Origin of the sequence: Hyphomicrobium sp., from assembly GCF_020852195.1 — a bacterium.
Classification (GTDB): Bacteria; Pseudomonadota; Alphaproteobacteria; order Rhizobiales; family Hyphomicrobiaceae; genus Hyphomicrobium_C.
Window position 1 is genome coordinate 1 of the sequence record NZ_JADZBI010000033.1, and the last position, 54,480, is coordinate 54,480.

The 54,480-nt window shown below is 65.3% G+C and carries 43 protein-coding genes; 24 read left to right on the plus strand and 19 right to left on the minus strand.

Translation table 11 applies throughout. The annotated features are described in order from the left end of the window. Positions 1-247 precede the first annotated feature (247 nt). The 3 genes from ada (at position 248) to IT540_RS02675 (ending at position 2,366) form a co-directional block, all read left to right on the plus strand. Positions 248-1,315 (plus strand): bifunctional DNA-binding transcriptional regulator/O6-methylguanine-DNA methyltransferase Ada, encoded by a 1,068-nt coding sequence (gene ada / locus IT540_RS02665; protein WP_291173004.1) that lies wholly within the window; start codon positions 248-250, stop codon positions 1,313-1,315. A 77-nt stretch (positions 1,316-1,392) separates the two neighbouring features. Further along, positions 1,393-1,830, plus strand: coding sequence for a universal stress protein (locus IT540_RS02670; protein ID WP_291172869.1), 438 nt, complete (start codon positions 1,393-1,395; stop codon positions 1,828-1,830). Between the two features lie 77 nt (positions 1,831-1,907). After that, complete coding sequence (locus IT540_RS02675; RefSeq protein ID WP_291172871.1) at positions 1,908-2,366, plus strand: host attachment protein; 459 nt, start codon at positions 1,908-1,910, stop codon at positions 2,364-2,366. A 113-nt stretch (positions 2,367-2,479) separates the two neighbouring features. Here IT540_RS02675 and IT540_RS02680 read toward each other — a convergent pair whose 3' ends face one another. Then, on the minus strand, positions 2,480-4,744 hold the full coding sequence (locus IT540_RS02680; RefSeq protein WP_291172873.1) for a bifunctional diguanylate cyclase/phosphodiesterase: 2,265 nt from the start codon (positions 4,742-4,744) through the stop codon (positions 2,480-2,482). 471 nt (positions 4,745-5,215) lie between these two features. Between IT540_RS02680 and IT540_RS02685 the strand changes: the two genes are divergently transcribed. Further along, positions 5,216-5,893, plus strand: a complete 678-nt coding sequence (locus tag IT540_RS02685) for a Crp/Fnr family transcriptional regulator (RefSeq protein ID WP_291172875.1) — start codon at positions 5,216-5,218, stop codon at positions 5,891-5,893. Between the two features lie 71 nt (positions 5,894-5,964). Here the strand turns inward: IT540_RS02685 and IT540_RS02690 are convergent, their stop codons facing one another. Further along, complete coding sequence (locus IT540_RS02690; protein WP_291172878.1) at positions 5,965-9,105, minus strand: multidrug efflux RND transporter permease subunit; 3,141 nt, start codon at positions 9,103-9,105, stop codon at positions 5,965-5,967. A gap of 13 nt (positions 9,106-9,118) precedes the next feature. Next, on the minus strand, positions 9,119-10,285 hold the full coding sequence (locus IT540_RS02695) for an efflux RND transporter periplasmic adaptor subunit (protein WP_291172881.1): 1,167 nt from the start codon (positions 10,283-10,285) through the stop codon (positions 9,119-9,121). A 132-nt stretch (positions 10,286-10,417) separates the two neighbouring features. Here IT540_RS02695 and IT540_RS02700 point away from each other — a divergent pair, with 132 nt between their 5' ends. The 3 genes from IT540_RS02700 (at position 10,418) to IT540_RS02710 (ending at position 11,957) form a co-directional block, all read left to right on the plus strand. Next, entirely contained in the window at positions 10,418-11,077 is a 660-nt protein-coding gene (locus tag IT540_RS02700) for a TetR/AcrR family transcriptional regulator (protein ID WP_291172884.1), read from the plus strand. 106 nt (positions 11,078-11,183) lie between these two features. After that, positions 11,184-11,384, plus strand: coding sequence for a hypothetical protein (locus IT540_RS02705; protein ID WP_291172887.1), 201 nt, complete (start codon positions 11,184-11,186; stop codon positions 11,382-11,384). Positions 11,385-11,519: 135 nt separating this feature from the next. Further along, on the plus strand, positions 11,520-11,957 hold the full coding sequence (locus IT540_RS02710; protein WP_291172889.1) for a universal stress protein: 438 nt from the start codon (positions 11,520-11,522) through the stop codon (positions 11,955-11,957). Positions 11,958-12,025: 68 nt separating this feature from the next. On the opposite strand, the gene xrtE is transcribed toward IT540_RS02710, so the two are convergent. The 3 genes from xrtE to IT540_RS02725 all read right to left on the minus strand — a co-directional run bounded on the left by xrtE (position 12,026) and on the right by IT540_RS02725 (position 15,293). After that, positions 12,026-13,714, minus strand: coding sequence for an exosortase E/protease, VPEID-CTERM system (gene xrtE, locus IT540_RS02715; RefSeq protein WP_291172892.1), 1,689 nt, complete (start codon positions 13,712-13,714; stop codon positions 12,026-12,028). 76 nt (positions 13,715-13,790) lie between these two features. Next, positions 13,791-13,973 (minus strand): hypothetical protein, encoded by a 183-nt coding sequence (locus tag IT540_RS02720; protein ID WP_291172895.1) that lies wholly within the window; start codon positions 13,971-13,973, stop codon positions 13,791-13,793. 297 nt (positions 13,974-14,270) lie between these two features. Beyond that, positions 14,271-15,293, minus strand: a complete 1,023-nt coding sequence (locus IT540_RS02725; protein ID WP_291172898.1) for an outer membrane beta-barrel protein — start codon at positions 15,291-15,293, stop codon at positions 14,271-14,273. Positions 15,294-15,442: 149 nt separating this feature from the next. Here IT540_RS02725 and IT540_RS02730 point away from each other — a divergent pair, with 149 nt between their 5' ends. Next, complete coding sequence (locus IT540_RS02730) at positions 15,443-16,876, plus strand: mannose-1-phosphate guanylyltransferase/mannose-6-phosphate isomerase (RefSeq protein ID WP_291172910.1); 1,434 nt, start codon at positions 15,443-15,445, stop codon at positions 16,874-16,876. 388 nt (positions 16,877-17,264) lie between these two features. Here the strand turns inward: IT540_RS02730 and IT540_RS02735 are convergent, their stop codons facing one another. The 3 genes from IT540_RS02735 to IT540_RS02745 all read right to left on the minus strand — a co-directional run bounded on the left by IT540_RS02735 (position 17,265) and on the right by IT540_RS02745 (position 20,793). After that, a complete protein-coding gene (locus tag IT540_RS02735) occupies positions 17,265-18,299 on the minus strand; it encodes a right-handed parallel beta-helix repeat-containing protein (protein ID WP_291172916.1) in 1,035 nt (344 codons plus the stop codon). 45 nt (positions 18,300-18,344) lie between these two features. Next, positions 18,345-19,835, minus strand: a complete 1,491-nt coding sequence (locus IT540_RS02740; protein ID WP_291172919.1) for a sugar transferase — start codon at positions 19,833-19,835, stop codon at positions 18,345-18,347. Between the two features lie 88 nt (positions 19,836-19,923). After that, positions 19,924-20,793 (minus strand): WecB/TagA/CpsF family glycosyltransferase, encoded by an 870-nt coding sequence (locus tag IT540_RS02745; RefSeq protein WP_291172922.1) that lies wholly within the window; start codon positions 20,791-20,793, stop codon positions 19,924-19,926. Positions 20,794-21,482: 689 nt separating this feature from the next. On the opposite strand from IT540_RS02745, the gene IT540_RS02750 reads away from it, so the two are divergent. The 8 genes from IT540_RS02750 to IT540_RS02785 all read left to right on the plus strand — a co-directional run bounded on the left by IT540_RS02750 (position 21,483) and on the right by IT540_RS02785 (position 33,295). Beyond that, the gene (locus IT540_RS02750) at positions 21,483-22,772 is read left to right on the plus strand and encodes a polysaccharide biosynthesis/export family protein (protein ID WP_291172925.1); all 1,290 of its coding nucleotides are present in this window, start codon (positions 21,483-21,485) and stop codon (positions 22,770-22,772) included. Between the two features lie 24 nt (positions 22,773-22,796). Continuing rightward, positions 22,797-24,503, plus strand: coding sequence for a GMC family oxidoreductase (locus IT540_RS02755; RefSeq protein WP_291172927.1), 1,707 nt, complete (start codon positions 22,797-22,799; stop codon positions 24,501-24,503). A gap of 119 nt (positions 24,504-24,622) precedes the next feature. After that, a complete protein-coding gene (locus IT540_RS02760; protein WP_291172929.1) occupies positions 24,623-26,335 on the plus strand; it encodes a Wzz/FepE/Etk N-terminal domain-containing protein in 1,713 nt (570 codons plus the stop codon). A 3-nt stretch (positions 26,336-26,338) separates the two neighbouring features. After that, on the plus strand, positions 26,339-27,298 hold the full coding sequence (locus tag IT540_RS02765; protein ID WP_291172933.1) for an NAD-dependent epimerase/dehydratase family protein: 960 nt from the start codon (positions 26,339-26,341) through the stop codon (positions 27,296-27,298). Then, entirely contained in the window at positions 27,298-28,557 is a 1,260-nt protein-coding gene (locus IT540_RS02770) for a glycosyltransferase family 4 protein (protein ID WP_291172938.1), read from the plus strand. Before IT540_RS02765 ends, IT540_RS02770 begins: the two co-directional genes overlap by 1 nt. A 20-nt stretch (positions 28,558-28,577) precedes the next feature. Further along, positions 28,578-30,851, plus strand: coding sequence for an NAD-dependent epimerase/dehydratase family protein (locus IT540_RS02775; protein ID WP_291172941.1), 2,274 nt, complete (start codon positions 28,578-28,580; stop codon positions 30,849-30,851). Continuing rightward, the gene (locus IT540_RS02780; RefSeq protein ID WP_291172944.1) at positions 30,841-32,082 is read left to right on the plus strand and encodes a polysaccharide biosynthesis C-terminal domain-containing protein; all 1,242 of its coding nucleotides are present in this window, start codon (positions 30,841-30,843) and stop codon (positions 32,080-32,082) included. The genes IT540_RS02775 and IT540_RS02780 overlap by 11 nt, the downstream gene beginning before the upstream one ends. 49 nt (positions 32,083-32,131) lie before the next feature. Then, positions 32,132-33,295, plus strand: a complete 1,164-nt coding sequence (locus tag IT540_RS02785) for a glycosyltransferase family 4 protein (protein ID WP_291172947.1) — start codon at positions 32,132-32,134, stop codon at positions 33,293-33,295. On the opposite strand, the gene IT540_RS02790 is transcribed toward IT540_RS02785, so the two are convergent. Further along, on the minus strand, positions 33,275-34,213 hold the full coding sequence (locus IT540_RS02790) for a response regulator transcription factor (protein ID WP_291172950.1): 939 nt from the start codon (positions 34,211-34,213) through the stop codon (positions 33,275-33,277). The two genes, IT540_RS02785 and IT540_RS02790, sit on opposite strands and share 21 nt — an antisense overlap. Positions 34,214-34,497: 284 nt before the next feature. After that, positions 34,498-35,658 (minus strand): acyltransferase, encoded by a 1,161-nt coding sequence (locus IT540_RS02795; protein ID WP_291172953.1) that lies wholly within the window; start codon positions 35,656-35,658, stop codon positions 34,498-34,500. A 305-nt stretch (positions 35,659-35,963) separates the two neighbouring features. Here IT540_RS02795 and IT540_RS02800 point away from each other — a divergent pair, with 305 nt between their 5' ends. Both IT540_RS02800 and IT540_RS02805 read left to right on the plus strand, forming a co-directional pair. Then, positions 35,964-37,319, plus strand: a complete 1,356-nt coding sequence (locus IT540_RS02800; RefSeq protein WP_291172954.1) for an O-antigen ligase family protein — start codon at positions 35,964-35,966, stop codon at positions 37,317-37,319. Next, positions 37,297-37,734 carry an NUDIX domain-containing protein gene (locus IT540_RS02805; protein ID WP_291172956.1) on the plus strand — a complete coding sequence of 146 codons (438 nt, stop codon included), beginning with the start codon at positions 37,297-37,299 and terminating at the stop codon, positions 37,732-37,734. Before IT540_RS02800 ends, IT540_RS02805 begins: the two co-directional genes overlap by 23 nt. Before the next feature lie 49 nt (positions 37,735-37,783). Here IT540_RS02805 and IT540_RS02810 read toward each other — a convergent pair whose 3' ends face one another. From IT540_RS02810 to IT540_RS02820, 3 genes are all read right to left on the minus strand, one after another. Beyond that, entirely contained in the window at positions 37,784-39,217 is a 1,434-nt protein-coding gene (locus IT540_RS02810) for a glycosyltransferase family 87 protein (RefSeq protein WP_291172958.1), read from the minus strand. A gap of 108 nt (positions 39,218-39,325) precedes the next feature. Beyond that, positions 39,326-39,736, minus strand: coding sequence for a GtrA family protein (locus tag IT540_RS02815; RefSeq protein ID WP_291172961.1), 411 nt, complete (start codon positions 39,734-39,736; stop codon positions 39,326-39,328). 8 nt (positions 39,737-39,744) lie between these two features. Next, the gene (locus IT540_RS02820) at positions 39,745-40,797 is read right to left on the minus strand and encodes a UbiA family prenyltransferase (RefSeq protein WP_291172964.1); all 1,053 of its coding nucleotides are present in this window, start codon (positions 40,795-40,797) and stop codon (positions 39,745-39,747) included. Positions 40,798-41,133: 336 nt separating this feature from the next. On the opposite strand from IT540_RS02820, the gene IT540_RS02825 reads away from it, so the two are divergent. Further along, complete coding sequence (locus IT540_RS02825; RefSeq protein WP_291172968.1) at positions 41,134-42,087, plus strand: SDR family oxidoreductase; 954 nt, start codon at positions 41,134-41,136, stop codon at positions 42,085-42,087. 219 nt (positions 42,088-42,306) lie between these two features. On the opposite strand, the gene gmd is transcribed toward IT540_RS02825, so the two are convergent. Together gmd and IT540_RS02835 are read right to left on the minus strand one after the other, a co-directional pair. Further along, positions 42,307-43,380: a GDP-mannose 4,6-dehydratase gene (gene gmd / locus IT540_RS02830; protein ID WP_291172972.1), complete on the minus strand. Its 1,074-nt coding sequence runs from the start codon at positions 43,378-43,380 to the stop codon at positions 42,307-42,309. Positions 43,381-43,783: 403 nt separating this feature from the next. Further along, positions 43,784-44,059: a hypothetical protein gene (locus IT540_RS02835; protein WP_291172975.1), complete on the minus strand. Its 276-nt coding sequence runs from the start codon at positions 44,057-44,059 to the stop codon at positions 43,784-43,786. Positions 44,060-44,087: 28 nt separating this feature from the next. Here IT540_RS02835 and aldA point away from each other — a divergent pair, with 28 nt between their 5' ends. Beyond that, the gene (aldA, locus tag IT540_RS02840) at positions 44,088-45,548 is read left to right on the plus strand and encodes an aldehyde dehydrogenase (RefSeq protein ID WP_291172979.1); all 1,461 of its coding nucleotides are present in this window, start codon (positions 44,088-44,090) and stop codon (positions 45,546-45,548) included. A gap of 137 nt (positions 45,549-45,685) precedes the next feature. On the opposite strand, the gene IT540_RS02845 is transcribed toward aldA, so the two are convergent. From IT540_RS02845 to IT540_RS02855, 3 genes are read right to left on the minus strand one after another with little or no spacing between them, the layout of a single operon-like run. Continuing rightward, positions 45,686-46,687, minus strand: coding sequence for an XdhC family protein (locus IT540_RS02845; protein WP_291172982.1), 1,002 nt, complete (start codon positions 46,685-46,687; stop codon positions 45,686-45,688). Between the two features lie 27 nt (positions 46,688-46,714). After that, positions 46,715-48,697 (minus strand): sigma-54-dependent Fis family transcriptional regulator, encoded by a 1,983-nt coding sequence (locus tag IT540_RS02850; RefSeq protein ID WP_291172985.1) that lies wholly within the window; start codon positions 48,695-48,697, stop codon positions 46,715-46,717. A 46-nt stretch (positions 48,698-48,743) separates the two neighbouring features. Further along, positions 48,744-49,517, minus strand: coding sequence for an FCD domain-containing protein (locus IT540_RS02855; protein ID WP_291172988.1), 774 nt, complete (start codon positions 49,515-49,517; stop codon positions 48,744-48,746). 178 nt (positions 49,518-49,695) lie between these two features. Here IT540_RS02855 and IT540_RS02860 point away from each other — a divergent pair, with 178 nt between their 5' ends. From IT540_RS02860 to IT540_RS02875, 4 genes are read left to right on the plus strand one after another with little or no spacing between them, the layout of a single operon-like run. Beyond that, on the plus strand, positions 49,696-51,348 hold the full coding sequence (locus tag IT540_RS02860; RefSeq protein ID WP_291172991.1) for an L-lactate permease: 1,653 nt from the start codon (positions 49,696-49,698) through the stop codon (positions 51,346-51,348). Positions 51,349-51,372: 24 nt separating this feature from the next. Further along, positions 51,373-52,170, plus strand: a complete 798-nt coding sequence (locus IT540_RS02865) for a (Fe-S)-binding protein (protein WP_291172994.1) — start codon at positions 51,373-51,375, stop codon at positions 52,168-52,170. Beyond that, positions 52,170-53,591, plus strand: coding sequence for a LutB/LldF family L-lactate oxidation iron-sulfur protein (locus IT540_RS02870; protein WP_291172997.1), 1,422 nt, complete (start codon positions 52,170-52,172; stop codon positions 53,589-53,591). The genes IT540_RS02865 and IT540_RS02870 overlap by 1 nt, the downstream gene beginning before the upstream one ends. Before the next feature lie 20 nt (positions 53,592-53,611). Then, a complete protein-coding gene (locus tag IT540_RS02875) occupies positions 53,612-54,235 on the plus strand; it encodes an LUD domain-containing protein (protein WP_291173001.1) in 624 nt (207 codons plus the stop codon). Positions 54,236-54,480: the final 245 nt, after the last annotated feature.

The window sequence follows — 54,480 nt, forward strand, 5'->3', positions numbered from 1 at the left end:
GTGCTCTACCACTGAGCTACGGCAGCTTACCAAAGAATATCGCTTTGATTTCAGCGCTGTAGGCTGATGACTCCACGCAGGCGAAGCGACCGGCGCCCGCGCTGCGTTCATCTACCCGACCCGGACGCCGAGAGCAACCGGTGCGGTGCCGGAAATTGCGCGGCTCCGGCCTCGTTCGCACCAATTTTTTGATTTGGGAGCAAGAACCGGAGTGCCGAGGTGCCGCGGCGAGCCTATCTTCGCCGGCATGAGCACCAAAGCCACGACGAACCCGGCCGACGACCGCCTCTGGCAGGCCGTGGTGGCCCGCGACCCGGCCTTCGACGGCATGTTCTACTACTCGGTGGCCTCGACGGGCGTCTACTGTCGCCCCTCCTGCGCCGCCCGCCTGGCCAAACGCGAGAACGTCCGCTTCCACGCCACCTGCGCCGACGCCGAGGCAGCCAGCTTCCGGCCCTGCAAGCGCTGCCGGCCGAACGAGGAGGTCCTGCGGGACACCCACGCGGCCAAGGTCGCGGCTGCCTGCCGGCTGATCGAGAGGGCCGAGGAGCCGCCGTCCCTCGAAGCGCTGGCCGAGGCCGCCGGCCTCAGCCGCTACCACTTTCACCGCGTCTTCAAGGCCGCCATGGGCATGACGCCGAAGGCCTATGCGGCCGCCCATCGCCTGAAGCGCATCCGCGAGACCCTGCACGAAGGGAGCAGCACCGTGACCGCAGCCATCCACGACGCCGGGTTCAACTCCGCGAGCCGCTTCTACGCCCAGTCCGACGGCGCGCTCGGCATGACGCCATCTGACTTCCAGCGCGGCGGCAACGGCACCGAGATGCGCTTCGCCGTGGGCCAATGCAGTCTTGGCGCGATCCTGGTCGCCGCCACCGCCAGGGGCATCGCCGCAATCCTGCTCGGCGACGATCCCGACGCGCTCGTGCGCGACCTCGAGGAGCGCTTCCCGAAGGCCGTCCTGATCGGCGTCGACCAGGAGTTCGAGGACACGGTCGCCAAGGTCGTGGCCTTCGTCGAGGCGCCAGGCACCGGGCTCGATTTGCCGCTCGACGTGCAGGGCACGGCTTTTCAGCATCGCGTTTGGGAGGCGCTGCGGCAGATCCCTCCCGGCACCACCGTTACCTATGCGGAGCTCGCGGACCGCATCGGCAAGCCGGCCGCCGTGCGCGCCGTGGCCTCCGCCTGCGCCGCCAACAGGATTGCGGTCGCCATTCCCTGCCATCGCGTCGTCCGTACCGGCGGCGCCCTCTCTGGGTATCGCTGGGGAGTCGCACGCAAGCGCACGCTTATCGAGCGTGAAACCAAATCGTGACGCCGTTGATTGAGGTCAACTGACGGATCCGCGCCAAAGGCGTAAACTCGGCCTACGAACGGAGGAGCCGGACCCGCATGTTCAAGCACATCCTGATCGCCACCGACGGCTCGGAGCTGGCCGGCAAGGCTGTTACGCAGGGCCTCGATATCGCCAAGGGTCTCGGCGCCAAGGTCACCATCGTCAACGTCACCGAGCCGTGGGTTGCCGTCGCACCAGGGGAGGTGGCCATGGCCTTCCCGATCAAGGAGTACGATGAGAGCGTCGCCGCCAACGCCGCGCAGATCCTCTCCGTCGTCGCCGACGAGGCAAAGGCGGCTGGCGTCGACTGCGCGACGCAGCACGTGAAGGATCAGTTCCCCGCCGACGGCATCATCGAGGCCGCGGAGCGTCACGGCTGCGACCTCATCGTCATGGCCTCGCACGGCCGGCGCGGTCTGATGCGCTTCCTGCTCGGCAGCCAGGCCATCAAGGTGCTGACCAACAGCACGGTCCCGGTCCTCGTCTGCCGGTAGCGCCGCCGCTTCGGACACCGCGCAACGACCGGTCTGATCAGGGATCACGTACGCATACGAAACCCGAGGAGGCCGCGATGACGAGCAGGAAGGACGACCGCACCTGGGTGCTCGTGGCCGATGCCGGCCGGGCGCGAATCTTGGCGCGAGAGAGCCCGGACAAGCGCCTCGCCGCGCTGCCGGGCATGAGCTTCACCCATGATCTGCCAAAGACGCACGACCTCGTGCGCGACCGCCAGCCTCGCTCCTTCGAGAGCGCGAGCCCGATGCGCCATCCCATTTCGAAGGGAGTAGATCCGCATCGCGCAGAAAAGACCAAGTTCGCGGTGGAGCTGGCCGCTAAACTCGACGCAGAGCTCGCCAACAGGGCGTTCGGCGCTCTCATCATCATCGCGCCGGCCCAGATGCTCGGCGACCTTCGCGCCGCCTTGTCGGCGCCGGTGCGCAATGCCGTCAAGCTGGAGCTGAACCTCGACCTGACCAAGGCTCCAGACGCCGAGATCGCGGCGCGCCTGAAGGATCTGCACGCCGTCTAGACCATGATCGCTTCGGACCCTATCCGTCCGAAACGTGAATCATCGGTCTCATCAAAAAGGCTGGAGCGCGATCGCGACTCAATCAAAGCTGATCGCGCTCTAAGGCGAGCGCATCAAGCCACGCGCGGGCGGCGCGGCTTCGCCTTCAGGAAACGGCGGATAGCCTCGGCCGGCTGCGGCTTCGAGAAGTAGTAGCCCTGCAGGCTGCCACACCCCATGCTGCGCAACAGCGCCACCTGCGTCTCCTCCTCCACCCCTTCGGCCGTGACGCCGAGCCCGAGGCTTCGCGCAAGCTGCACGATCGCCTGCACGATGGAAAGGTTGTCCGTGTTGTCCTGCATGTCGGCGACGAAGGAACGATCGATCTTGAGCCGTCCGATGGGAAACGCCTTGATGTGCGAGAGCGATGCGTAGCCCGTTCCGAAATCGTCGAGCGCGATCTCCACGCCAAGCTCGTCGAGCTTGAGCAGCGTGTCGCCCACGTGCACTGAGCCGCCGCCGAGAATCACGCGCTCCGTCACCTCTATGCAAACCTTGTCGGGCAGGACGCCATATCGGTCGAGCTTCGCCTGGAGCCGCTCCGAGAGCGAGGCGAAGGCGAAATCCGCCGATGTCACGTTGATCGCCACGCGTCCGAACGCGAGCCCTTCCGCCTGCCACGCGGACGCCTGGGCGAGCGCGAGGTCCATGACGCGGTCTCCGATCGCGACCGCGACGGACGGATCCTCGAAGATCTCCTCGAACTTGCCCGGCGCAAGCAGGCCGTGCACCGGATGGCGCCAGCGCAGGAGCGCCTCGAACGACGGCGGAAGCGCCGGGTCCGAGGGCACGATGGGTTGGAAGTGAAGCAGGAACTCGTCGCGCTGGATCGCGCCGAGCGCGCTCTCCTGCAGCTCGACCTTGCGGTCGATCGCGGCCCGGAGGTCGGGAGAGAACAGATCTGTCCTTCCGCGGCCGAAACTCTTGGCACGATAAAGCGCGAGGTCTGCGTTCTTGAGCAGGTCTCTCGGATCCGTGGCGTCGCGCGGAAACACCGTCACGCCGATGCTCGCCGAGCACGCACGCAGCGTCCCCGCGAGGTTGATCGGCTCCGACAGCGCCGTCTTGATATCGGCGACCGTCTCGTAGATGGCGTCGTCGCTGCCCTGCCCGAGAATGAGCACGGCGAACTCGTCACCGCCGAGACGCGCGATGGTGCCGGCGCCGCCCAGCGCGTTCTGCAACCGCTGGGCAATGATCTTGAGCACCTCGTCTCCGGCATCATGCCCGAGCGTATCGTTGATCTCCTTGAAATGATCGAGATCGAACAGCGCCACGCCGAGGCTGCTCCCGCCCTCGACGGCCGCCACGATCGCATCGCGCAGGGTCTCGTTGAACAGGAGGCGGTTGGGCAGCCCCGTGAGGCTGTCGAGCTTAGCCAGGCTCCACAGCTTGTCCTGCAGCTTCTTGCGCTCGGAGATCTCCTCGGTCAGCATGATGATGCCGCCGATGCTGCTGTCCGGCATGTACCACGGGCGGACTTCCCAGCGCAGGATGTTCTCCGATCCGTCTGCCCTGAGGAACCGCTCCTCCTCGCAGCTCTCGGTCGCTCCGGCCAGAATGCGGTTATGCTTGGCCCGCCAGTGCGCCGGGATCTCAGGAAACACGTCGTAGTGACCGAGTCCGACAAGCGTCGTCTGCGTGAGATTGTAGTCCTGCAGCCAGCGATCGGTATGCGCCACGTAGCGCATCTTGGTGTCGAACATCGCGACCGCCGCCGGCGCATGCTTGATGAACGACTGCAGCGTTGCATGCGCCTGCTTGAGCTCCGCTTCCGCGCTCCGCTGCTCCGTCACGTCGACGCCGATTGTCGTCAGGTACTCGAGCTTTCCACTGGAATTCTTCCACGGAATGACGATGGCCCGGACCCAGATCAGCGATCCGTCCTTGGCCCGGTCACAGAACTCGCCTGACCACGTCTGCCCCGACTGCACCGTCGACCACATCGCCGAGAGGTATTCCGGGCTGTAGACGCCGGCGCTCAATCCGCCGAGCGGCTGGCTGGCCAGCTCCTCGAGCGAATACCCGGTGCGGCGCAGCAGGTTCTCGTTCGCTTCGCAGAAGCGGCCCTCGGCATCCGCCTTGGAGACCAGGAAATAGTCGTTGAGCATCCGCAGGTAAGACTGCGCCTGCCCCCGCCAATCCTCCACCGCAGCACGCTCGCCGCGCAGCGCCTCGACCCCCTGCGTCGCAAGCAGAACCGCAAGCGCCGCCGTGGCGGAGGGGAGCACCGCCGAGGTGGAGAAGCCCAGCGCCAGGAAGACGGCGAGATTGACCGCCGCGAGACCGGCAAGCGACAGGATGAGGACGGTATCGGGCGCGAGGCCATAAGAGGCCATCAGCGCATCCACGCGCCTTAAGACACTCGTCTGACCGGAGGCTTCCATTCTTCCGCCCAATGATTATTATTTGGGGCGAAAGCGCCCTCCTTGAGATGGAGAATCCTACACGGGGGTGATTAAAAAAAATGCATACTACTGAATTTAACGGCGTTTTCTGAAAGTCGGAACGGATTTTTCATTCCGGATTAATAGCTTATCGGTGCGCCCGTGCAGCGCAAAACTGGCAATAAAGGGTTTGAAGGCGGGGGTGCGGCCCCCCGAGAACGCCGCGTCCCCTGCCGGGATCTCCTCCCCGTACTGATCGAAATCGTCGCACGGGCCGGTTTGCAGGTTCCCCAGGGAACAGACGAGGTTGCTCGAAGATTTACCGTCAGCGCAGTGCCGTTACCCATTGGCACCGCTGCAAATATGACTTGATTAAGGCAAGGCGCAAAACTAAATCAGCGTCATCTGTTGGAGTAACGCGTTATGGCAATCGCTTGCCAGTCGGAAAATTTTGAGCGCTTGAGCACCGAGGACGGGAAGCACGTTTCGCTCCCGTCGGATGCCGGCCTTGTGCTGCAGACCGTCGAAACCGGCGCCATCCTGTTCCAGGCAGGCGACGAGCGCCGGCTTTACCGTATCGAGCGCGGCGCGCTCTGCCATTACATGCTCTGGGCCGATGGCCGCCACGAGGTGATCGAGTTTGCCTTCCCCGGCGACATCGTCGGCCTCGGCCACCTGCGCAATCACGTGAGCACCGCCCAGGCCATGGTGGACACGGTCGTGAGCCTCGTTTCCGATGAGGCGTTCTCGTCCGCCCTCGAGAGCGATGACAGGCTGTCGTTCCGGCTGGCATCGGCCGTCGAGCGCGAGTTCGACTATCTGCGTGACGAGACGCTGGCCGCCACCCACATCCCGGCCGCCGCGCGCGTCGCCAACTTCCTGCTGGCGCTCTCCAGCATGAACGTGCCCGAAGGCCGCGATCGGGATCTCATCCCCGATGAGATCACGGCAGGCTTTGTGGCCGACAAGCTGAACATGAGCATCGACAAGCTCAGTGCCGCTCTGATGTGCCTGAAGAAGGAAGGGGCGGTGAGGGAGACCTCCGCGGGCCTTCGCATTGTCGATCCGCAGACGCTCCAGCGGGTGGCAGACGCCGCCTAACCGGCCGGCCCGCGCGAAGCGCGGGCTTGCGACTTTCCACCAAACTCCGAGAAAACGAGCCCGACGCCACGTTAGCTGGCGTCGGCGCCCTGCTTCGTGCCGGCATCCGCCGTGCTCTGGCGCCCCTCCTGCAGGCGCTGGAAGACGACGTAGAGCATCGGAATGAGGAAGATGCCGAAGGCCGAGGCCGCGAGCATGCCGGCGAGCACCGGCACGCCGACGGCGATCATGCTGTCCGCACCCGGACCGTTGGCGATCACCAGCGGCACAAGCCCCATGATGAACGCGAAGCTGGTCATCATCACCGGCCGGAAGCGCAGCCGCGCGCCATCGACCGCAGATTCCAGGAGCGAATCCCCGGCCGCGCGCCGCTCGATCGAGGAGGCGACGATCAGGATGGCGTTCTTGGCCGCGAGAGCCACCAGCACCACGAGGCCGATCTGCGCATAGAGCGTGAAGCTCATGCCGAGCACCCACAGCGCCGCGATCGCGCCGAGAATGGCCACGACCACCGACAGCAGCACCGGGATAGGCACCGTCCAGCTCTCGTAGAGAGCGACCAGGAACAGGTAGGCGAACACCAGCGCCAAACCGAGCACGATTGTCGTCTGCCCCGCCGACTCGATCTGCTCGCGCGCCTGTCCGGTCCACTCGTACGCATAGCCGGGCGGCAACGTGGTTGCGGAAACATCCTGCATCGCCGCGATGGCCTCGCCCGGACCGCGGCCCGGCCCTGGCCCGCCGTTGATGGAGATAGCGCGGTAGTTGTTGTAGCGCGTCAGCGTGCGCGGCCCGACATCGAGGCGTACGTCCGCGATGGACGACATCGGCGTCATCTCGCCGGCGCTGTTCATGACGTAGATGGCCGAGATGTCCCGTATGTTGCTCCGGTATTGCGATTCCGCCTGCATGCGCACCGTCCATGTGCGTCCATACAGGTTGAAGTCGTTGACGTAGTAGCCGCCGAGCGTCGCCTGCAGCGCGGCGAAGACGTCGGAGAGGGAGATGTTGAGCGCACGCGTCTTGTCGCGGTCGATATCGAGGCGGATCTGCGGCGTCTCGGCCTCGTAGGTCGAGAACACAGCCGCCAGCTCGGGACGCTGGTTCGCGGCGACCACCAGTCCGCGCATCGCCGCTGCCATGTCGGACGGGCTCTGCCCCTGCAGCGCCTCCAGCACGTACTCGAAGCCACCGACCTGCCCGAGGCCCGAGATGGATGGCGGATTGAGCGTGATGATCTGCCCTTCGGGGATGGACGAGAGCGCGCCGATGAGCCGCCGCGCAACCACGGTCGAGTGCATCTCGCGCGACGTCCGCTCCGCGTACGGCTTGAGACGGATGAACATGACACCGCCGTTGGACGCCGAGCCACCGCCGAGGAAATCGAGACCGAGGACGCTCGTGACCCCGTCGACCGCGGGGTCGGCGCGCACGATGGCCTCGGCCTTGCTCGCCGCCTCCGACGTGCGGTTGAGCGAGGCACCGGCGGGCAGCGTGATGATGCCCATCACGAAGCCCTTGTCCTCGTCGGGCAGGAAGCCCGACGGCGTCTGCTTGAAGATCATGTAGGCCGCGCCAGCGATCAGCGCCACCGCGAGCAGGCTCGCCGCCGACACGGCCACGAGACGCCGCACGACGGCGGCATAGCCGTCGGCTACGGAATCGATGGCGCTGGTGATGGCCTTCATCACGCCGACCGGATGTCCGGGGCGGAGGAGAAGGGAGCAGAGGGCGGGCGAAAGCGTGAGCGCATTGACGGCCGAGATCACCATCGCCGCCGAGATGGTGATCGCGAACTGACGGAACAGAACGCCCGAGGAGCCGGACAGAAACGCGACCGGCACGAACACCGACAGGAGCACGAGCGTGATGGCGATGACGGGACCGGCGATTTCCGACATCGCCTTGCGCGTCGCGTCGGCAGGGGAGAGGTGCGGCTCCTCGTGCATGACGCGCTCGACGTTCTCGACCACGATGATGGCGTCGTCGACCACGATGCCGATGGCCAGCACGAGCGCCAGCAGCGAAATGGTGTTGGCGGAGTACCCGGCCGCCAGCAGCACGGCGAAGGTGCCGATGATCGCTACGGGAACGGCAATCAGCGGAATGAAGGTCGGCCGCAGACGGCCGAGGAACACAAACACGACAAGCGCGACCAGCGCGAACGCCTCGATCAGTGTATGGATCACCTTCTCGATCATCGCCGAGACGAAATCCGCCGTGTTGTAGACGTAGGCGAACTCGACACCTTCCGGGAACCGGTCCTTGAGCTCGTCGAGGCGCTTGGAGACGGCCGTGGCCACGTTGACGGCGTTGGCACCCGGCGAAAGGTAGATGCCGACCGGCGCCGCCGGCTTCCCCTCGTAGCGCGCCTCGCTGTCGAAGGACGCGCCTTCGAGCTCGACGCGGGCAACGTCCCGCACGCGCACGAACGACCCGTCGCCGCCCGAACGGACGATGATGTTACCGAACTCCTCCGTCGTGGAAAGGCGCCCCTTCGTGGTAACCGTGAGCTGCAGGCGCTGGTCGTCCGAGAGCGGCGCCGCGCCGATGCGGCCGGCTGCGGCCTGGAGGTTCTGCGACTGCACGGCCTGGATGACGTCCTGCACCGACAGGCCGAAGTTCGCGAGCTTCTGCGGATCGATCCAGATCCGCATCGCGTAGTCGCGGGCACCGAACACGGACGCGTCGCCGACGCCCGGTACGCGCTTCAGCTCGTCGAGGATATTGAGCGTGACGAAGTTGGAGAGGAACAGCTCGTCCTTGTCGCCGGCCGGCGAGTAGAACAGGAACACCTGCAGGAGATCGGTCGAGACCTTCGAGATCGTGAGGCCAGTGCGGCGCACCTCCTCCGGCAGCTTGGCGGTGGCGAGGTTGGCGCGGTTCTGCACGTTGACCGTATCGATGTCGGGGTCCGTGCCGAGCAGGAACGAAACGGTCAGCGAGTAGGAGCCGTCGTTCGCCGACGTCGATTTCATGTAGCGCATGCCGGTCACGCCGTTGATGGCGTTCTCGAGCGGCTGCGCGATACTCTCCTCGACCGTCAGCGCATCGGCGCCGGGGTACGAGGCGCTGACGCGTACGGTCGGCGGCGCGATCTCCGGATACTGCGCGACCGGGATGGCCTGCGTGGCGATCAGGCCGGCCAGCGTCACCACGATGGAGACCACCATCGCCAGGCGCGGACGGCGAATGAAGATGTCGAAGATCATGACGCCGCCTGCCCTAGTTCTGCGCCGCGCTGAGGTCGTCCTTGATCTCGGTCGCCTCGACGGTCATGCCGGGACGCACCTTCTGGTGACCGCTCGTGATGACGCGATCCCCCTCCGCGAGCCCCGTCGTGACGACGATCTGCGGCCCGCGCTGCTCGCCCGCCTCGATGCGCCGCGTGTCGACCTTGTTGTCGGGAGTGACGACGAGCACGTAGGCGCCCTGCTGATCGAGCAGAAGCGCCGACTGGGACATCATGAGCTTGAGTTCGGGCGTCTTGGAGCGCACGCTGACGCCGACGATCTGCTGATCGACGAGCAGACGATCGGGATTCGGGAACTCGGCCCGTACGGTGATGGTATCGGTGCCGGCGTTGCCCTCGACCTCTGCGAACTTGATGGCGCCGTCGTGCGTGTAGGTGCTGCCGTCCGGCAGCTTGAGCCCCACCACCACGCTTTCCGCCGTACGCCCCTCGCGCCGCACGGTGAGGAGAACGCGCTGCGGCACCGGGAAGGCGACGTACATGGGGTCCTGCCGCACCAGCGTGACCAGGGGGTTGCTGGAGGGCCCGACGTACTCCCCGACGGAGTAGGTGGCCCGCCCCGTGCGCCCGTCCATGGGCGCATGGATCTCAGTGTACCCGAGGTTGAGCTCGGCCTGCTTCAGCGCCGCTTCCTGAGCCTGCACGCTGCCGCGCGCCTGCGAGAGCTTCGAGATGGCATCGTCCAGCGCGGCTTGCGACGCCGTGCCCCGGTCGGCAAGCGGCTTGGTGCGGTCGTAGGTGGCCTGCGCCAGCTCCAATGCAGCCTGCGCGTTGGCCAGATTGGCCTTGGCCGCCGCCAGTGCCGCCTCGTACGGCTCCTTCTCGAGCGTGAAGAGGACCTGGTCCTTCTTCACCTCCTTGCCCTCCTCGAATCCGCGACTGGCAAGAAAACCGTCGACGCGCGCCCGGATCGTGACCTTGTCGATCGCCTGCACGCGTCCGATGAAGCTGTCCTCATCGGTGGCATCGCGAAGGCGGACCGTCTGCACGACGACGTTCGGGGGCGGCGCCGCGCCGCCCGGAGCCTGCGCCCAAGCCGCACCACTCGTGGGTAGCAGCGCCCACGCGCCAAGCAGCGCTGCGGCAACACCGCAGCGGAAGCAATGCGCTGGCGTATGGCCTCGCATCTCGTTCGTCATCAATTGAGCTTCGACCTTCCTGCGCGCGCTGGCAATGCCCGCCGCGGAACATTGTTTATGCATTGCGGAACGCGTCCCTCTTGCCCATGACGCACGTGCGATCTATCATTTAAGAAACGGAAACGTTTCGCAATGTCAAGCCGTCAAAAAGAGCAAACCACACGAGCCCGGGCGAAAGCGCGGCGGGGCCGACCGCCCACGCTCACCGAGGATGCGCGCAGGCAGCGCATTCTCGAAGCCGCAGAGCGCGTCTTCACCGAGATCGGCTATGGCGCTGCAACGATGGAGGAAATTGCCCAGGTCGCCGGCATGTCGAAGCGCACCCTGTACGACTTTTTCTCCGACAAGCGCTCCCTCTTTGCCGCCCTCATCAGCTTTGTCGAGCCCTATCCGGCCGAAGCCTTGGCCGAGAACCGCCCGAACAGCCACGAGGAGCTGCGCTCGCGCCTGCTCACGCTCGCTGAGCATGCCTTGTTGCGCCGGCACGTGGAGATGACCCGTCTCGTCATCGCCGAAGCGCGGCACTGCCCCGAGCTTGCCGAAGAATTTCACGAGCGTGCCATGCGCAAGGGGAAGAAGTACCTCGCTGATACGCTGAAATCGTTCAAGGACGACAACCCGGGCTTCGCGTTCCAGGATATCGAGCGCACGTCCGTGGCCTTGTTCGGCGCCATCATCGGCGACCTCCACCTGCGCGCCTTGCTGGGCGAGGCACCCGCCTCCCGTCGTGTCCTCAAGTCGCACATCGAAAGCGCCATCGAGCTCGTGCTCCCTGCCCCGCACAAGAGTTGAGCCCGCAATGATCTTAATGCCTTGCCAACCCTACGCGCTGTCGATCGATCTGCTTTCAGCGCCTGAAAAGTAGAGTATGCTGCAGTATGCTGAGGAACCGCCGGCCATGCCTGTCATCTCCTGGCTCCTGACCCCGATCATGATCGCAGCCGCCATCGTCGCCGGCTGGTTCGTCGCCGAGGACGCGGCCAACTTCGGCGTCGTACAGATGGCCATCGCGGTGCTGCTGATCACGGCGCTCGTCGCCGTCGCCACGTTCTGGAGACAGATCCTCGCCTGGTTCAAGACTTTCAGGAGATCGCCCTAGCGCACGGCCGTGCGGCGGCACTTCGCGGGCACGCCGCCGTTGATTGAGATCAACGAGCGATCGTTACGGCGCTCTAGGTCTAGAACCTCCAGCCGCATCGAATTGTGTCCGCCGAGGGACGCCGTGGAGCCGCACATGTTCAAGCATATCTTGATCGCAACAGACGGTTCCGAGCTGGCCCAGAAGGCCGTCGATCAGGGACTCGAGCTGGCGAAGGCGCTCGACGCGAAGGTCACGGCGGTGACGGTGACCGAGCCGTTGATGGGCATCACGCCGTCCCAGGCGGAGATGGCGTTCCCCATCCAGGAGTACGAGCGGCGTCTCTCGGAGAACGCCACCAGGATCCTGTCCGCCGCCGCCACGTCCGCCGAGCGAATCGGGTTGACATGCGCCACCTACCATGTGGTCGGCAAGGCGCCGGCCGAGGGCATCCTGGACACGGCCAACGAGCGGAACTGCGACCTCATCGTGATGGCCTCTCACGGCTGGCGCGGCCTTACGCGCCTGCTGCTCGGCAGCCAGGCCCACAACGTCGTGACGCACAGCAAGGTGCCCGTGCTCATCTGTCGGTGATGTACAGGACGCCGACACGGCCCGGACACACGGCGCCGGTCGCGCAATTCAGGAAAAGCCGATAATCTCTACAGCAGCGACCACTGCTCCGTCGCGACCGCCCAGCCCATGATGGCGGCGTTCGACGCGGCGTGCGCGGCGATGGGATCGGAGAGGCGCTTGCTGCGATACATGAGCAGGGCATAGACCGCGCCCGCGAGGCAGGCGGCGAGCCAGCGCTGATGCATGAGGCCGAAGGCAACCGACGATACGACAAAGGCGAGCAGCCGGAACTCGCCGAACCCGACCTGCTCGAACTTGGGCGAGACCAGAACACGTGCGAGATAGCCGCGGAATGCGAGTTCCTCAGCCACCGGCACCAGCGCGATGGAGCCGATCGCCCGCAGCGTGAGCCAGAGCAGCGCGGCCCACAGCGGCAACGCGGCAAGCCACGGGCCGAGCGGCGATGCCACGTCGCTTGCGGGATCCGTCGCGATCCATACGACACCCACCGCGAGTCCGACTACGACCGAGAACCACGAGGCCCCCGACAGCAGCGGCAGATAGGCGTCCCGGAACCAGTAGAGCACCGCACCGATCGCCACCACCCTGACCGCGTAGAGCCACTGGTCGTGCGGAGCGAAGGCCGACGCGATAATGCTCGCGCCGACCAGGGCCATGAACGGCCCCAGGTACTGGAGCGCCACCACGGAACCAGAGGAGGGCGCGGCCGCCGCCGGCTCCACGGGCTGCGCCGGCGCAGCCGGCGATTGCGGAGCGAAATAGGGCACCCGCCGCGAGATGGCGATCGAGGCAAGCGTGACGGCGAGGAAGCAGATCCAGCCGGCCGCCGAATGGAAACCCTGGATGGCGACATCCGGCGAGACGTGGGCTCCGATGCTCACCAGCACCGCGATCCTGAGCGCATTGAGGGTCCACATCGTGGCTACGCCGATGGGGAACAACAGCAGCACGTTGGGAAACTTCAGATCGCGGCGAAAGACCCACATGTAGATCGAAAGGAAGGCGACGATCAGCGCCACGCCCTCGTAGCCCGAGCAGGCGCCGAGCACCTGAACACGGAAGTCGCCGACACCAAGAATCCAATGCTCGCTGTTGACGAAGGCGTCGGGCTCATAGAGCGTCAGAAACCAATGGGAGACGGCAAGCGTCGCACTCGATAGCGGCCCCCAGCCCTCCTGGGCGAGGCGGCCCGCCCCGGCGGCGACGGACGCGCTGAGGAGCGCCAGCGCGATCTCGACCGGCGCCAGCGTGAGAAGCTGCCTCCAGAAGCTCGGCGGAGCAGCGACCAGGGCGAGCGACGCGCCGGTCGCCAGCAGCAGGCCTGCATAGAACGTCACCGCTGAGAGCGAGAGCTCCGCCATGTTCGAGAACGTGAACTTTGACAACAGCAGGCCTGCGAAGAGCGCGACGTTGAGCCCGATGGCGTACGGCAGACCTGGCCTGGCGCAGGCCCTGCTGTAGGCCGCGATCAGCTCCTGCCGCCGTGGCCACACCACCATGAGGAAGAGAGGAAAGGCGAGCACCAGCATCTTTGCGAGGGCGCTGGCATAGACGATGGGGTTCTGCCAATAGGTGAAAGCTGGCCGAGGCAGATCGAAATCGAAAAGAAACGTGGCGAGAATGATCTCGCTAATGGCGAGCGCTGCGAATATCCACGCGCGTCGGAAACTCGCCCACCGCGTAACCCTCGTCGGCGCGCCGAGATCATCCGCAAGGCCTGCACGACCGATTGACGTCGGCTTCGAAGGGAACACGCTTTACTCGGGTGATGGTTGCGGATGAAGAGCTGGCGAAGCCGGGCGCCGGCTTCGCCAGCGGCATTTCCGTGTTTTACTTCTCGGCGCGACGCTTCAGGACAGCACCGACGCTGGCCAGCAGCGCGAACACGGCGACAGCGCTCGAACCATCGAACTCCGGCACCGGCGGGCAATCCCAGAATGCTGCAAACGCACTGCTCGTTACCGCAAAGCTCGATGCAATCGCCACAGCACCTACGCAGAACTTCGTGAACATGACGTCCTCCCGCAATACAAACTCCGTACTCGGACACTTATTGGTCCTATATCCACCATAGAAGATCCAATTTTCGCGAACAAACTAATTTTAACAATTGGTTAACCCCTTAACCAGACGGAGACGCGAGCCCCGATTCTCGGGCAAAAGCGCACGGGACGAATGCGTCCAAAGCAAAAAACGGCAGTAGGAAAAACGGAAACAAAAAAGGAAGGGAGGCCTTCGCCATCCCTTCCCAATCAAAATCAAGAATGCATCCAGCGCGATTCAGATCGCCGCGCTTGCGTGCAGGAGCGCCTACTTCAGAGGCACGACTTCTTCACGCACACCGAACTTGTAGGTCAGGCCAATCCGAGCAACCCAGAAATCATCTTCCCATTTCGAGATCGCTGTACAGGGGCCGCCGCCGCAAGCCGTCGAGTCCACAACATAAGTGTGCGTCTCATCGCCGAGATCGACGTAGAAAGCTTCCGCACGCAGGAGCCAGCGCGAATGGTGGAGGCGCTCGATGCCGCCGCCGATTGTCCATCCAGCAGCGCTGTCATCGTCGCTCTGCGAGAACGGACCGGCAGGACCAAGCGAGTCGCTGAACGTGTGATCGATCTTCGAGTAAGCAAGGCCGCCCGTGGCATAGAGGAGCGTGCTATCCCCGAGCACGACACCCGCGCGGGCACGCAGTGTCCCGTACCAGTCTATTTCGCTCTTCAGGCTGACCGTATCGACGCGCGCGGTAGAGGACGCATCGAAATAGTTGAAATCGGTTTCCACGCCAAAGACCCAGCGCCCACATTGCCAGTTGTAGCCGGCGTAGCCGCCGAACGTGAGCGCGCTGTCGTCATCGTCAAAGGATTGGCCGAATGTCGGCGAGCCAGGATTCCGATCGTGAATCTCGGAATCATGCTTCCCGCCACCGATTGCGGCGCCGATGTACGGACCTGCGAACGGACCCGACGAGCAGCTCCGCTCGGCCGCCGGCGCATAAGCAGCCGCCGGCTCACCATCCGCCCAGGCGCCCGTCCCGAACACGCTCAACGCCAACGCAGCAGCAGAGACCAGCGACAATTGCTTGATCATATTTAGCCCCCGAGTTCTCCTGCGACCCCGAACCCTTCTCCGGGCCTCACGCCCTTGTCCGCAGATCGTCTCAGACAAACCCAAAAGATGATTCGGTACCTCGTGTCCCGAATTAATACGGCGGCTGCCCCGGAATTGGGCAAACGTGATGCTCTCTGCACACACTTTCCCCAACCCAATCGCCCCCTCCCGCCGGCGGCGAAAAAGGGCGTCTAGAATGCGCCACGCGGCCTTGCCGGGGAGCATCTTAGGCAGCTTGCTTCAAGTATTCGGGATACCCGCCACGCAAACGTTCCAGCGGGTTAAGGCAATTTCGACTTTCCGCTGCCGTTTCGCACGTTTCCGGTGCATGAATGCGCACAGGGACCAAAGCTCCAATTTGAGTATTTATTGCAATGATCATTCCCGTGATCCTTTCCGGCGGCTCGGGCACGCGCTTGTGGCCGCTGTCGCGCAGCATGTACCCGAAGCAGTTCATCCGCTTCTTCGACAAGGACGACCCCAGCCTGCTCGGAACCACCCTGCGCCGCCTGGGTGATGACGAGGCCTTCGCGCCACCCCTCGTCCTGTGCAATTCCGACCACCGCTTTCTCATTCGCGACGAGCTCTCGGAGGCCGGCATCGCGCCCCAGGGAATCTTCCTCGAGCCGGTCGCGCGCAACACCGCCGCAGCGGTCGCCGTCGCGGCCCTGGCCGCGGAGCAGGCGTTCCGCGACGCGGTGCTGGCCGTCATGCCGTCCGATCATGTCGTCGAGCAGCAGGCCGAGTTCGCCAAGGCCATCAAGACGGCCGCCACGATCGCCGCGAAGGGCAAGCTGGTGCTGTTCGGCATCAAGCCGGACTCGCCCCACACCGGCTACGGATACGTGCGCCGCGGCGCGGCCCTCAACGGCACGGCCGGCTTCGCCGTCGACGCTTTCGTCGAGAAGCCGAACCGCAAGACCGCCGAAGGCTATCTCAAGGCCGGCGACTATCTCTGGAACAGCGGCATCTTCGTCCTCCACGCGCGCACCTTCCTCGACGAGCTGCGCCGCTACGCCCCCGACGTTCTGGCGGCCGCAAGCGCCGCTTTCGAGAAGTCGACCGAGGACTTCGGGTTCGTGCGCCTCGATCCGGTCGCGTTTGCCTCCTCGCCCAACATCTCGATCGACTATGCCGTGATGGAGAAGACCCAGGCGGCAGCCGTGCTGCCGCTCGATGTCGGCTGGAACGACGTCGGCTCCTGGTCGTCGCTCTGGCAGATCTCGCCGCACGACGCGGCCGGCAACGCCGTCAACGGCGACGCGCTGCTGCTTGACACCAACGACTGCTACGTGCACAGCGACCGCTCGCTGGTGTCGATGGTCGGCGTCGACAACCTGATCGTCGTCAACACGCCGGATGCACTGCTGGTGGCCCAGAAGGACCGCGCGCAGGACGTCTCGCGTCTCGTCGCCAGCCTCAAGCAGTCGAACCGCAAGGAACACCAGCAGCACCTGCGCAACGCGCGCCCGTGGGGCTTCTTCGAGACGCTGAGCATCGGCGAGCGCTTCCAGGTGAAGCGGCTGCACGTCAATCCCGGCGCCAAGCTATCCATGCAGATGCACCACCACCGTTCCGAGCACTGGGTGGTCGTGCGCGGCACGGCGCTGGTGAGCATCGGCGACACCGAGAAGCTCGTCCAGGAGAACGAGAGCGCCTACATCAAGTCCACGCAGTGGCACCGGCTGGAGAACCCCGGCAAGGTCCCGCTCGACATGATCGAGGTGCAGATCGGCAGCTATCTCGGCGAGGACGACATCGTGCGCACGGACGACATCTACCACCGCAGCGCCGACGAGACGAAGTAGGCTTCAGCTAGAGCATGTTCCCGTCTTAAGGAATTGGGACGCCGTTGCCCTCTCCCTGTGAGAGGGGCGGAGGTGGAGGCAGCCTGTGGTGAAATTCAGTGACATCACCTGCACTATGCCGACACGCTCTGAGTTGCGTCGTCGCACGAGGACCCTGCCAGCTTAGCGTCGTGGAAGCTTGCGTGGATCCCGACCTGCGTCGGGATGACGTTTGTCATATGGATACCGCGAGCCTCCTCTCGACGTCATCCCGGCAAAGCCTGCCCTGGCGAAGGCCGGGGGGGCCGGGACCCACGCAAGCTTCCACTTGCTCGACATCGAAATGGCCCGTGCGATCGCTCTAAGCGAGCACCTCAAATCCCGCGGTGACCGCGCATCGGCGTCGCGCTCAGCGCCAACCTTCGCTTTTGCAGCTGCACTGCGCCTCGACCGGCTTGCGCTCGGCGAGATCCGCCGTCAGCTTGGCCGCGAAGTTGTTCTTGTGCTCGCCCTTGATGACGCCGCAGTTCTCCCCGTCCCAGAACGGGTTAGGCGCGCCGGTCTTCGAGATCCATTTCACCTCGTTGCCTTCGACACGGATCGAATGGCACTTGGGGTCGTACTGGTTCCAGGTGTAGATGCCGACGTTCGTGAACGGCTGGCGGCGCGCGTAGACGACGTTGTCGAGGATCGACAGGTCATGGCCGCTCGAGACGGCGATGCCGTACTGCCCCGGATCGACCAGCACGTTGCGCGTGGCGACCTGATACGAGCCGCCGCTGTCGCCGAGCATGATCCCGCCGCCGGATTCGCTCGGCCCCCCGCCGACGATGAGGTTGTCGGCAACGGTGATCGGCGATTGCGCCGTGCCATGCGACTGGTAGAGGCTGATGGCGTCCTCGGGCTCACCCTGCCCCGGCTCGTTGTGGCCGGAGTTGCAGCGAATGCGGTTGTCCGATCCGGTGACCTTGTCGAACTGCACGAACTGCCCCCGCGGGATCGGCCCGCGCGGGCTCACGATCGTGTTGCAGCTCACATTCAGGGTCTTCGAGTTGAGCGCGTAGACGCCGGAGATGGTTCTGCTGATCCGGCTCTCGAGGACATCGACCGCCGTCGACCCCGCAATGAGAATGCCGCTCTCTTGCGTGTCCTCGATCACGACGTTGCGGATGACGACGTTATGGCTGTCGTGCAATTCGATGCCGTGTCCGCCGCACGGTCCAATGACGACGTTCTCGATGAGGGCGTTCTTCAACCCGCTGAGGGAGAGGCAGGAGCCTTTGGCGTTTGTGATCTTGGAGCCGGGCGCGACGGCGGCCGTCAGCTCGCCCGCTCCGGAAGGCGCCTCCTTGGTGGCACCCGCGTTGTACAATGAGAACGCCGCAGCCGTCTTGGCGAACAGCAGGGCCACGGCAAGCAGGCCGATTCTTCTTTTCGTCAACATCGACCGCTCTTGAGCCTCCGCCGGCCCCCCGACCGTCTCCTTACCCTATCTCGCCCCGTTGCCACCGATGACCGCCGGAACGGTCTGGAAGAGAATGTACAGGTCGAGCCAGATCGACCAGTTGCGGATGTAGAAGGTGTCCTGCGCGCGCTGAACGTCGAGATCGCCGTTGCTGCGCGCCGTCACCTGCCACAAGCCCGTCAGCCCCGCCGGCACCAGCGTCCGCGTCTTCTGGAACTCTGGGTCGAAGCTGCTGATGTGGTACTGCGGGAACGGCCGCGGGCCCACGAGGCTCATGTCGCCGACGATGATGCTCCAGAGCTGTGGCACCTCGTCAAGGCTGGTGCGACGCATAAAGTTACCGATGAACGGCAGAATGCGCGGGTCGTTCTTAAGCTTGAAGTAACGCTCCCACTCCTTCTTGGCTTCCGGACTGCTGGCGAGATGCTCTTCTAGGCGCGCCGCGGCGTCGCGGTACATCGTGCGCAGCTTAGGAAGATTGAACGGCCTGCCGTTCACGCCGATGCGCTGCTGCCAGTAGAAGGGCGACCCGCGATCGACAAGGCTTACGAGCAGCGCAAAGGCGGCGACGACCGGGAAGGCCAGGATGGCAGCCGGAACAGCGATGGCCAAGTCGAGCATGCGCTTGAGGAGCCTGTTCTGGCTCAGGAGAGCGCGCCTCTCGAGCTCGATGCCGAGTCCGCTGCCAAGCGGGCGCAGGCCGAGCCAGAGCGTCGGGATGTTGACCGCGTCGCTGAGCAGAATGAACTCGACGGGCAACGGGCCGCTCTCCAGCGTAGGCACCAGCGGCACCTGGTCGCCCGACGTCAGGATGGCGACCTCGCTCGTGCGGCTGAGGCCCTCGAAGTCGTCGATGGCGCACAGGACGGGACCGGGAAGGGCCCCGCTGGCGGTCTGCGCGTCCGCCGGCGTGCGCACGAAGCCGACGGGCCTAAGCCCGAGCTCCGGCTGCGCCTCGAGCGTCGCATAAAGCCGCTGCGCCGCGGGCCCGCAGCCGATCAACGCGGTCGGCGCGGTCCAAAGCCCGTCGCGAATGAGAAGGTGGCGCAGCAGGTACTCGACGTAGAAGGTGCCGGTGATGAGCAGCATGCTCTCGCACGCCGCCCTGAAGGCCACGGCCACGAGGTCATCCGTTTGCTGCAGGACAAAGCTGTGCAGCGCCACGAAGACGAGGATGCCGATGCTGCGCATCCTGAAACGCGCGTACGGGCATCGCGCGGATCCCGAGTAGATACCCAACAGCGCCAGAATGGCGAGCATGAGCACGAGCCGGGGTTGCGCCCAGACCATGGAGCCCGTTTCAGCGAAGAACGCCCGGGTCAGCAGATCCGCGACCGTAAGCGCGATCCAGCCCACGACGGCATCGCCGAGAAGCAGTGTGCCGCCCACGGCCAGCCGGCGCTTCTTTCGCCCGATGACCCGCTCAGGATCAGCGCTGCCCCACCCGAAGGTCGCGCGCGATCTTCCGAGCGCAAGTCCGGTGGACCACGAGTCGATCTTGTGGACGTCACTCATGGCCGCCTCCCGTCGTCATGGCGGACGGTTCGAAGCGGGGGCGGCACTGATGCATGGGCTTGAACAACAACACTTGTCTGCAACTTTGCTACGGATTACGGCTGGAAATAACGGGGGCGAGGCGTTGCTTGATCAGCTCGAGCGTTGCCAGCACCGCGAACCTCGGCAGGCACTCGAAATAGCGCTTCCACAGTCGCCCGGGCTCTTGCGCCAGGCGGTAGAGCCACTCGAGGCCGCTTCTCTGCATCCACATCGGTGCGCGCGAAATCAGGCCGGCGTTGATCTCGAACGCGCCGCCGACACCGATCATGGTGACGCCACCGAGGCGCCCGCGATGCTCCTGCATCCACAGGTCCTGCTTGGGCGTGCTGAGGCTCACCCATACGAAATCGGGCTTGGCCTCGCGGATCTTGGCGCAGATCTCGGCATCCTCGTCCGCGGTCAGCGGCCGGAATGGCGGGCAATGCGTTCCGACGATGGCGATGCCCGGAAACTGCTCGCGCATGATCACGGCGAGCTGATCGGCTACATTGGGCGAGGCACCGTAGAAGAAGTGCCGCCACTGACGCGTGACGCCGTGGCGGCACACACGCGGCAGCAAGTCTATGCCGCACACGCGCGAGATTCCCGACTGCCCTGCAAGACGCGCAGCCCACGTCAGCGGCACGCCGTCTGGCAGCACGAGCTCGGCTGCCTCCTGCGCTTCCCGCACGAGATCGTTCTTGCGGGCACACATGGCTCCATGCACGTCGCGCAGAAGGACCACGCGGTCGCGTCCGCTCCCGACCCACTGGCCGAAGGTATCCAGGACCTTGTCCATATCCACGACCGAGACCGGCGCACCGGCGACACGCACGCGTGCGATCGACTCCTCGGCGGCTGCATCCAGAACCGCAGGCGCCTCGGCCACCGCGGTAACTGTCGTCGTCGCTATCTCGCGGACCGGCTCGTGCGACACGGCCTTCGCCCTGTCTGCGATCCGGGGCAGACGTGTCGGACGTACGGCTTCGTCAATGCTGCTGGTCTGCATACGCCTGCGCCTTCCTCATCCATCGTGCGAGCGGTACGCGACGCTCAAGCGGCGCCGTCGGCTCCGCACACCACGCACTGCTCTGCTAGGCATCGCTCGATGGTCCGGCCGCAGCCGGGGAAGGGCGTGTTGACCCAGGAGACGTCAGAGACTTCGTCTGCGTCTGCGAGCAGCAACCGGCGCAAATGCAGACCCGGTCCTGTCCTGCTCGGTGCCAGAACGCGCTTCGACAAAGGTACTCTCCCCATCGAGCCGGCGAAGCGCGTCAGCCAAAACGCGTCAGCACTGCACCGCACCACTGCAGTGCAGCGTAGTCACGGACACTTCTCCCTTAAACAGAGATTAGGGATCAGACACGGAACCTCCGGGGGCTTTGCGGGTTAGCCCTAAATGCTTGATCACATTGAGCCCGGACACCCTCTGTCCGTCTGCATCTTTTGAGGTAGCTCGAAGGAAGCAACGCCCTGCGCTCGCAATAGAACTCATGCCCCTCGGCCATTAAGGCTATGCTGCGGTGCGGGCTTACCAAATCGCCATTTCATGTAGACTTCGTGGGACCTGGCTGGGTCGCACTGATTAGGCCACGTGGATTCCGGCCACATTGTATGGAGGGGCTTTTGCGGATCATCCGTGTCCTCGCATTTTCTGCGCCACTATTCCTCTATTGCCTTGTCTGCAGCGTCCCCGTCGCTCTTGCCGGCGGAAGCGAGGCACCCGAAGTTCTGGACGTCGGCGACCGCCTCACCGTGACGGTTTTCGGACAGCCGGAGATGTCAGGCGACTTCCAGGTCGATGGCACAGGCGAGATCGAGCTGCCGATCGTCGGCGCCATCCGCGTGGGAGAGCTCACGCCCAAAGATGCCCAGAAGCGCATCGAGGAGCGGCTGGCCGACGGCTACATCCTGCACCCGACCGTCAGCATCGCCGTCACCGAGCGCCGGCCGATCTATGTGCTCGGCGACGTGAGGACGCCCGGCACCTTCCCGTTCCGCACCGGCAACACGGTCATGAACGCCGTTGCGCAGGCCGGCGGCTACGGCGTGGCCGGACAGCCGTTGGTCGGCGTCGCCATGGCCGACTATCTTCTGTCCGACGAGCGCGTGAAGACGCTTGAGAGCACGCACGTGCAGCTCACTGTCCGCAAAGCGCGTCTCGAGGCCCAGCTCGACGGTCGCGACACGTTCGACGCACCCGTCTTCCCCGGGCTCGACATCGAGCTGTTGGACACCGCCATGGCCAATGAGAAGGACATGCTGCATCGCCAGCGCCAAGCGCTGCACCTTCAGATCGACCTCGTGCGGTCGCAGAAGCCCCGCATCCAGGGAGCGATGGAGGCCGTCGAAACGCAGATCGAATCCGAAAAGAAGCAACAGGATCTCGTGCGCGCCCAGCTCGACGACTGGAACAAGATGAAGGAGAAGGGCCTGGCGCTGCGCGTGACGGAGGTCTCCCTCCTGCGCGAGCAGGCGGCGATCGACGTCGCGATGTCGGGCTTCCGCACCGAGCTCGCGCGCCTCGCTGTCACCATGGGCGAGCTCGACATCAAGGTTCACGAGCTCGAGGCCGCAGACCGCCAGCGGGTCGCCAATGAGCTGCAGGAGGTGCGCACCCGGCTCCACGAACTCGAGACCACGCTGCCGTCGGCGCGCCGCGTACGCGACGTCCGCATGCAGCAGGCCGAGAACGGCAGGTCGGAGAATGCAATGGGCCAGAGCCATCGCATCGTCATTCGGCGCAGCTTGAAGACCGGCACCAAGACGATCGCGGCCACTGAAGAGACACAGCTCGAGCCCGGCGACATCATCGAGGTTTTCTGGATCTCGCCCAACTCCGACAGCTCCGCCTATCGGCAGCCGTCGACGCGCAAGCAGGCACAGCTCGAAGAATTCGCACCTGAAGGCGAGTGAGCGAAAAGTCGCGTGGAGTAGCGGGTGATTGAAGACGCAAGGCATTTGTCCGAGGGCAGCGCGTTGCAGTGCGACGTGTGCATCGTGGGCGCTGGCGCTGCCGGCCTGACGCTGGCAAGCGAGTTCGCGGGCAGCCCCTACAAGGTGCTGCTCCTGGAAAGCGGCGGCCTCGAGTACGACAGCACCGTCCAGCAGCTCTACAAGGGCGCCAACGTCGGCCTTTTGTACGAGCCGCTTGACCTATGCCGCGTGCGCACGTTCGGCGGCAGCACGGATCCCCGCGGCTGGGGCGGCTGGTGCAAGCCGCTTGCGGACATCGATTTCGAGCAGCGCGACTGGGTGCCCCTCAGCGGTTGGCCGATCGGCAAGCGCGACCTCGCCCCCTACTATCGCCGCGCCTTCGCGACGTTGTCGCTCAATCCGGACACCGAGCGCCTCGCCGACGAGGACTCGCGTAAGGACGTGCTGCCAACCGCAGGCGTCTATTGCCACAACGAGCCCTGCCCGCTGAGCCCGGCGCCACACCTCGGATACGTGAAGCGCGAGCAGCTCCGCGCCGCCTCCAACGTCCGCGTCCTGGTGCACGCGAACGTGACCGAGATCGAGACGGACGATCTCGCCCGGCAGGTCACCGGCTTGAAGGTCGCGACGCTCAATGGAACGCGCTTCTCGGTATCGGCACCGTACGTGTTGCTGGCTGCGGGCGGCGTCGAGAACGCGCGCGTTCTGCTGCTCTCGGACACGGTCCAGAAGAACGGCCTGGGCAACGACTCGGGCTTCGTTGGTTCCTGCTTCATGGAGCATCCCCGCTACGCATGGGGTCGGCTCAGCGGCGAGCACCTGGCGCCGATCATACGCCGGTACGACCCCGGAACGCCCGTGGGCCAGCGCCGCGCCAATGCCGACAATCCGGACGCCCTGCCGCTCTTCGGCGCCAGCCTCGCCTTGACGGAGAAGGCGCAGCGCGAGCACCACCTGCTCGGTGCGCGAAGCTGGCTCGTTCCGGTGTCCGCCTCTGGTGAGCGCGAGGCCGGCAGGGAGATCAAGGAGCTTGTGTTCTGGCTCAAGAAGCGGCGCATCCCGAGCGATACGTCCCGGCGCATCCTCGGCGTGCTCGGCGATCTGCCGAACGCCGCCGGCGCCGTGTCCGCGCACCTTTTGGCAAAGCTGCGCCCAGCCCGCCAATGGCAGTTCATCACGGTTCTCGAGCAGGACCCCGATCGCACGAGCCGCGTCAGCCTGGACACCGCGCGCGACGCGCTCGGCCTGCGCCGCATCAAGATCGACTGGCGCGTGAGTCCGCTCGTCAAGCACACTTTCCGGAAGACGAGGGAGCTGTTCGCGGGCGACCTGCGCGCGGCCGGCATCGACGTCTCGACCGCTGACGAGCTGAACCAGAGCGAGGATGCGCCGCGGTGGGTCTGGCATCACATGGGCACCACACGCATGTCCGCCGATCCTGCGCAGGGCGTCGTCGATGCCGATTGCCGCGTCCACGGCATGACGAATTTGTATGTCGCCGGCAGCTCGGTGTTTCCCACGGTGGGCAACGACATGCCGACGATCACAATTGTGGCGCTGGCCCACCGCCTGGCAGATCATATTAAGCTTAAGCTTTCGAAGACCACGACTTCCGACGCGAAGCGGCTACGGACTGATGGCGCGCCACCGGGCGCGCGGATCGCGGTGCCGGACGCCTACGCACGGAATGAAACCAATTATGCAGACTGAGCTTGCTGTCGGCGCACACAGAGCAGAAACTCGGCGCCGCACCGTGCTCGGTCCAACAAGAGATTGAGCGAAAAATGGTCGAGCGAAATCTTCCAGAGAAACGATCACCAGTCGACGCCATGAACCTGGGCTTGTCACCACGCGCGCCGCTGCCTCTTCCGCCGATCCGGCGCCAGGGGCTTGCATCGTTCTACGAGGCCCACGCGGTGGAGACGCTGCGCACGCTGTGGCGCCGGAAGTACCTGCTCGCCGGATTCGCCCTGGTCGGGCTTCTGACCGCCCTGCTGCTGCTGGTCACCTCCACCAGGATATACACCGCCACAGCCGTCATTCAGTTCGACTTCGGGCGCATGGAGGCCGTCGGGCCTCCAAGCGCCGCCATGGATGCCGGCTCCCTCGTCGAAGGCCAGGCGCAGATGCTGCGCTCCCGTGCCCTGGCGCGCCGCGTCGTAGCCAAGCTAAAGCTCGACGAGAACCCCGCTTACATCTCGTCGGGCTTCGTCGGGCGCACGCTCAACTCGCTTCTCCAGCGCAAAAGCACGCCGACGTCCAACATCGACACCGCCGCGCAGCGCCTCCAGGGGCAGCTCGAGATTTCCAACAATCCGCGCAGCTACCTCATCTACGTCACCATAAAGTCCACCTCTCCCGAGCAGGCGGCGATTTTGGCGAACGCCTATCTGAGCGAGTACGTCAACGACAAGGTCATGCAGCGCTTGCGGGAAACCGAGGCGACGGCACGCAGCGCCTTGGCCGACGCACGCGCGGCCTTCGGCGAGCGCCATCCCAAGGTGATCCAGGCCAAGGGCGCGCTCGCCTCCGCCGAGGCGCGCTTGCGTGACCAGGAGAAGAGCAGCACCGAGCATACCGAGATCCTGCCGCGCGTGCCGGGCCAGTCCTTCCTCAAGGCCGAGCCCGAATGGATCCCCGCAGGCCCCAATCCGATCGCAATGATCGCGCTCGGCCTCGCCATTGCAACGCTGGCGGGCGTCGGACTCGTGCTCTTCCAGGAGCGCCGTGACACGGGCTTCCGTACCGAGGACGGCGTGCCCGCCGAACTTGGCGTGCGCTGCGCGGGCATGATCCCCCGGGCCTCCGACAAGTTTTCGGCCGACCGGAAGCTCGAGCGGCGCGAGGCGCTGCGCTCGCTGTGCCTGTCCATCGGACTGACCGGCCGAGGCACCGACCGCGCCGGCGCTCGCGTAGTGATGGTGAGCTCGGCCCTGCCGAACTCCGGCGCAGCGGACTTCGCCAACGAGCTACGCCGCTCCCTCGTCGAGGAGGGCAGCCGCGTCCTCGTTGTCGACGCCTCGCCCTCGAGCCACGCTGGCAACGCGATCGGGCTCGACGACGCGCTCGAAAGCTCCGAGCGGCTTGAGGAGTTCTTCGCCGACGAGAGCGGCAACAGCGCCTCGGAGCTGCGCCGCAAGGCGGGCCTCAACGGCGCCCGCAACCCCTTTGCCTCGTTCGCTTACGCCGGGCGCTCGTTCGAGCGGCTGTTGACCGCCGCCAAGGAGCACTACGACGTGGTCATCGTCACCGCGCCGCCGGTGCTGCTGCTAACCGACAGCGTATTCCTCGGCCGCTTCGCCGATATCTGCTTGCTCGTCGCCGGGTGGAACAAGACGCCCAAGGCGACCGTGGCCGAGGCCGTGCACCGCCTGACGGAGAACGGCGTGCAGGTCGACGGCGTGGTTCTGACCGAGGTTGATTTGGGCAGGTATGCCTCCTTCGCCACTGGCGATCGCATGTACTACCTCAGCAGGTACAAGGAGGCATTTCGCTCCCCGCCCAAGAGTGCGCGACGGATGGAAAACAGGCTTGGAGAGTAGTCGATGCGGCGGAAGGTTCTTGTCACGGGCGGCAATGGGTTTGTGGGTCGCGAGGTCGTCCGCAGGCTCTATGACGAGCACGAGGTCTGCGTCGTCGACAACCTGCGCAGCGGGCCGGTCCGCCTCGGCGCCGACGAGCTGGCGAAGATCCGCTTTTCCGAGATCGACATCATCGACGCTGCCGCTGTCGACGCGCTGATGGCCGACTTCAAGCCAGACGCCATCATTCATTTGGCCGCCATCCACTATATCCCGGAGTGCGAGAACAATCCGGCGCTCGCGGTCAAGACCAACGTGGACGGCACCCTCAACCTGCTCGCCGCGGCGCCCTCCTCGGCACGCTTCGTGTTCGCCAGCAGCGGCGCCGTCTACAAGCCCGACGACAAGCCCCATCTCGAGGACGAGGCCGTGCTCGGGCCGAGCGACGTCTACGGCTTCACCAAGCTGCACGGCGAACAGTACGTGAGGTACTTCGCCGCCCAGCGCGGTTTGAGCGCCGTTAATGTCCGTCTCTTCAACGTCGTCGGACCGGGCGAGACCAACCCGCATCTGCTGCCCGAGATCATCGCGCAGCTCAAGGCCGGACGCACCACGCTGCGGCTCGGCAACATGACGCCCAAGCGCGACTACATTCACGTGCGCGACGCCGCCTCCGGCTTCATCACCGTGGCGCTGAAGGACGACATCGAGGACGGCAACACGTTGACGGTCAACCTCGGCACCTCGCAGTCGTATTCCGTGGCCGAGCTGGTCGCCAAGCTCAAGAGCGTCACCATGATCGACTTCGCGCTCGAGCAGGAGCAGTCGCGCCTGCGCAAGGTCGATAGGCCGCATCTTGCAGCCGATATCGGCAGGATAGCCTCGCGTTTCGGCTGGGTGCCGAAGGCCACCATCGACGACGCGCTCGCCGATGCCTGGAAGGAGCCCGACATGACGGCGGAACTGGCCGGGAAGTATCGCTGATGAAAGTGCTGGCAACCATTGTCGTGCCGCCGCACATGTCGGTCAGCGGCGGAGCGCGCGCCGCCGAGCTCCTGAGCTCCGCGTTGACCGAGCACTGCGACATCACCGTTGCCAGCATGATGAACGGTACCGGGAACGTCGACGGCGGCGGCAAACAGGCGGCACGCATCCCGGTCCGGAGCTGGCTTCCGCCGCTCGTCCCCTGGTCGCGCCTCTCCAATCGCTACAGCACGCTCTTTTACCGCTCGGACCTTCCCGACATCGTACGCCGCGGGGCCTTCGACCTCGTGCACATCCACAACCCGATGCCGGCGCTCGAGATGGAGCGCGTCGCGCGCGCCTGCCTCGCGGCCGGCACGCCTTATGTCGTCTCCACGCACGGCTTCAACGAGGTGGCGAACGGCGGCGACATCTACCGCTTCGATACCGTGCGCCGCCAGCTTTGGAAACAGCTCGTCCAGGCGCCGGTGAGCCGCGTGGTCGCGCGCGCGAGCGGCATCTTTGCCCTCTCCGAGGCCGATTTCGAGATCGTGCGCAATATGGGCTACACCGGCTCCGAGTTGTCGGTCGTCACCAACGGCGTGGCGGTCCCAGAGCCCGCCGACGCTGCGGCCGATGCGCCCTTGCTTGAGCGCGCCGGCATCCCGGTCGAGCGCGTGCCCGGCGAGATTGCCTGCATGTTCCTGGCCAACCACACCCCCAACAAGGGTCTGCCGGTGCTGCTCGAGGCGTTTGCCGCGCTCGAGCGCCCCTATCTCCTGATCGTCGGCGGTGAGACGCGAGGCGACGTCGACTACGACGCCTACGTGCGCCGCTGCCGGCCGGGACAGCAGATCGTCGTCACCGGCCGCCTCAGCGACGCCGAGGTCGCCGCTGCGCTGCGCCGCACGGACCTCTTCGTCTTCCCGACCCTGGCCGATACGTTCCCGCTCGTCGTGCTGGAGGCCATGGCGCACGGACGCGCCGTCCTTGCGTCCGAGGTTGGCGGCATCCCGCACCAGTTGACGAGCGAATGCGGCCGGCTTGTTCCTCCCGGGGATGCAGCTGCGCTGCGCACGGCCATCGACGGGCTGGCCGCCGAGCCCGAGCGCCTTGCTGCGATGGGTGCTCACGCCCACACGCGCGCCGTCTCGAAATTCTCATGGGCCGCCGCCGCCGGGCACGCCGCGGCAGCCTACCAGCGCGTCCTGCAGCAGCATGCCCCGGCGCGGCGTCATCAGCCCGTCTCCGCCCTTGAGGCCCGCTGGGCCGGGGAGTGAGCGAGGAAAGGACGAGGGCAATGGCCTCCGAAGAAAACCTGCGGCTCGCGATCATCGGATGCGGCGCCGTGGTGGAGAACCACCTGGTGCCAGCGCTGAAGCGCATCGGCCGGACGCCCTCCGTCCTGATCGACGTTGCGCCCGAGCGCATCGAGATCGTGACACGCAAGATCGGCGCCAAGGGCAAGACGGCGCTCAAGGGCCGCGACTGGACCGCGTTCCGCGATGAGTTCGACGCGGCGATCGTGGCTGTGCCGAACGCGCTCCATGCCCCCATCGGCCTCGATCTGATCGCCGCCGGCAAGCACGTGTTCATGGAGAAGCCGCTGGCCACCAAGGCCGAGGACTGCCGGCGGCTGGCCCAAGCTGCGGACGACAACAAGGTTGTGCTCTCGATCGGCCTCTTGCGGCGCCACCTGCGCATCGCCCGCTGGACGAAGGCGCTCCTCGAGCAGGGCACGCTCGGCGAGATCAAGAGCTTCGACGTGCGCGAGGGCTACGTCTTCAACCGGGAGGTCGGCACGGACGCACTGCTGCGCCCCGATCTGTTCGGCGGCGGCGTGCTGATGGACACCGGCGCCCACACCATCGACCTCGTGACATGGTGGCTCGGCGACCTGGACGTGGTGAGCTATAAGGACGACGGCGATGGCGGCGTCGAGGCCGATTGCGTGCTCGAAGGCCGGCTGGCCAACGGCGCGACCGGCCGCATCGAGCTCACCCGCACGCGGCGGCTTCGCAGCACCATCCTCATCACCGGCACCCAGGGCTTCGTCGAGGTCCACCTCTACAGGAACGAGGTCTTCGCCGGCTCCGACAACGCCCTCGCCTTCGTGCATGACGGCGTCAGCGGCACATCGATGGAGCCGCAGTTCTTCCCCGACCTGTTCGACGCCGAACTGCGCGACTTCAAGCTCGCCTGCGAAACCGGCACACGGCCGATCGTCACCGGCTGGGACGGCGTGAGCTCGGTGGACGTGATCGAGCGCGCCTACAAGGTGCGCCAGCCGCTGAAATCGGCCTGGGCGGACAAGGCCGCGTCCGCGGCCAAATCCACGGGCGCGGCGCGCCCCAGCCTGCCGGCCGGCAGCAGGGCGCTCATCACCGGCGCCTCGGGCTTCATCGGCGGCCGTCTCGCGGAGATCCTGGGCGAGGAGCGGGGCGTGAAGGTGCGCGGCCTCGTGCGCCAGTTCGGACATGCGACGCGCCTCGCCCGCTTTGGCCCCGAGATCGTGGCCGCGGATCTGACCAACGCGGAGCAGTTCCACAAGGCGGTCGAAGGCGTCGACTACGTCTTCCACTGCGCGCACGACATGCGCTCGCGCACCCAGAACATGCAAGGTTTGAAGAACCTGATCGACGCCTGCGTGCGCCACAAGGTCAAGCGCCTCGTCTATGTCAGCACGTTCTCCGTCTACGAGCCGTTCCCTGACGGCCGCCTGAGCGAGCGGACGCGCGACGGCGACCGCAACTGGGCCTACGTGCGCGACAAGCTCGACATGGAGGACCTAGTCTTGAAGGCCGTGCGCGAGCAGAGCCTGCCGGCCAGCATCGTGCAACCGACCATCGTCTACGGCCCGTTCTCCAAGCCATGGACGAACGCCCCCGCCGAGGACCTCGTCTACGGCACCGTCGTGCTGCCCGACCGCGGCCAGGGCCTGTGCAACGCCGTTTACGTCGATGATCTGGTCGACGGCCTGGTGCTCGCCGCGAGCCACCCGGCGGCCATCGGTGAGCGCTTCATCATATCGGGACCCGAGCCCGTGGCCTGGGGCGACTTCTTCGGCAGCTTCGCCGACGCCCTCGGTACAGCCCCGCCGCAGTTCTGGCCCAAGGCGCAGATCGAGCAGTCCAATCAGGGCCTGCTGCGAGAGATCAAGCGCGTGGCGAAAAACCCCAAGCGGGTCGTCCAGCTCGTGCTGCGCTGGCCACCCGCGCGCCGCGCCCTTCAGGCGGGCCTCGACTCGCTGCCCGAACAGCTCAAGGGTCCCGTGATGAAACGCTATTTCACGGCCGGCGAGCGGCGCCCCGGAGAGACCATCCTGCCGGATCCGCAGAAGCTGAGGCTCTACAGCGCCAAAGCACAGGTCGACAACGAGAAGGCGCATCGGCTGCTCGGCTATCAGCCGCGCTACGACTTTGCCGCCGGCATGGAGCCCACCGGCCGCTACCTGGAATGGGCGTACGGCGACCTGAGCGGCACCATCGCCGCCAAGGCGAAGGCGCTGTCGCAGCCGCCCTCGCAGCCGAAGGACAAGATGGTTGGCCACGCGGGCGCGCTCAATGCCGGCTAGACTGCATTTCAATCGCGCGACGTGGACGCTTTTCGACCAAGGTCTCGTCAGCCTTGGCGCATTCCTTGTCAACATCAAGCTGGCGCGGACGCTGCCCGCCGCTGAGTTCGGCACCTATGCGCTGCTGCTCGGTGGCTTCCTGGGGCTGCAAGTCATCAGCTCGTCGCTGCTCCTTTACCCGATGTCGATCCGGCTGCCGCTGCTTCAGGGCGAAAGCCGCGCACGCCTGCACGCCACCACCGTCGCGCTGATCCTGTCGCTCTGCGTGCCGCTTGGGCTGTTCCTCGCGGCGGCCCTGGTGCTGCTCGGACGGGCGGATCTCGCACTGCCCGCCATCGCCGTGATGCTTGCCTGGCAGCTCCAGGAATCGATGCGCCGGGGACTGCTCGCGGAGTTCCGCCATCAGGAGGCGATCTACGGCGACGCCATCTCGTATCTGGGGCAGATCGCGGCGCTCGCAAGCCTGATCGTCTTCGACCGGCTGACGTTGCCGGCCGCGCTCTACTGCATCGCCGCGGCCTTCGCCGCTGGCAGCCTCGTGCAAGCCCTCCAGCTTCGGCTCAACGTGCGACGCGCCTCCGGCCTCGCGGAAACCGCGCGGGAGTTCTGGTCCATCGGGAGCTGGTCGCTGGCGAGCAACATCATCTCGCTCCTGCGCATTCAGATGATCCCCTGGGCATTGGCCGTCTCGGGCGGCCCGGCGGCGGCGGCCTCTTTCCAGGCCGTGCTCAACGTCGTCAATCTGACCAACCCGATCATCCTCGGCCTCTGCAACGTCATCCCCCAGACCGTGGCACGCGCCCGCGAGGAAAGCGGCAACGTGGCGGCCTGGGAGGCAGCACGCGTCTACATGCTGATCGGCGTCGTCCCGGCCCTCGGCTACTACGCGCTCGTGGCGCTGTGGCCCTCCCTACCGCTGTCGGTGTTCTACGGCAGTCAGTCCCCGTATGCCGCCCTGACAGCCCCGGTGCAGATCATCGTCCTCGCCTGGAGCACGGGCTACTTTATCGATATCATCTGCTCCTACCTGCACGGGATGAACCGCGCGCGCTCGTCCCTGATCGTCAACGTAATCGGCGCGCTGACCGTACTCGTGCTGGCTGCGCCGCTCATCGAGTTCTACGGCCTGATCGGAGCCTGCCTGACACTGGTCATCGCCAATCTCTTCCGCCTTACGGCCGCCGTCTACATGCAGAAACGGACCACATCCAATGACTATGTTGCAGTCTGAAGAAAGAGCCCCGCGCACCGCCGCGGACGTGAGCGATGCCGCAACAACGGTGTTGGACATCAGGCACCTGCTGTTCGACACCTGCGCCTCGCATGATCTGAGCGCCAACGGCGTGTTCGTCGTTGCGCGCCAGCTTGCCGCCGAGCAGCGCGCCGCGGGAGAGACCGCGAAGGTCATGCTCCTGCGCGGGCCCGAGCGGAAGGTTCCGGACGACCCGGCGGGACTGGTCGAGAGCGTGCTTCTCGAGGGCCCGAAGGTGCGGGGCCACCGCATCGCCATTGCCGGGCGCGTCCTCGACACCATCACGGCGCCGGGCACCGGCCGGACGTTCGTTCACATTCACTCGGGCCGGGAGCCCTTGCTGCTGCCGCTGATGCTGCGCCTGCGCAAGCGCGGCATCCCCTATGCCATCACGGTCCACGGGCGCTATTCGCACCTCTTCGATGCGAGCGGCGCGCCGACGCGGCGCCTCCCCACGCTCTACCTGCAGCACGTGGAACGGCATGTCCTCGAGAGCGCCGAGTTCGTGCAGGCGCTCACGACAGCCGAGCGCGACATCATCCGCAGCATCGCGCCCCGCGCGCGGATCGTGCTCTTGACCAACGCCGCCTATTCGAGCCGCTTCGACGGCGAGCCGCGTGGCCTCGACCGCCCGGCCGTGTCTGCGGGCGTCCCAACCTTCGGGTTCATTGGGCGATACGAGATCGAGCACAAGGGCCTCGACCTGCTCCTGGACGGTTTTGCCTCATATCGGAACGACGGGGGCAAGGGAGAGCTTGCGCTCGTCGGCTCCGGCCCGGCGCGCGAGACGATCTCGTCCATGGCGGAGAAGCTCGACATCGCCGCACATGTCTCCGTCTCCGGACCCTTGTTCGGGGACGACAAGGCGCGCACGCTCGCGGAGTGGGATTATTTCGTTGCGCCGTCCCGCTTCGAGGGTGCCCCGATCAGCGCGCTGCAGGCGGCGTTCGCGGGCCTCCCGCTGATCGTATCGGAGCATACCGGCCTGCGCGACCAGGTCGCGGGCGCGGAGGCCGGGTTTACGCTCGATACGCTCGACGCTGGCGCGATCGCCAATGCGATGCACGCCGCGGAGCGTTCCACATCGGAACAATGGCAGGCAATGTCCGCGGCCGCCCGGCGCATGGCAATGTCGGTCGGCGACTGGACCGTGGTCGCAGCGAAGCTGGCGTCACTCTATCGCGGCGCGTGAGCGCTGGCGGACGGCCGATCGCGGCAGCTTGCGCAGCCCCAGTCCGTTGCCGCTGCGCACGAGAGCCAACCCGTTGCCGGTCCCGCTGCGCACGCGAGAAAGCGGGACGGCGCCAAGGCCATTGGCCTCGACGCGATCGTCGTGCGCTGCAGCGGGTGCCGGCGCATCCATCACGGACCCGCCGTTGCTCGCCTCGCCCAGGTTGGCGATAGCCCACAACGCGGCCTGCGTGCGGTTCTTCACGCCGACCTTGCGCAGAATGGCCTTCACGTGCGTCTTGACCGTCGCCTCGGCCAGTCCGATGCGCCGGGCAATGATCTTGTTGGAATCCCCCTCCCGCAGGCGCGACATGATCGCCATCTCGCGACCCGAGAGCTTGCGCATCTCATGGCCACCGTTCGGGCGATCGTAGAAGTCGCTGGCGGCAGCGGTCCTGTTGACCGACGGCGGCGTCAAATGTGCGATCGGGGAGTTCTGCCTCTGAAGCTTGGCGCTGCAGAAGGCGCGCGTGAACTCGGAGGGCAGCACCGTCTCGCCGGACATGACGAGATCGAACGACTTCGTCAGCATCTCGCACGTCATCGAGCACAGGATGTAGCCATCGGCGCCAGCCTGGAGCGAGGCGGCGACGCTGTCGACGTCGCACACGGCGCTCATGACGACCACGTAGGAGTCCGGGTAACGCTCCCGGATCGTCCGAATATCGTTCAGCCAGGTTTTGCCGGCGGTCCGCGCGCCACTGTCCCATCCCAGGACGAACATGGCCTGTTTTGGATCGAACTCGGCGTCCCTGACGAGCTCGTCGAGGGTCGCGGAGCGCCTGATTGGCTTGTAATCCGTAGTCGAGAGGAGCCGCGCAAGGCCCTCCCAGAGCAGGCTATCAGGCACTAACAGGAGTGTAGGTACGCTACGTTTCATAATTAAGGTCCGCACACAAGGTAGGTAACCCAAAATGATGAAGTACAAAGTTCACTCTAGCTAACAAAGCATTAAAAACAAGCCTCAATTTTCATCATGGTTTTTACACTCTGCATACTGAATGACCACAAAGGGGTAATGGTAAACGACTACCTCAATCGAAGCGGCAAGCCTGTCCGAAATCGGGAGCCATATCAGGGGTAACGCAAAAGGCGTGCCGGTTTTGCTGGTGCGCCTATTCCTGTGCGCACCGGCCGCGGGCAAGAGGGCGGCGAGTTTGATTTTTAGCGCAGCGGAGACTGCGCACCCTGGGTCGTCTGGGCTGTCGGCCGGAGGCGGCCGCGCAGCAACGCCAGGACGCCACCGCCGCCGCCTGCGGGCTTCGACGCGGCGGGCGTGCCCCGCCCACGCAACCAGCGATCCAGCGGCCTTTCGAGCAGCATGTAGATGACGTACCCGACGACGATGCAGATCGCGATCGCCGCGACACGCACGAGCCCGCTCGCTTCACTCGGCGGATCGATCACCCCGAGCACCTTGCCGAGCGCCGAGAGCACGAACCAGTGGGATAGGTAGATGGCGAAGGAGGCGTCGCCGAACTTCCATCCCAGCCGGTTGAGGAGGGTATCCGCCTCGAAGAGGCGACGGCAGAGGATGAAGCCGCCGAATATTAGGGCAGCCAGACCGATGCGCAGCTCAAGTTGCGTCGCAAAGCCGGTGCTGACGAGGTAGCCGATCACGCCGATGCCCACATAGAGCGAGACGCTCCAAATCCCGGCGGCAGGCCTCATCTCCTCGGCGCACCGCACGAGCCAGCCGAAGCCGAACGCCAGCATATAGGGGCTCAGGAAATGCGTGATCCAGGGGGAAGTTGCGACCGCAGGGTCGACTTGCCCCGCGCCGGGAAAGCCGTACAGGCACCCGACGAGCCCCACGCCGGCGAGCAGCCAGGGAAGGATGAACTTCGCTGGGCCGTTCATGCTCCAGAACGCCATGATCAGGGCCACGAACGCGTAGAACAGCATCTCGTGCTCGAGCGTCCAGCCGACGCCGAGGATAGGAAAGCTGGTCTGCGGCAGGATCAGATACGAATGCAGGAGCGACCACGGCGTCATTTCGAAATTGTTGAGCCGCCACCCCGGGTTTATGGCGAAGGTGAGCAGCACCAGGCTGGTGAAGATCCAGTACATCGGAAAGAGCCGGCGCACGCGCGAGAGGAAGAACGCGCCGCCCGTGGGGTGCGAGGCCGCCCGCATGCAGATCACGTAGCCCGAGACCATGAAGAAGACTTCGACCCCGAGCCCGGAATAGGGGTAGTACCAATCCAGGCCGGTGACGCGGAAGTCGGTGAAGTGCTTGGTCACGAGGTCGGAGTGACAAAACACGACCTCGGTGGCCGCGAGCCCCCGAAGCCACTGTATTTCAGTCCGCCGCTCTTTGTTCACACCGTCCTCCGGACTTCCGATCCCAGCACCATTCTTCACACGTTGTTGGCAGCGCAATATGCGTTAACCGTCTAGAATTTAGAGCTACCTCCAAAGTAAGGTTCACCATCGCCTCGTATTCCCTATTCTCCGGGATGCATGCGGCGGGCTACCTTACGGTTCGAGACAGTGCAAAAAACGTGCGCACCTGAGGGCCACGAGACGAATTTTCGGAGCCGCCGCTGGCGACACTTGCTTCAGCTCGACCCGGACTTGCGGGCAACGGAGTAGCCGCTCCGTTCGACCTGCTCGACGCCTATTGCAAGGTGCTCTTCCTGGCCCTCGCGGGCTACGCCACGCTGGGCAAGGGCTTTGCCACCCTCGGCCTCCCGCCGCTCTACGTCGGCGAGATCATGCTGGCCCTTGGGCTGGTGACGATCTACCTGTCCCGGACCGGCCTCGCCCCTCTCGCGACCCTGCCCACTTTCATACTGGCGATTGCCATCGCCCTTATCGCCGCCCGCGCCGCCATCTCGTTCCGGACCTACGGGATCGAGGCCATCCGCGACAGCGTCATCATCATCTATGGACTGTTCGCCTTCATAGTCATCGCGCTTTGCCTGCAGAAGCCGGAACGCTTCTCAATGACGCTCAAGGCGTATGGCGGGTTCGTCTGGTTCTACGGCATTGTCGGCGGACTGGTGTTCGTGATTTCCTCCACCTTCCCCGACGCCATTCCGAACTGGCCGGTATTCGGCGGTCCCATGCTGCACACGCGAGCGGGGGAGGCTGCCGTTCACTTGGCCGGCGCCTCGGTGTTCGCGATTCTTTGCCTGCGCAAATACAGCAAGCTGTGGGCTTTCGTGCTCGCGCTCAGCGTCATCATGGTCACGCCCAGCCGGGGGGCGATGCTGTCGTGCTTTGTCCCGGTTGCGCTCGCGCTTACGCTCAGCGGCCAGATAAAGCGGCTTGCTCCCGCCTTTCTGGCCGGCGCGTTCGTCATGAGCTGCAGCTATGTCGCCGACATCAAGGTGCCGCTGCCCGGAGACCGCTCTCTGGGCGCCGAGCAGCTCGTCAACAACTTCACGAGCATCCTTTCGAAGAGCGATGCCTCGAACCTCGACGGAACCAAGGAGTGGCGCCTGCGCTGGTGGAGCGCCATCGAGGATTACACCTTCCGCGGACCGTACTTCTGGACCGGCAAAGGCTTCGGCATGGGCTTGGCGGAGGCGGACGGCTTCGTCGTCGGCGAGGAACTCGGCGGTCCGATCGTGCGAAGTCCGCACAACGCCCACTACACGATGCTGGCGCGCGCCGGCGTTCCGGGCCTAGTGATGTGGGGTGTCGTGAACCTCTCGTGGGGCTTCATGATCTTCGCGAGCTGGATGCTCGCCCGCAAGAACGGCGACACGCAATGGGCGAACGTCTTTCTCTGGATCGGATGCTACTGGCTCGCGGCCCTCATCAACGCCACGTTCGACGTCGCCCTCGAAGGGCCCATGCTCGGAATCTGGTTCTGGTCGATCTTCGGGTTTGGAGCCGCGGGAGCGATGATCTATCGCTATCAACTGCTGGCCGCACGCACCCGCGCGGTTGCGACCCGCTCGCCGCTGCTTCCCGTCCCCGATCCGTTCTCGCTCGGCAACACAGGTCCGCACCGTGGTTCCATCGCGTCACCGTGAGATAGCCTGCGCGGTCGTCATCGATACGCAAGGCCGCTTTCTGTTTCAGCAGCGGGACAACATCCCGACCATCATACTCCCGGGCAGGGTCGCCCTGTTCGGCGGCCATCTCGATCCGGGCGAGACCTTCCTCGAATGCATCGTGCGCGAGCTCCACGAGGAGCTCACCTATTTCATTCCGCCGGAGCGGTGCACGCATCTCGGCAGCCACCGCGGCCTCGACCTGGACCTCGAACACGGCACCGCCGCGGCCGAGTTCTATCTCGTGCGCGACGTTCCCGCGACGGAGGTGGTGGTCACGGAAGGCTCGCTGCTGATAGCCGAGCGCGAGACGCTGCCTGCGCTCACCGAGCGCCTCGCACCGTTCGCTCGAGCGGCCGTCAACCTGTATACGAGCCTCGCCGTCAAGGCGTGAGGGCGGACAGCACGCGAGCGGGCGGAGAGCCGTCCCTCGCTCGCTATTCTTACGGCGTCGCGCTTCTGGAAGTCCCGAGCGCGGCGCCGAGCTCCTGGCCACGTCCGAGCCGGTACAGCACGAGGAGCAGCAGCAGCCCGCCGAAGAAGTGCGGGTTCGCGAGGATGTTCCAAGGCGCCTCATACACGAGCCGCGTGAAGGGCAGGTAGCTCGCCACCAGCAGCCAGGCCGCACCGATCATCAAGAGCAGCGTGTTGCGGTCTGCTTCCTGCGCCCTGGCCGCAGCGACGAGCGCAATGACGAAGATCGGCAGCAGGACGCCGTAGTGGAACGGCCACACGATCGGAGATCCGATCGTGAAGCAGATTGCCGCCGTCGCGAAATCGAAGACCGTCGGCCCTGTCCCACGCCGCAGCAGAGCCGGCACGAAGGCGATCGCCGCGAAGACCAGCGTCGAGACCACGGTCAGCGCGTGCACGACCGGGCGGTAGGGCGCATAGTCGTTGTTCCACAACAGGAAGCGCGTGACGTCCGTCTCCACCAAGCGGTGCACGATGCCGTTGACGCTTTCGTTGAGCACGAAGTCCTCGCCCCGGCTCGAGATCCTGGCCAGGACATCGAGATAGGCCAGGTTGTTGTGCAGGCCGAATGCATAGACCGAGAGCAGACCGATGGGAATTGCCGCGTAAAGAAAGCCCTTGCTGAAGCTCCACTCCTTCCACAGCAAGGCCCACACGAGCAAAGCGGCGAACTGCGGCTTGATGGCCGCGCACAAGGCGATCAGCACGCCCGCCAGGACCCTGCGCTCGACCACCCAGGCCAGACACGCGAACGCGAACAGGCAGTTGATCCAGACCTGGATGTTGCCCTTGACCAGCGCCATGAAGCTCGGATGGAACGTGAAGCCGACGGCGACGGCAAGAGCGAACACGCCGCCGTCGAGCTTGGTATCCCATCGCCTGCCGCCGCCGCCATTGTAGCGAGCATCGCTGCGCCTCACCGCCTCGACGGCGAGCCATCCGATCGCCGCCAGGCTAGCGATAAACATCAGCGCATTGACAATGTTCAACCCCCGGATGCTGCCCATGCCCGTCGCGTCGAGGACCTCGATCGGCAGCAGGCTCGACAGCGGATACTGGAACTTGGTGCTGTCCGAGAAATAGGAGAGGTCACCCACACCCTCGGCCTTGCCCGTCTCCTGGAACTCGGCGAGCGTTTCGAATAGCCGATCCTCCGCCGGAGAATGCAGGATCGTGAGCGCGAGCATCATCGGCTTCCAAGAATCGATCGCCCCGTCGAGAAAGCGGAAGATACCGACGGGCGGCTCCGCCGTCTGCTCCACCGACGCGGGCAGCTCGGTCACGATCCGCGACTTGAGCATCACGCCGGCCACGCTGAGGAGGAGACTGAGCCCGGCAAAGGCAACGAGCGCCCACTGCCACGTCCGAGCACGCGGGCGAGCCTGCGAAAGGTCCAGGATCATGGCTGGCGCCCCAACAAACAGCGACAATTTCCGTTGGATCGACGATTACGCCGTTCCGCCGCGCCCGCAAGCGCACTTCATGCTTATGGTAGCTGCGTTTACGGTAGCTTACGGCTTTCTCGAAAAAGTTAGCGTTCCGTGGCCGATGAAATTGAGGCTCGCCCCAATGGCGATCGCGATGGCATGGGCAGTGGCTTCCGCCACCTCGAGGCTCATCACGGCCAGCAGGACATTCCGTATCGGAATCGCGACGATCGCCACACAGGCAAGGCTCAGCGCGTTGACGAGCAGGAAATCGCGGATCTGCGCCTGCAGCGCTTTCGGAGAGCCGGGGAATACGAACGCCTTGTAGGTGATGAAGCCGACCAGCATGCCGAGGCAAGCGGCCGCGATCACCGCCGGCAGAAACGGCATGAACCGCGAGAACTCGAACCGCGCCAGCCAGTTGACGCCAGCCGCGAGCCCGCCAGCAAGCAGGAAGCGGACAGACGGCGGTAGCGACCAGTTGCGGTCCGGCACGACACGCCTCACAGCCAGGCGATCAGGAAAGTGGCCAGCATTCCCACGCCAAGGACGATGCTGGGCAAGTCGGTCACGGCAAAGGCGATCGGATCGTCATCGAGCTGCCTGCGCGCGGCCTTGAGCCAGATCCGCGATATCCATAGGAAGAGAATGGCCGGGAAGCCCCAGAGCCATTCGCTGTTGTCATAGAATGTCTTATCGAACGCATCGAACATGATGTATAGCACCATGATGACGATGCTTGCGATGCCCGTCGAAAGGCCCACGGACATCAGCAGCGGCGCATCCTCCGCCCGATAGCCGCGGCCGCTGACGGCCTTCTGGCCGCGCCTGGACGCCCCCTCGACCTCGACATAGCGCTTGGCCAGGCAGAGCGACGTGAACAGGAACATCGAGAACGTGAGCAGCCAGTGAGAGAGCGGGACGTGCGCGGCCATAATGCCGACCACGAGACGCAACGTGAACAGCGAGGCCAGCGCCGCGACGTCGAGCATCGCCACGCGCTTCAGGCCCATCGAGTACGCAAGAGTCAACGCCAGATATGTAAGGAGAGCGACGCCCGCCATCGTCGAGGCAAGAAATCCAAGCACCAGTCCCACGAAGATGATGATCGGAGCGGCGATCGCGGCCGTCCCGATCGGCAGCGCCCCGCTGGCGATCGGCCGGAACCGCTTCGACCAGTGCTTGCGATCATCGGCGACGTCCAGAATGTCGTTCAGGATGTAGGTGCCGGAGGCAATCACGCACAGCGCAACGAAGCACAGCAGCGTATCCAGCACGGCTTCGCGCACATGGAACTCGCCGGCGAGAATGATCGGCACGAACACGAGGGTGTTCTTCACCCACTGGTGTGGGCGGCCGCATTTGACCAGGGCACGCAGTTGCGACCTCGGGGAAGTGGTCGTCGGGTCCGGCTCGGCGCTGGTCTGGCGTGTGGACGTCTCCACGGCTCCTCCCCGGGCCTGAGCAGCGAACGGCACGGCTTGCAACTCCGCATAGCTCACGGCCGTCACCCCCGGGGCGACGAGAGCGCCGAGATCCCTGGAACGCGTACTCACCTTCATTTCGCCGTGACACCCCTTTTTCCTGATGATGGCAAACAGTCCGAGAATCGTGTGCCTTGGACAAGGGCCATTTCGGCCCCATGGCTGCTTCTTAGGGGGTACTCAGATCGTCTTGGGGGAGCACGCGACGGCTTGCATCTACGAGGCGCCGGCCTCTGCGCGCGGTCCCGAGCGGGGTGCCGCGCCGCTCAACCCCGCACCAGGAACATAAAGTTTACCCTGTCGAAGGATAACGGGCCACAGACCCACACTGACTCTTTTGAGACGATTGCTCGCTATCGAAGTCCATAGGAACCTTGGCTCAGCTTTTTTTCCCAAGAGATTGGCATCATGCGACGGACAATACTCATCACGGGAGGCGCGGGCTTCCTGGGGTCTCACCTCTGCGATCGCCTGATTGCGGACGGCCACGACGTGATCTGCGTCGACAACTACTTCACGGGCCGCAAGCAGAACATCGAGCACCTGATCGGGCATCCCCGCTTTGAGCTCTTGCGTCACGACGTGACGTTCCCGCTCTACATCGAGGTCGACGAGATCTACAATCTCGCCTGCCCCGCCTCGCCCATCCACTATCAGCACGACCCCGTGCAGACGACCAAGACCAGCGTGCACGGCGCCATCAACATGCTGGGGCTGGCCAAGCGGCTCAAGTGCCGGATCTTCCAGGCCTCAACCTCGGAGGTCTACGGCGACCCCTCGATTCACCCGCAGACCGAAGACTACTGGGGCAACGTGAACCCGATCGGGCCTCGCTCGTGCTACGACGAGGGCAAGCGCTGCGCGGAGACGCTGTTCTTCGACTATTGGCGCCAGCACAGGCTCGAGATCAAGGTGGCGCGCATCTTCAACACCTATGGCCCGCGCATGCTCCCCAACGACGGCCGCGTCGTGTCGAACTTCGTCGTCCAGGCGCTCAAGGGCGAGCCGATCACCATCTATGGCGACGGCAACCAGACACGCTCGTTCTGCTACGTCGACGACCTCATCGAAGGCTTCGTGCGCCTCATGGGCTCGCCCAGGGAACTGACCGGCCCGGTCAACCTCGGCAATCCGGGCGAGTTCACGATCAAGGAGCTCGCCGAGCTTGCCATCGAGATGACGGGCTCGAAGTCGACGCTCACCTTCCTGCCCTTGCCCCAGGACGACCCGAAGCAGCGCCAGCCCAACATCAGCCTGGCCAAGGAGCAACTCGGTTGGCAGCCGAACGTGCCGCTCCGCGACGGGCTGCGCCATACAATCGAATATTTCGACCGGCTGCTGTCGGAAGGAGCCGCCGCGTAAGCGGGTCCGGCCGTCGTGACGCATGGACCGGCAGGGACCCTGGTCGTCCCTGCCGTGCCACCAAAGCATCGGCAAGCCGGTGCGTCGGAAAACTGAAGACAATCGTTAGGAAAAGACGTCACCCCGGCGTCATCGTGGAGCCGGCTTCGCATCACGGCGAAGCCGTGCCGCCCTCCAAGGACGGCCCGGTAGATGGCGTTCGCGTCAGCCGGAAAGGGCCTAGAACGCGCTGCGGTCCTTCCGCTTCCGCTCCTCGGCGACGGCCTCGAGATCGGATTGCACCATCTCCTTGACCAGCTCCCGGAAGGTCACCTTCGGCTTCCAGCCGAGCTTACGGTAGGCTTTCGACGCATCCCCCTGGAGCTGGTCGACCTCCGTGGGGCGGAAGTAGCGCGGATCGACCTTGACCAGCTCCTCTCCCGTCGCCACGTCGATGCCGACCTCGTCGACACCCGAGCCGCGCCAGGCGATCTTGCGCCCGACCTCGGCGAAGGCCAGCTCGACGAACTCGCGCACGGAATGCATCTCGCCGGTGGCGAGTACATAATCGTCCGCGGTCGGCTGCTGCAGCATCAGCCACATGCCCTCCACATAGTCGCGGGCGTGGCCCCAGTCGCGCAGCGAGTCGAGGTTGCCGAGGTAGAGGTTCTTCTGCAGGCCGAGCTCGACGGCAGCCGCGGCGCGCGTGATCTTGCGCGTGACGAAGGTCTCGCCGCGCAGCGGACCCTCATGGTTGAACAAGATGCCGTTCGAGGCGTGAAATCCGTACGCTTCGCGGTAGTTGACCGTGATCCAGTAGGCATAGAGCTTGGCCGCGGCGTAGGGCGAGCGTGGATAGAACGGCGTCGTCTCGCTCTGGGGGACCTGCTGCACCTTGCCGTAGAGCTCCGAGGTCGAGGCCTGATAGAACCGCGTCGTCTCCCCGAGGCCGAGGATGCGGATGGCCTCGAGCAGCCGCAGGGTCCCGATCGCGTCGGCATTGGCCGTGTACTCGGGCGTGTCGAAGCTCACCTGCACATGGCTCTGGGCGGCAAGGTTGTAGATCTCGTCGGGCTTGGTCTCCTGCACCAGACGGATCAGGTTGGTGGCATCGGTCAGATCGCCGTAGTGCATGAAGAAGCGCGTGCCGTGCTCGTGCGGATCGACGTAGATTGAGTCGACCCGTGCCGTGTTGAACGAGGACGAGCGGCGCTTGATGCCGTGGACAATGTAGCCTTTTTCCAGCAGGAGCCGGGCGAGATAGGCCCCATCCTGGCCTGTCACGCCGCTGACGAGTGCAACCTTACCTGTCACGTGGGAGCCGTCCCTTGAAATCTGTTCGCGTCGAAGCAACGAACGCTGAATACCTTGGTGGATCCTTTTGGTAACGCATGCCGCCACCTGCAGCAATAAAGTCCTCGGGCTGAGGTTAGCGGTCGGTATGAGCGCCACGAGCCGGTCACCCCTGGGACCTTAGGCCCGACCTGGACGATCCGCCACGACGCGCCATCATGTCGCGGCTCCCCAGCGCCAGGGGCAACCGTTAACGGCCGCCTCCGCCGTTCGGCGTGCCGAGGCGGAGGCACTAAGTCTCGAAGCATCGGAAAGAGCGCATCACGTCGCCTCGCCTTGCGAAGGCGGCGCACGGTCGAAACGCGGCCATACGGATCGAAGACGGAAGACAGCTCCGACCCAAAGGCGTCCTCGATTCGTCACCTCACCGTGTGCCGAACGACAGTTGCGAGACGCGGAAATACATGGCGCCATCGAGCGTCCGGCCGAGCCGTTCAATGGCTCGCGACGCGCAAAGCAACAATGTAACCCTGGACGTAACATCGCGTGGCCGCATGTGACACGTGCCGCCCACGATTGCACTCGCCCTCGCATCACGGAAGCTGAAATAGCCCATCCGCAACAGGCGCTTGCCTTCACCTCCAATATCACGGTCAGGCGCTGTTCCCCCACTGGCATAACGCTTGCTGAAGCCGGTCAAACAACAACGATCCTTTAGGGAGAGAAATATGCAGCTTCTTCGAGAGCATCCTAGATCAGGAGAGTACCGGAACTTCATCGACGGCAGATTCGTCGATCTGCAGGAGAACAGTCTCGATGTCGCCAATCCCGCCACGCTCGAGGTCATCGCTCGCGTGCCCGAAAGCGGAGCGCGAGTGGTCGACGAGGCCGTGCAGGCGGCGAAGAAAGCGCAACCGGCATGGGAGAAGCTTCCGGCCATCGAGCGCGCCCGCCATCTCAGGACCATTGCGGCGAAGGTGCGAGAGAATGCGGAGGCTCTTGCCCGCCTCATCACGCTGGAGCAAGGCAAGATCCTGCCCCTGGCGCTCGTCGAGGTGAACTTCACGGCCGACTACATCGACTACATGGCCGAGTGGGCTCGCCGCATCGAGGGCGAGGTCCTGACCAGCGACAGGGCCGGAGAGAGCATCTTCCTGCTCCGCAAGCCGATCGGCGTGACCGCGGGCATCCTGCCCTGGAACTTCCCGTTCTTCCTTATTGCCCGCAAGCTGGCGCCGGCGCTGGTGACCGGAAACACCATCGTCATCAAGCCGAGCGAGGAAACGCCGCTCAATGCGTTCGCCTTCGCAGAGCTTGTGGCCGAGACCGATCTCCCCGCGGGCGTCTTCAATCTCGTCGGCGGCACCGGAGCCAAGACCGGCGCCGAGCTCGCAGGCCATAAGGACGTCGGTCTCGTCAGCTTCACGGGAAGCGTCGAGACCGGCAAGAAGATCATGCAGACGGCAGCCAGCAACCTCACGCGCATCAATCTCGAGCTGGGCGGCAAGGCGCCTGCCATCGTGCTGGCCGACGCGAACCTCGATCTCGCTGCAAAGGCAATCTACGACTCGCGCGTGATCAATACGGGCCAGGTCTGCAACTGCGCCGAGCGCGTCTATGTGCACAGCTCCGTCGCAGGCCCGTTCCTCGATCGCATCACCAGGCTGATGCGCGAGACGCGCTACGGCGACCCGCTTGCCGAGCAGGACCTCCACATGGGTCCGCTGATCAACCGTGCCGGCCTGGACAAGGTCTCGGCGGCCGTCGAAGGCGCACGCGCGGCGGGCGGCGAGGTCGTCACCGGCGGCAAGCAGGCGACGGGTCGGCGCGGCTACCACTACGAGCCCACCGTGGTCGTCAACTGCCGTGCGGACATGGAGATCATGCGCAAGGAGGTGTTCGGTCCCGTGTTGCCGATCCAGACCGTGAGCAGCCTTGAGGAGGCGGTCGAGCTCTCGAACGACTCGGACTACGGGCTGACCTCGTCGATCTTCACCAACGACCTGAACAGCGCCATGCGCGCGTGTCGCGACCTCCGCTTCGGCGAGACCTACGTCAACCGCGAGCATTTCGAGGCCATGCAGGGCTTCCACGCCGGCCGGCGCAAGTCGGGCATCGGCGGTGCCGACGGCAAGCACGGTCTCTACGAGTACACCGAGACGCACGCCATCTACCTGCAGCACGGCTGAGGGTTCGACGCGTCGGATCCCCAGTCCGACGCGGCCACCTCCGTGCTGCGATCGCCCTTTCTCCCTCCGCGTAGGCCTCCCTTGCCTCTCCGGTCTGGCACCGGAGAGGCCTTTTCTTGCCTGGAGACGGCAGAGCGTCAGGAGACCAGGTTGCGGGCCTTGGCCTCGGCGAGCATCTCGGCAAGGACGCCGACCGCCAGCGTCGCCTTGGATTTCGCGCCCTGGATCAAGCCTACCGGGGCGCGGAGCCGGGCCAGGCTGGCATCGTCGATCCCCATCGCCGCCAGCGCACGCAACCGCTGCTCGTGCACGGTGCGACTACCGAGAACACCGATATAGAAGCAGTCGCGCTGCAGAAGTCGTGCGATGATCGCGGGCTCGATCTCGTGCTCATGGGACGCAAGCACGACCGCGGAGCTGCAATCGAGCCGCGCGATCGCATCGCAGCCCTGCCCGTGCTCGGCGTCAAAAGAAACGCCCGCGTTCCGGCTATTCGCCCGCGCCGCATCGTCAAGCGACCCGAGCTCGGTCTCGATGCCGGTGATCCGCGCCAGCGCCGCCAACGCCGCAACCACAGGGCTGCTCCCGACGAGCAGGAGACGCATCCGAGGCGGCACCACGCGCAGGAAGAGATCGCCCTCGCGCACGCTCGGAAACAGAGCGCCCTCCTCGGCCAATGACTCGATGAAAGTGTCGGCGCCCGTGAGCGTGCTCCTGATGGCAAACCTCCTGCGCGCGGATAGGTGGCCGGCAATCGCCGCCATCTGCTCACCGCCCAGGCTGCAATCGAAGAAGATGTCGAGCCCGCTCCCGCAGGGCAGCCGGATGTCGATGTATCGCGAGCCCTTGCCGTACCGCACCAGCCTGTTGCGGCCCTCGTCCATGACATCCCGCGCCTCGAGCACGATCGCCTGCTCGAGACACCCCCCGGATAGATAGCCGATATAGCGCCCGTCCTCGGCGACGACCATTTGCGCGCCGATCGGGCGCGGCGCCGCGCCCTCCACGCCGACCAGCGTCACCAGCGCCGTGCGCAGGCCTTCCTGGTGCCACTTGCACAACGTCGCAAGCACGTCGTCCTCGGCCAGCAGATCCGCTGCGGGCGCGGCGACAGGCAAACGCTGGGGGATTTCATTCATGGTCGAGAACGCAACGCGAGACCCGCCTCAGCTTGGCCGAGTGAGATTCTGCCTCTTGATCCATCGGTAGAGCGTCTGCCGGCTGACCCTCAGCTCGCACGCCGCATCCGAGACGCACCAGCGATTGCGCTCGAGGACATCGAGCAGATCGGGCGCCGCCGGACCATCGCTCGTCGCGGAACCGGCAGCATCCCCGACCTCGGGGCTGAGCCAGTCCGGCAAGCGGTCATCCGCGATCTCGTCCCCGCCGGCGGAAGCCAACGCATAGCGCAGCGCAAGGCGCAGCTCGCGCATGTTTCCGGGCCACGGGTGCGCGACAAGGGCCTTAAGCGCCGATGGCGAGATGCCGGGAGCCGCGTCCAGCCCCATCTTCGCGGCCTCGATAGCCAATGCGCCGAGGATGACATCCTCCTTGTCGGTGCGCGCCCTCAGCGCGGGCAGCTCGAGGCGGATGCCGGCGATCCTATAATAGAGATCCTGGCGGAACGACCCCTCGGACACCATCCGAGGCAGGTCCTGGTGGCTGGCGCATATGAGGTTGAAATCGACCTTGATCGGCTTCGCGGAGCCGAGCGGCACCACCTCTCCCTGTGCGAGCACACGAAGCAACCGCGTCTGCAGCACGAGCGGCATGTCGCCGATCTCGTCCAGGAACAGCGTGCCGCCGTTCGCCTCCGCGATGCGTCCGCGGCGGCCTTCGCGGCGCGCCCCGGTAAAGGTTCCGGTCTCGTAGCCGAACAGCTCGCTCTCGATCAGGCTTTCGGGGATCGACGAGCAGTCGATGACCACGAACGGCTTGGACGCGCGCGAGCCCACGTCGTGAATGCCCCGCGCGAACTCCTCCTTGCCCGTTCCGGTCTCGCCGTGGAGCAGGATCGGCAGGTTCTTGTTGACGAGCCTGCGCACGGTACGGACATGCTCGCGCATGATGGAATCGTTGCCGGCCAGGGCATCGAGATCGAGCTTGCCGCTGCCCGAAAAGGCGGCCGTCCCGCCGGAGGCGCGGGCGCTTGCCGGCTTCGAGGAAGCGGCCGCCTTGGAGCGCGCAAGCGCCATCATGCTCGCAAAGCACGGACGATCGCTGTCCTTGAGGCGCGCAATGCCGATGCGCTCGATATGGGCGCTCTTTGCGCTCCGCCCGACATCCTGCCAGTTGATCTCCATGAAATCGGAAAGCGGCTGCCCGATGAGGGCCTCGCAGTCGATGCGGCGCAAATCGGCGCCGCCGCTGCCCTGGACCTCGACGGCACATCCGTTGTCGTCGAGCGCAATGAGGAACCCGCTGCCGTCCTGCTCGCCGTCCAGCCCCCATTCCACGCGGAGAATGGCGCGGTTGCGGTTCCTCTCCAGGAAGTAGCGCCGCTCGATACGGCGCGCCGTTGCGATGACGAGCTCGCACACCAACGGCTGCATCTCCTGCGGCAGATCCGCCACCGACGAGGCGTCGAGCGCCGCGATGACCTGCCCCTTGGGGTCGAAAATCGGCACCGCCGTGCATGTCAGGTTGGAATAGCTGAAAAAGAAGTGCTGCGAGCGGTGTATGGTCACCGCGCGCCGGCTCGCGATCGACGTGCCGACACCGTTGGTGCCCGCATGCATCTCGGCCCACGCGGCGCCCTCACAGACACCGACGCGGCGCAACGCGCGGTCGGGAGACGACGAGGTCCAGACGTCGAGCGCGATGCCGTTCGGATCGGCTAGCATGACGACGTAGCTGGATGCCGCCACCTGCCCCATGAGCCGCTCGATCTCGGGACGCGCGACGTGCCTCAGCAGATCCAGCGGATCGATGGCACGCCGCAGCTCGTTGATGGTGACGATCTCCGGGCCCTTGTTGCCGGCACGATCGAGCTTGTATTCGCTGACGCAGCGCTTCCAGGAGGAGACGATGAGGCTCGGCATGTCCTCGGTCGGACCGCTCTCGCTGCGCGTGATCTCGTCGAAGATCCGCCGCGTATGAGCGTATTCGGGCGACTGGCTTGCCACCTTTCCCTTGCCCAGCACGTTCATTTCGCCCTCCCAACAGATTTCTTATGTAAGACCTGGGGGCATTTCTTTACCTTGCCAGATAGTCATTCCTCTCGACGCGCAACAGGGACGCCTTGAGCCGCATGCTGTCGCGAAGAATGTCTTCCACGCTGCTGAATGTGTATCGGACGTGATCGGCCGCGGCGGCCTCGGCCGCCTTGGGATTGCCGGCCAGAATTGCATCGGCAATGGCGAGATGCTGCCCAAGCAGCTTGGAGCGCACTGCGGCGCGCTGATAGAGCTGCTGGCGGCTGTAGAAAATGTTGGTGCGCAGGAGCTCCGCGAGCCCCCGCATGATGTGGAGCATGACGGCATTGTGCGCCGCCTCGTAGATGGAGAGATGCAGGTCCACGTCGGCCTGCGCCTCCTCCGTCGGATCCTCGACCTCGTGCGCCTTTCTCATCCGCGCAACGCAGGCACGGATCGCCTCGCGGTCGATATCGGAGGCCCGCATCGCCGCGTAGCGCGCCGACTGGGCATCGACGCCCTGCCGGAACTCGAAATAGTCGGCCGTCACTTGCGGATTGTTCTCGAGCAGAGAGGCGAGCGGCTTGAGAAGCGGCGAGAGGAACTGGGCCACGTAGGTGCCGCCGCGCGTCGTGATCAGGAGGCCGCGGCTGGCCAGCATCTCGATCGCCTCGCGCAGGCTGGGCCGCGACACATCGAGCTTCTCGGCCAGCTCGCGCTCGGGCGTCAGGCGCTCTCCGGGGCGCAGGACTCCCTGCAGGATGAGCTTCTCGATATGATCGGCGATCGCCTCTGCCACACGCTGCGGTTTGATACGTTCAGTCGCTCTTTGCATGTGCTCCCCACAGCGATGCGGAACAAACAACGAGCGCTCAGGAGTAATAGCTTATCCAAATCTGTCAATAGGAACTATCTATTTCCCATCTGAGGATTTTGGTCTAATCACTTTACCACGAAGGTGGGCGGTCCGGTTGGGTGGCCAAAGAGACCCGCCACATTGGGAGCGAAAACACGTGTGGTCTCAAGTCTATGATCCCTTCGGGGATATGCTGCTGTCGGCGGGGGCCGCGGCGGCACCAATCGTCGTTCTTCTGGGCGCGATCGCGATTTTCGAGGTGAGGGCGCACTACGCGGCCCTATTGGGACTGGCGACCGCCCTGCTCATCGCCATCTTCGCCTTCGGCATGCCGCCCGCGATGGCGGGGCTCTCGGCCGCCTACGGCGCCGCCTTCGGGTTGCTGCCCATCGGATGGATAATCCTCAACGTCATCTTCCTCTACCAGTTGACCAACGAGAACGGCGAGTTCGAGGTCGCGCAGCGCTCGATCGGCAGGATCAGCCAGGATCGCCGCCTGCAGGTGCTGTTTATCGCCTTCTCTCTGGGTGCCTTCTTCGAGGGTGCAGCCGGGTTCGGCACGCCGGTTGCCGTCACGGCCGCGATGCTGATCGGTCTCGGCTTCGCTCCGCTGGCGGCGTCCGGCTTGTCGCTCATCGCCAATACGGCACCGGTCGCATTCGGCGCGCTTGGTTCCCCGATCATCGCGCTTGCAGCCGTCACCGGCCTCGACCTGCACGAGCTTTCCGGCATGGTCGGACGGCAGCTTCCACTGTTCTCGGTGATCGTCCCATTCTGGGTGATCTGGGCCTATGTCGGCTTCCGGCGCATGATCGAGGTCTGGCCGCCGATTGCGGTCGCCGGCATCACGTTCGCCGTGCCCCAGTACCTCGTCTCCAACTATCACGGGCCGTGGCTGGTCGACATCGTCGCCGCCATCGTGTCCATGGCATCGCTGGCGCTGTTCCTGAAGGTCTGGAAGCCGAGCACCGTCATGACGGAGGCCGTCGTCGGCGCGGCTCCGCAGCCGACACCGCAGAGCGACGAGGCCCCTGGCGACACGCTGACGCGCCGGATGGTGTGGCGCGCCTGGTCGCCTTGGCTCTTGCTCAGCGTCTTCGTGTTCCTGTGGGGCACGCCGCAGTTCAAGGCCTTCCTCGACAGCATCTGGGTCTACAAACACCCGATCGAAGGGCTGAACGGCCTCGTGCAGAAGGTCCCGCCCGTCGTCGCCACGCCGCATGCAGAGGCGGCCGTCTACAATCTGAACCTGCTGTCCGCGACGGGCACCGGCATTCTACTCGCCGCGCTGCTGGCGGGCCTGCTGCTGGGCTATCGCCCGCGCGACCTCTTGCGCGTCTACGCACGCACGCTCTACCTCGTACGCTACTCACTCATGACGATCGCCGCCATGCTCGCCATCGGCTTCGTCACGCGCTACTCCGGCACCGATGCCACGCTCGGCCTCGTCCTGGCCAACACCGGCTGGCTCTACCCCTTCTTCGGCACGCTGATCGGCTGGCTCGGTGTGGCGCTCACCGGCTCGGATACGGCCTCGAACGTGCTGTTTGGCGGCCTGCAGCGGGTCAGCGCCGAGCAGCTCGGCATCAACCCCACCCTCATGGCAGCCGCCAACAGCTCGGGCGGCGTCATGGGCAAAATGATCGACGCACAGAGCATCGTCGTCGCCTCGACCGCCACCAAATGGTACGGTCACGAGGGAACGATCCTGCGCTTCGTATTCTTCCACAGCGTCGCCCTTGCCACGCTCGTCGGCTTGTTCGTGACCGCGCAAGCCTACTACTGGCCTTTCAACCTGCTTGTACCGTAGCTCATTCCGTTGGGACGATAGGCGATGACCGAAGCCGATATTTCACCGCCGGAGGTGAGGAAGCGGCCGCGTGTCGGGCTCTTCGTCACGTGCCTGGTCGATCTCTTTCGACCGAGCATCGGCTTCGCCGCGGTCAAGCTGCTCGAGGACGCGGGCTGCATCGTCGAGGTGCCGCCGCAGCAGATCTGCTGCGGCCAGCCGGCCTACAACAGCGGCGACGTCGCCGGGACGCTCCCTATCGCCCGGCAGGTCATCGAGGCCTTCGCCGGCTTCGACTACGTCGTCGGCCCGTCCGGCTCCTGCATGGCGACGCTCCGCAAGGACTATCCGGAGATGTTCAAGGACGACGCCGAGTGGAGCGGACGCGCGAAAGCGCTTGCGGAACGCAGCTACGAGCTCATGTCGTTCCTCACCGACGTGATCGGTGCTCCGCCGATGAACGTTCGCTTCGAGGGCAAGGCGACGTACCATGACAGTTGCTCCGGCCTGCGCACGCTCGGCATCAAGGAGCAGCCGCGCCGTCTCCTGTCCGACGTCGAGGGTTTGACGCTGACGGAGATGCAGGATTCGGAAACCTGCTGCGGCTTCGGCGGGACCTTCTGCGTCAAGTACCCGGAGGTATCCGTGAAGATGGTGTCGGACAAGATCGGCAACATCGACATGACGGGCGCCGACACGCTGCTGGGAGGCGATCTCGGCTGCCTTCTCAACATCGCCGGACGCCTGTTGCGCCTCGGCAAGCCGGTCCGCGTCTTCCATACGGCGGAAGTGCTTGCCGGCATGGCCGACGGGGCGGCCATCGGCGAGCGGGAGAAATCCTGATGGCGGTCAAGACGCTCGATTTCCACGCGCGTGCATCCAAGGCGATCACCAACGAAAGCCTGCAGAAGTCGTTCTCGAATCTGAAGAGCGGCTTCGTTGCGGCCCGCGCGCGAGCCGTCGCGGCACTTCCCGAGTTCGAGGCGATGCGGGAGGCGGGCGCCGCCATCAAGGATCACACGCTCGACAACCTCGACTTCTATCTCGAGCGCTTCGAGGCGGAGGTGACGAAGCGCGGCGGAAAGGTGCACTGGGCGGCCGATGCCGAGGAGGCACGCCTGATCATCCGCGAGATCTGCGCCGACGTCGGCGCCAAGACCGTCGTCAAGGGAAAGTCGATGGTCTCAGAGGAGATCGGCCTCAACGAGGCGCTGGAGGCCGAAGGCCTGGAGGTCCTGGAGACGGACGCCGGCGAGTACATCGTCCAGCTCGCCAAGGAGGCACCGAGCCATATCGTGATGCCGACCGTGCACAAGACCACGGAGGACATCGCCGACCTGTTCCAAGAGCACCACCGCGCGTATGGCTTCAGCGAGCGCGCGCACGACGCCGCCGAGCTGATCGCCCAGGTGCGCACCCTCATGCGGGACAAGTATTTCGCGGCCGATGTCGGCATCACCGGGGCCAACTTCCTCATCGCCGAGACCGGGTCGAACATCATCGTCACCAACGAGGGCAACGGAGATCTTTCCTGCACGCTCGCGCGCGTGCACATCGTCACCGCCGGCATTGAGAAGCTGGTGCCGACGCTCAACGACGCCAGCGTCCTCCTGCGCCTGCTGGCGCGCAGCGCGCTCGGCCTCGAGACGACGAGCTACACCACCCTGTCGACCGGACCGCGGCGGCCGGGAGACCTCGACGGTCCCGAGCAGTATCATGTCGTCCTTGTCGACAACGGGCGCACCAAGATGCTGGCAGGGGCCTTCCGGCCCATGCTGCGCTGCATACGTTGCGGCGCCTGCATGAACCATTGCCCGGTCTACCTGTCGGTCGGCGGACATGCCTACGGCTCGGTCTATCCAGGCCCCATGGGCTCGGTGCTGACGCCGATGATCGCCGGCCACGAGAAGGCCAAGGAGCTTCCCCACGCCTGCACGCTCAACGGACGCTGCCAGCAGGTGTGCCCCGTGAAGATTCCACTGCCCGACCTCCTACGGCGGTTGCGCCACGACCAGTGGGAGGAAGGCTTCATCAAGGGCAAGGCGCGGTGGGGGATCAGCTTGTGGTCCTGGCTCGCCGCGCGACCCGCGCTCTATCGCATCTTGACGCGCCTCGGCATAACGGTACTTGGAATTGCGGGACGGTCGCGCGGGAGCTTTACGCGCCTGCCGCTCGCGGGTGGCTGGACCACCGGGCGTGACATGCCGGCGCCGCAAGGGACGACGTTCCATGCGGCATGGGCCAAGAGAAAGAAGCGAGCGTGAGCGGAAGCCGACGGGATCACATGCTGACGCGGATCAGGGCGGCACTCGGCAATCGCCCCCGCTCGAAAGGTACGCTGGCGGCCCTCGGCGAGCGGATGGCACGGCCCCCCATCGGGCCGCGTCCGCAGTTGACCGATGATCCGGTAAGTCGACTCGTCGCCAAGACGCAAGCCAACCTCTTCTCGGTCGAGCGCATCGCCTCGCTGCAAATGCTCGTGCCAGCCGTTCGGGCGCTCCTGCCTGAGACCGCCGTTCCCGACATCAGCGTCGCACCTGCGCTCAAGCATCTCGGATGGCCGAGCGACTGGAGCATCAATTTCGGCCCCGGACGCCGCACCGAGAACCTAAGCGTCACCATGGCTATCGCGGGCATCGCCGAGACCGGCAGCGTGGTCCTGCGGTCGGATCCCGCTTCACCGACAACGTTGAATTTTCTTCCTGACGTCCACGTCATCGTCCTGCGCACGGAGGACGTCGTGCCCTATCCCGAGGACGTCTGGGCACGCTTGCGCTCAAAGGGCGGAGACTGGCCGCGGACCGTCAACATCGTCGCCGGGCCGTCGCGCACCGCGGATGTCGGCGGCATCATCGTGCGGCCGGCGCACGGGCCCAAGAGCGTGCATCTCATTCTTTGCGAGAGCTGACCCGCGCACGGACGCGCTGCTCCCGTCCCTTATGGACAGGAATGATTGCGGTCCGGCGCTGGAAAAGAAAAAGGGGGGTGATGTCGATCACCCCCCAGGGCCTTCTAGGGAGAAGCCTAGAAGAAGATCGCTCCGCCGAAGGCGTAGATGTGGAGGTCTTCGAAGTCCTCCGATCCGGACACGCCGCCGGCGGTGAAGTCGAGATCCGCGCTGTAGTTCTTGTACTTGAGCCAGAGCGCCATCGA

Excerpts from the sequence above, each read along its gene's own strand:
- ada (WP_291173004.1), top strand. The coding sequence starts at position 248 with ATGAGCACCAAAGCCACGACGAACCCGGCCGACGACCGCCTCTGGCAG.
- IT540_RS02670 (WP_291172869.1), top strand. The coding sequence starts at position 1,393 with ATGTTCAAGCACATCCTGATCGCCACCGACGGCTCGGAGCTGGCCGGC.
- IT540_RS02675 (WP_291172871.1), top strand. The coding sequence starts at position 1,908 with ATGACGAGCAGGAAGGACGACCGCACCTGGGTGCTCGTGGCCGATGCC.
- IT540_RS02680 (WP_291172873.1), bottom strand. The coding sequence starts at position 4,744 with ATGGCCTCTTATGGCCTCGCGCCCGATACCGTCCTCATCCTGTCGCTT.
- IT540_RS02685 (WP_291172875.1), top strand. The coding sequence starts at position 5,216 with ATGGCAATCGCTTGCCAGTCGGAAAATTTTGAGCGCTTGAGCACCGAG.
- IT540_RS02690 (WP_291172878.1), bottom strand. The coding sequence starts at position 9,105 with ATGATCTTCGACATCTTCATTCGCCGTCCGCGCCTGGCGATGGTGGTC.
- IT540_RS02695 (WP_291172881.1), bottom strand. The coding sequence starts at position 10,285 with ATGACGAACGAGATGCGAGGCCATACGCCAGCGCATTGCTTCCGCTGC.
- IT540_RS02700 (WP_291172884.1), top strand. The coding sequence starts at position 10,418 with ATGTCAAGCCGTCAAAAAGAGCAAACCACACGAGCCCGGGCGAAAGCG.
- IT540_RS02705 (WP_291172887.1), top strand. The coding sequence starts at position 11,184 with ATGCCTGTCATCTCCTGGCTCCTGACCCCGATCATGATCGCAGCCGCC.
- IT540_RS02710 (WP_291172889.1), top strand. The coding sequence starts at position 11,520 with ATGTTCAAGCATATCTTGATCGCAACAGACGGTTCCGAGCTGGCCCAG.
- IT540_RS02720 (WP_291172895.1), bottom strand. The coding sequence starts at position 13,973 with ATGTTCACGAAGTTCTGCGTAGGTGCTGTGGCGATTGCATCGAGCTTT.
- IT540_RS02725 (WP_291172898.1), bottom strand. The coding sequence starts at position 15,293 with ATGCTCCCCGGCAAGGCCGCGTGGCGCATTCTAGACGCCCTTTTTCGC.
- IT540_RS02730 (WP_291172910.1), top strand. The coding sequence starts at position 15,443 with ATGATCATTCCCGTGATCCTTTCCGGCGGCTCGGGCACGCGCTTGTGG.
- IT540_RS02735 (WP_291172916.1), bottom strand. The coding sequence starts at position 18,299 with ATGTTGACGAAAAGAAGAATCGGCCTGCTTGCCGTGGCCCTGCTGTTC.
- IT540_RS02740 (WP_291172919.1), bottom strand. The coding sequence starts at position 19,835 with ATGAGTGACGTCCACAAGATCGACTCGTGGTCCACCGGACTTGCGCTC.
- IT540_RS02760 (WP_291172929.1), top strand. The coding sequence starts at position 24,623 with ATGAACCTGGGCTTGTCACCACGCGCGCCGCTGCCTCTTCCGCCGATC.
- IT540_RS02765 (WP_291172933.1), top strand. The coding sequence starts at position 26,339 with ATGCGGCGGAAGGTTCTTGTCACGGGCGGCAATGGGTTTGTGGGTCGC.
- IT540_RS02770 (WP_291172938.1), top strand. The coding sequence starts at position 27,298 with ATGAAAGTGCTGGCAACCATTGTCGTGCCGCCGCACATGTCGGTCAGC.
- IT540_RS02775 (WP_291172941.1), top strand. The coding sequence starts at position 28,578 with ATGGCCTCCGAAGAAAACCTGCGGCTCGCGATCATCGGATGCGGCGCC.
- IT540_RS02780 (WP_291172944.1), top strand. The coding sequence starts at position 30,841 with ATGCCGGCTAGACTGCATTTCAATCGCGCGACGTGGACGCTTTTCGAC.
- IT540_RS02790 (WP_291172950.1), bottom strand. The coding sequence starts at position 34,213 with ATGAAACGTAGCGTACCTACACTCCTGTTAGTGCCTGATAGCCTGCTC.
- IT540_RS02810 (WP_291172958.1), bottom strand. The coding sequence starts at position 39,217 with ATGATCCTGGACCTTTCGCAGGCTCGCCCGCGTGCTCGGACGTGGCAG.
- IT540_RS02825 (WP_291172968.1), top strand. The coding sequence starts at position 41,134 with ATGCGACGGACAATACTCATCACGGGAGGCGCGGGCTTCCTGGGGTCT.
- aldA (WP_291172979.1), top strand. The coding sequence starts at position 44,088 with ATGCAGCTTCTTCGAGAGCATCCTAGATCAGGAGAGTACCGGAACTTC.
- IT540_RS02845 (WP_291172982.1), bottom strand. The coding sequence starts at position 46,687 with ATGAATGAAATCCCCCAGCGTTTGCCTGTCGCCGCGCCCGCAGCGGAT.
- IT540_RS02850 (WP_291172985.1), bottom strand. The coding sequence starts at position 48,697 with ATGAACGTGCTGGGCAAGGGAAAGGTGGCAAGCCAGTCGCCCGAATAC.
- IT540_RS02855 (WP_291172988.1), bottom strand. The coding sequence starts at position 49,517 with ATGCAAAGAGCGACTGAACGTATCAAACCGCAGCGTGTGGCAGAGGCG.
- IT540_RS02865 (WP_291172994.1), top strand. The coding sequence starts at position 51,373 with ATGACCGAAGCCGATATTTCACCGCCGGAGGTGAGGAAGCGGCCGCGT.
- IT540_RS02870 (WP_291172997.1), top strand. The coding sequence starts at position 52,170 with ATGGCGGTCAAGACGCTCGATTTCCACGCGCGTGCATCCAAGGCGATC.
- IT540_RS02875 (WP_291173001.1), top strand. The coding sequence starts at position 53,612 with ATGCTGACGCGGATCAGGGCGGCACTCGGCAATCGCCCCCGCTCGAAA.